Below are 57,671 nucleotides of genomic sequence, written 5' to 3'. Positions count from 1 at the left end.
CATTGTTTTTATGAACAACAAGCAGATTGGGAAACAATCGCAAGAAAAATAGTAAGTAAAACCATATATTAGAGAATAGAAGCGTTAGCCACTTAAGCTAACGGATAAATCAAATTTTTGTCCATTTCCACTCTACTATAAAAAAATTATTTTCTACAAAAAATAGGAACGAAAGCCAAAATACGAAAGAAACATCATGGCTAAAACTTATGTATGTAATGGTATCTTTACTTCTATTATTCCAATTTTAAAATAAACTAAGCCACCACCCAACCCCTGATAGAAAAACAAGAATAGACTCTTGAATAGAACTTGAATGCAAAACTGCCTCCAAAATCAACGCAAGAGTCTATCTGTATAGATAAAGATCTTTATATGCAAGTTCTTTTGCACCAATAAAGATCCTTAGAATCAAGCAAATCAGAATGCTTTCAAATCAAATGTGATAGTGTCATTGTTCTTTAAAATCAACGCTTGTGCCCCTTTATCGGTCATTTCGTCATTGACGGTATAGACCCAAAATAGATTGGCTTTTTGATCTTGACTGATGCCGTCGATCGAGGTGATAAAGCCATCTTTTTCTTTGATCGCAAAGTTTTCTTTCATTACTTCCAGCAGCGACTCATTTTCTCGGAACGTTACTTCTTTTGAGGTCACAGCTTCTTGATTTTGGATGACGATCGTAGCTGTTCCTTGTTCTTGCTTCAAGGAACTTTGCTGCGTGCTTTCTGGCGTTACACTTGCCTGTTGGCATCCTGTAGCGACGAGTAGTGTGCTCACTAGCAGGAATACGACAAATACTTTTTTCATCTATTTCTTCCTCTCCAATAGTCAAAATACTAATCGTTTTTCTATCCAGTATACGGATAAGAATTATTTTATCACTCTCGTTTTTTCTTAGAGCCCGCATTTTAATTGGATTTTACAGTTTGTGCAGGTACTACAGCCACCGATTTCCTCAATGGTTCCTTCATGGCAGATGGGACAGATTTCACCAGAGGCGACGGGTTCATTTACTTGAACGACAGGCAGCGGTTCAACTTGTGCGGTCAGCTCATTTTCAACCGCTTCTAAGGTAAGTACTTGTGAATCTCGGCTGCCGTCTACATAGACAGTCCCTCCTTTGGCTCCTCCTTCATAAAGATCTCGATAAACCTTGGCTACTTGGCTTACTGTATATCCTTTTGGTGCATTGACCGTTTTTGAAATGGAGCTATCCACCCAGCGTTGTATGGTGCATTGCACACCGACATGCTCTTCGGGCGTCAACTCCATAGCGGAAATGAACCATGCCGGCAACTCCGCTTTGGTTCGTTCAGGATGATCCATCAGGTATTCGTCAACGATTTCCGCATTGATTTCAATAAACTTACCTAGTCGACCGCTTCTAAAATAAGAAAAGGAGTAATAAGGTTCTAAACCAGTTGAAACTCCCGTCATCGTGCCTGTCGATCCTGTTGGCGCAACAGTCAAAAGATGAGAGTTGCGAATACCGAATCGCAGCACGCCTTCGCGGATGTGCGCTGGCATTTTTTTCATGTATCCTGTATCGATAAATTTCTTTCGCAACGCTTGCGTCTCTTGGTCATTTTTTCCAATCAGGAAGGGAAAGCTGCCTTTTTCTTTCGCCAATTCAATGGATGCCTCATAGGCAGTGACTGCCATTGCCTCGAAAATTTGATCAACGAATTGATTTCCTTCTGCCGATCCGTATTTTTTCCCGCAGTAGATCAATAAATCTGCCAAGCCCATGATCCCTAATCCAACACGTCTTTCCCCTTTCGCCTGCTGCTCATTTTTGTCAAAAAAGTAAGGCGTTACGTCAATAACATTGTCTTGGAAACGAACCGCTGTTTTCACGGTTTCTTTTAGTTTGGCAAAATCAACGGTGCCCTTTTGGCGATCCGCCATGTTTGCGAGATTGATGGCTGCCAAGTTACAGACCGCATAAGGGGTTAGGGGCTGTTCACCGCACGGATTAGTTGCTACGACTTTTTGTCCATATGCTGTAGCATTCGTCATCTTGTTGGCATTATCGATAAAGAAAATACCAGGCTCAGCAGAATACGTTGCACAAAAAGTAATCAACTCCCATAACTCACGAGCTTTGATCCTTTGATAGGTTTTGACTTTATGGCCAGCAGCTGCCCATTCTCGCACATCCCCGACTTCAGCCCACTTTGCATCATATTGCGCCATCTCTGCTTCTGAATAATTGTCGATATCTGGAAAGCGTAGCTCATACCACCCATCTGTCTTCACTGCTTCCATGAATTCTTCTGTCAAGCAGACTGAGATATTCGCGCCAGTTAAGAAATCACTTTCTTTCACCGTATAGCTGCCACCTATGCGCAATTTTTCTTTTGCCTTTTGGATCATGTCATTATGTTCCTTATCTGACGATTCAGGCAGTTGTGCTAGATAAGTGAACATTCTTTCTTCCATTTTTTTCAGAGGGTCAAATTGCAGTTTTTCATTGATCAGTTGTTTGATCGTCGCATTTGTGATTGTTTTTTTTAGGTGAAGCAATACAGCAGGATTTTGAATTTTAGAAAGAATAAACGCAAAAATATCTGGATGCCAATCTGCCATCATAATCATCTGCGCTCCACGGCGGCTACCTCCTTGTTCGACAAGGTTCGTCAAGTTTGCCAAATCATTCAACCAAGAAACTGCCCCAGAAGACCGACCACTGACACCGTGGACCACACTTGATTTTGGTCGCAAGGTCGACCCATTGGTTCCGACCCCGCCACCTCGACTCATGATTTCCATAACTTCTTGTCGATGAACAGCAATCCCTTTTCGGGAATCATGGATGAAAGGCATCACAAAGCAATTGAAGTAGGTAACTTGAGAATTTGTTCCTGCTCCATAAAGTACTCTGCCTGCAGGAATTAGGTTTTGCGCCACGATTTGTTGGTAAAACACCTCGAAGAAGCGCTCCTGGTCATGGGACTCGTTGGCAGAAATCCCTTTGGCTACACGATGCGCCACTTGCTCAAAAAAGAGTTCTAACGGTTTTTCAATGTCACTTTTTCTTCTTTTAACAAGTCCATTGGCTTGTTCATCAATATCTTCTAACGCTGAGCGATAGGCCTCTTCCACTTCGATAGAGACTAGTTCCCCATCGATTGCTTTCACAACACCGATTCCTCGCGCAGGATATTTAGGATCAGCTTTCGTTGTCAAAATCACCAAATCATCCTTACGCAATGTTTGATGGGTTTGATCCTTGTATGAATAACGATCCAGCATAATCAAACGAGCGATTCCCTCAAATGTTTGGGTCATTTCTGGTGTGATCGCCGAAACTTCTTGGAAAAACTTGATATCCTCGTTCAATTTCTCAATCGTTTGTTTTTTGTATTCCATTTCTTTCCCTCACCTTCTAAAACACAACATATTGTGCTCGTTTTTTATTATCGTACTATATAATGTGTATTTCAATCTTGAATTTTATTATTTTCCATGTATAATGAGAATGATTATCAATTAGAAAGACGGCGATTTTCATGCTTCCTCCCCAAACCAAGATATTTTCCATCCAAAGAATTTCTCATTTAGCACTGATTACTGCGGCTTGTATCGTTGGACGGTTAGTTTTTGTCTTTATCCCTAACGTTCAGCCTATGAGTGCCCTTTTATTTTTAGTGGCTTTTTCTTACCGTTTATCCGATGCGTTGATGATTGCCTTATTAAGTTTGCTCGGAACAAATATCTATCTAGGCATGGGTCCCTGGACGATCAGTCAATTGGCTGCACTTACTATCACCATCATTCTTTTTCATCAGTTTGGAAAAATACCGATCATCAAGAAAAACCGCTTCTTGCAAGCTTTCTTTGCCTTTCTTTGCGGACTTCTTTATGGCTTGATCATTTCGTTGATGGAAGTTTGGCTTTATCAGTTTCCTTCGTTTCTTGCCTATTACCTTCAAGGACTACTGTTCGATTTCTTCCATGCCAGTGGAAACTTCGTCTTTTATCTGCTTTTATGGCCAGTATTTGAGCGAATAACACCCACTTCCTATAAATTGGCGAAAAAAAACGAGTGATTTCGATGGAACGAAGCATTTGGCTAACTTTGTTTACGTGTTTCTTTGAAAGAATGTTCGCGTAAAATTTTTCTTAAAAAAACAAAAAAATTACGTCTACTCTCCTGTTTCCTTTGCTTAAAAATCTATCCTAAAAGCACCAGTGAAAAGCCTTTCGAAAGGGTTTCTTCCATCTTTATACGTCCATTCATTTGAATGAAGCACTCCCTATTTCATCCATGCCCTTGACCGAATGTAGTTGGATTTCTTTCAGATTATTAATGAATGATGATGTTTGCTTTTGCTATCATCAGAAATTTATTATTTTTTTTAAATAACAATTTAATTTTTCTTGACCAAAAGAATTCAGAGGTTTATCCTAACTATGGAAAATCAACGACTGGATAAAAAGAAGCAAATGAAATTTTTTTATTCAATTTGACCTTTGACATTTGTGAAAAAATGCATAAGAAACTTGATCGTGATCAAGCGCTTATGGAAAGAAATTTTTTTCTCACTAAATTTCAAAAAACGCTCTATTTTAACCAGTCAGAAAAATCATTTTAAGAAGGAGAAAGCGATGAATGAGAAACAATTACGCTGGTATAATATTGCGCTGATGGCGTTCGTCTCTGTTTGGGGACTGGGAAATGTTGTAAACAACTACGCTCAACAAGGGTTGACTGTTGTTGTTTCGTGGCTATTAATTATGGCTCTTTATTTTGTACCCTATGCATTAAGTGTTGGTCAGTTAGGATCGACCTTCAAAGAGTCAAGTGGTGGGGTTTCCTCATGGATCAAAGAAACCTCAACAAAGCGGTTGGCTTTTTTTGCTGCTTGGACTTATTGGGTCGTTCACGTGCCTTATTTGGCACAAAAACCCCAAGGAATCTTAGTATCATTGAGTTGGTTATTTAAAGGAAACGGTACATTTGTATCAACGATGGGCTCCATGGAAGTCTCATTGATTTGTTTAGCTATTTTTCTATTCTTTTTATGGATTGCCTCTAAAGGATTGACGACCTTAAAAATGATTGGGAACATCGCCGGAACAGCCATGTTCGTGATGTCGATTCTTTTTATTCTTTTAGCAGTGACTGCTCCAGCAATGACTGGTGCTGAGATTGCTACACCAAATATGTCATCTGTTTCAACCTATATCCCTAAATTTGACTTTACCTATTTAACCACGATCTCGATGCTGGTATTTGCGGTAGGTGGCTGTGAAAAAATCTCGCCTTACGTAAATAACACAAAAAATCCTGCCAAAGAATTTCCAAAAGGCATGATCTTTTTAGCCGGTATGGTGGCGTTATGTGCCTTGCTCGGCTCGATTGCTATGGGGATGCTTTTTGATGCCAACCATATTCCAGAAGATTTGATGGTCAACGGCGCTTATGAAGCCTTTCAACGACTAGGAAACTTCTACGGAATCGGCAATTTCTTTGTCATTCTTTATTCCATCGCCAATGCGTTAGCGCAAATCTCTGCTTTGGCTTTTTCAATTGATGCCCCATTGAAAATATTATTGTCTGATGCTGATTCAGAATTTGTTCCAAATGGTTTAGCAAAACTAAACAAAAAAGGAACACCAGTGAATGGGTATATTATGACTGGTATCCTAGTCAGCATTTTGATCATTATTCCAGCACTAGGAATCGGCAATATGACCGAACTGTATCGTTGGTTGTTGAACTTGAATTCAGTTGTCATGCCATTGCGTTACTTATGGGTCTTCTTAGCTTTTATGCTAGTCAACAAACACGCCAATCGCTTTACTTCCGATTATAAATTCGTGAAAAACACCAAGGTTGGCTTTGGGATCGGCTTATGGTGCTTCTTGTTCACGGCCTTTGCCTGCATTTTAGGGATGGTTCCTAAGCTTGATTATGCGGCAGATCCGCAAGCTTGGTTCTTCCAATTGGCCTTAAATATCATTACGCCAATCGCCTTTCTTTTGATTGGCTTGATCTTGCCGATCATTGCGAAACGTGTAAATAAAAAATAATCATTCCCTCAAAAAAGAGGTGTCCGACAACTATTTCGGTTGTCGGGCACCTCTTTCCTTATATATGAACTTTTCCGCCGTGCGAGGCATTTGGTCCATCCTCTTGCCGAAGCGTTCATTCTTCTTCATTGTCCTCTTTGTTGTCCTCTTTGATTCCATACTTGATCCATTGCACCTTATAGCGAAAATCTTTGATCAGCTCTTTTGCGGTCCATTCATTCGAAATAAAATCTGTCAGACTATCCATCACGACCGCCATAATAAAATAAAGGAAACTGACAGCTTCTTGCGTATCATGGATCGTAAAGCGATTTTCTTCCAACAGCTCCAACCACTGACGAATCATGGGCGAATCGTCAGAGATCGCATCGCGCTTCGTCCAGGCATTGCTTTGGGTACATAAGTGGATCATTTTCCAATGATCATCTTCAGGTGACCATTGACTGCACCAAGCCAAGTATTCTTCGATCCCTTTGAAAAAATCATTTTTGTTGCGATTGATAAACGTAAAAATCGCAGAATGGATTTGGTTTGAATAGTCGGCGATCGCATAGTCATAGGCATCTTCTAAGTTTTGAAAGTACTTGTAAAACGCCCCTCTAGAAATGTGCGACTTTTCGACGATGGCAGAGACCTTGACTTGACTGATGTGCTTGCTGAAGAATTCTTCTAAAAGCACGGCATCGATTTTTTCTTTTTTCTCTTGTTTTAAATGAAAAAATGTTGTACTTGGCAAGGGATTCTCCTCCATCATTCGCAATCTACTCCCTCTATTATAAACAAATCCCTCTACTTTTCCACTCAGACTTGTGCAGTTTCTCTTGACGGGGCGTTTTGTTCGATCAGATTGCCATCTTCCATTCGGAAAATGCGATCACTCCATTGGATCATTCGCTCGTCGTGAGTGACCATGACTGTCGCTTTCTTTTTCTCATGCGCTTCTTTCACCAATAACTTCACCACTTCATACGCATGATCGGTGTCTAAGCTGGCAGTTGGTTCATCCGCCAAAATCAAGCTGGGGTCATTAAACAACGCCCTGCCGATCGCTACTCGTTGACGTTCCCCACCAGATAAATCGCGGGGAAACTTGTCTTGAAGATCGAGAATATCTAATGAAGCAAGCAATTCATCAATCCGTTCCTTTTCCTTGGCTTTTCCTGAAACTTTGTCGACCAAATAAAATTGTTCCTTTACCGTTAGAAAAGGGATCAAATTCGAGCTTTGCAAGATAAACCCAATCTCTTTAAAACGCAACTTCCCTCGTTGCTTTTCATTTAATTGGGAAAAGTTCACCTGGTTGATGATGATCTCTCCCGATGTTGGCCTTTGTAAGCCGCCAGCGATGGTCAAAAAGGTACTTTTTCCTGAACCAGAAGGACCGATGATACTGACAAATTCCCCTTCTTGAACATGAAAATTCAGTCCTTTTAATGCCGTTACTTCGGTATGCTGCTTGCCAAATTTTTTTATAATATCCTTCATTACTAAAATGTCTTTCATCTTTGTTACCCTCCTATTGCCGTGATTGGATCGACTTTTGTGACCGTCCGAATGGAGAATAAGCCGCCTAGAACTGCCACGAGAATCAAGATGCCGCTATAAAGCAGCCATTGCTTGAATTCAAAGAAAAATGGCATGGCATCTGGTAAAAACAAACTGGTGCCGTATGCCGCCGCAAAGGCTAGGGCTACCCCGATCACACCGACCATAAATGCTTGCGCAATAATTGATTTGGCAATAAAGCTGGTCCGAATGCCTTGGGCTTTCATCACACCAAAAATCGCCGTTTTTTGCAGGGTGATCACATACATGAAAATCCCCACGATTGCCGTTGCAACGACAAATAAGAAGTAGATCATGGCATTTAAGGTCAAGTTTTGGGCAGAAAATCCAGGAAGCTTTTCAATAAAGTCTTCCGTTGCCAACACTTTAAGCTGATTTCCTTCTTGGTTATCGACTTTCGGATCACTTGATTTGGTCACAATGATATTGATGGGCTGCTCCTTGTCAGATGCAAATGGTTGATTAGCAAACTTCATTTTCGTCCAAGTATCGAGGGAAGTATAAATCACTGGTGACACCGTATAAGACGTTTCTGGGGTGATCCCAACGACTTTGAAGGTTTCATCTGAGCGTCCGATTTTCACTTGGTCTCCGACCTTGATACCTTCTTCTGCTAAATTTTCTGAAATCGTGATCTCATTTTCTTTTGAAAACAGCTTGCCCTCTAAGACTTCTGGTAACAAGAACGCATCGTCTTGTGTACCAAAAACAGTCACATTGACTTGTTCATCGTTGACCGTGATGACACTGCTATATAAACCAATCGGGGCTTTTTGGGTTCCTGCTACACGGTCTAGATCCCCTCTCGTCAATTGCGAAGCCGCAAATGTGTCATTCGCATCTTCTGATAAAACGATCGCGGATGAATCCCAGTCGACGATGGCCTTTTTAAAATCCCAGTTAAGTCCGGTAGCTAAGCCAGACAATATAAAAACAACATAGGCAATCAAAAACATGATTCCTACGATCAGCCCATATCTTAATTTTGAATAATGCATTTCTTTTATAGCCAGAAACATTGCTCTTTCCTCCTGTTTTCCAAATGTTGACAAAGTGTCACTTTTTGAAGAATACCACACAAGGTGACACTTTGTCACTTTTTACAACTCGAAATGTTTGCAAGGTTGATCGATCATTCTTTTTCTGTCATTCACTGAGGATGTTTTTTCTAAAGGAGTGAGAAAAAAGAGAGTTGAATAGTGGGCGTTTCGCGTAAAATACGCCATTTCCTTTTAACATTCTTGGCTAGATGTAAAAAAAGCATGGCCGACCGTAAATAGTCGAACCATGCTTTGGCAAAAACGAACACGAGGATTTCATTACTAGTATTCTTGAGATCAGCTGACTTTGCTTTGTCCAATTGTGGAAATTACTGCTCGTAACTGATGACACGAAGTATCAAACTGCCGTTTTTCCTCAGGGGTAAGCGTCAATTCAATAATTTCGCGGACGCCGTTTTGGTCCACGACTGCAGGAACACCTGTGAATAAATCGTTGATGCCATATTCCCCATCAAGGTAGGAAGACACCGGCAGAATCGCTTGCTCATCATTTAAGATCGCTCGAACGATTCTTGCGACACTCATCCCTATCCCGTAAAATGTTGCTTGTTTTCGATCGATGATTTCATAGGCGGCATTTTTTACTCGTTCAGAAAGAACCGCTAGATCGGCAACGGTCAAACGATCCTTTTGCTTGATCAATTCTACGATCGGTTGACCACCGATCGTTGTATGGGACCAGACAGCGACTTCCGAATCACCGTGTTCCCCAATGATATACCCATGAATATTCCGTGGATCGATGGCTAATTTTGCCGCCACTTCTTTTCGAAGTCTTGTGGTATCGAGGGTCGTTCCCGTACCAACAACACGATTGGCTGGCAGCCCTGACACACGCCATGCTTGATAAGTTAAGACATCGACTGGGTTTGAAGCGATGACAAGCACGCCATCAAAGCCTGAAGCCATCACTTGTTTTGTGACGCTTGCCATAATTTCGGCGTTCACATCGATCAATTCAAGCCGTGTTTGTCCTGGCTTTTGGTTGATCCCTGCAGTAATAACGACGATATCAGCATCTTTACATTCCGAGTACTCTCCCGCCCAAACTTTGATGTTTTCTTGCCCCCATGACATACCGTCTAACAAATCGAGGGCTTCTCCTTCTGCTTTGTCTCGATTGACATCGATCAAGACCAATTCATTGATTAGTCCTTGATTGATCATGGAATACGCAATGCTCGTTCCAACGAAACCTGTTCCGACAACGACAACTTTTCTGCTTGTACTTTTCATGTGCGATCCCTTCCCTTTCTTTTCAAATACTTGTGCTATTGTTTTGCGTAGAGTACGCATTTTCTCAAAAAATGGATGATTTTTTGTTTTCCTTAATAACTATGACCGGCAATCAGCGCTTTGGTTTGCTGATACAAATGAACAGCATATTTTCCTAACACATAGCAGACGACAATCACGGCAAAGCTGGTTTCAATAATCGTTAAGGCTTGTAGAAACCCAAATATCAGTGGGTGATTCGCAAAAAACAGTGCTGATTTGAACATTGCAGTCGCCGAGATCACAAGAGGAAACGTAAATGCCGCATAGCTTGGGTAAAACCCGACTGCCAGCATGTTTTTCATATAAGCGACAACACAGAAATAAATCGTTTGTGACAATAACAGCATAAAGGCGACAAACCAAGCAGAGCCTTGTTCAAATACGGAAAGGTAACCTGCTAAGCAAAGAGAACCTGGTGCTGTTAAAATCGTGATCAAAGGAACTGCCGCACGTTCCGTCAGCTTTTGATGGACGACTCGCTTTAAAATAATCGGCAAAAGCGCAAAATACAATACCAATGCGATCCAGACGATCACTTCCCCTAGCTCTTTAAAAAAGACAGCAGAAGTATTGGGAATTACGCCAATCCCGACGAAGGTAATAAACCAGCTTGGATAAATGTATTCCAGCGAAAGGTCGACAGGCAAAATATGCACGACAACAAAATAGATCATTAGAGCAAAATGTAAGCCGATAGCCCCCCACCAGAGCAGATCATTCACCACTGCATTGGGAATGACCCGTTCAAAAACAGTGGAGATCACCATCAGCGCCATCGTAAAGGTCGGCGCCACCGAAGCAACGATTGGGTTTTGCAACTCTGACATCGTGTGCTTAAATGTAAAGCATACTTTCAGAAGGAAGAGCCCCTTGATGAAAATACCAAGGGTGCAAAACGCATTTCCAACCGTCTCCATTCCTTCTGAATACAATAAATTCCCCAAAGACACAGTGCCTAAAATCAAGCCGCAAATCGGGATTGGCAATGAATGTAAAAAATGCTGGATCGATGTTTTCATCAACTCATCCTTTCTTAACGTATGAAAATTTCAATTAAATTTGCTTTCTTTTTTCTCTACACTTATACTATAATCACCTGATAACTATTTGTAAAATTGTACTTTTAAATACTAATTATAAATATTATTAATAATAAAGGAGTCCGCAAAATGATTGAATTGCTCAAAACCTTCATTGTTGTTTATGAAACGAGAAACTTTAGTCTTGCCGCAAAACAGCTCTATAAAACTCAGCCAACGATCTCCTTGCAAATCCAACGATTAGAGGCGGAACTTGGCTTCAAACTTTTTGAACGTAAAGGAAAACAATTGATTTTACCCACTAGCCAAGCGGAGTTTTTGTATCCTCGTGTGGTCGACTCCCTCCGCTCATTGTCCACTATTTTTTCGCAAGCCAAAGACACCAAAAATTTTAAAACAGCGTGTGTGCTCGCTTGTTCGAATACCACCGCCGTTTACTTACTGCCTAGCATCATGGCACAGCTGATTGCAGAATTTCCAACATTTGCCTTTGAAATCAAAATCATGAATTCGCAAGAAGTGATCGATGCCGTCGAATCAAACAAAGCCCATATCGGCCTGATCGAAAAATCAATCGTTTCGCCATTGATCCAAAAAGAATTCGTTTATCGCGATGAATTGGTGTTAGCAGGCAACCTCGCTTCTGATTTTTGGGTCTTGCGAGAAAACGACTCGGGGATGTATTACATTAACGAAACCTATCTTTACGCACAGCACCTAAATCCGCAAATCATCAAAGCCAATAATAGCGAAGTGATTTTGTCCCTACTAAAACAAAACATCGGCAAATCGATCATTTCGAAACTTTCATTACCAGAAGAGTTGCCTTGGCAGGAACTTGATCCAGAGTACCGCTATCGTGATCTTTTTATCATTCAGAATCGTCAACGTGTGACGCCGGAAACCGGAGAGGTTTATGAGGAGATTAAACGGCTGTTGTTAGCATTGATTCCATAAATATTAGTCTTTTGAACCAATTAAAGTGAATACAAAAAAAGACGCTGGAGTGTCGTTTGTCACTCCTCCAGCGTCTTTGTATTTTTATAATTCCTTGATAAACCGTTTCTGTTCATGACTGCTGTGGTAGCCATGATTTTCATAAAACCTGTGAGCAGCATGGCGTTTAACATTCGAATTTAATCGAATGCCTTGCATTCCTCGCTGTCGGGCTTCTTCTTCAATTGCCGACAGTAGTTTCCCGCCAACGCCTTGCTTTTGCACTTGATCATCCACTACCAAACCTAGGACATTAAAAAATTGCCCAGCAGAATAAACTGTTGAATACGGCTGTGCTTCAATCATCCCAACTGCTTTACCCTTTATTTCGGCAACAAGCAAGAGATGATCCTCCTCAGCTAAAATTCTCTTTAGGCCTTCGATCAATACTTCTTCTTCGATTGGATAGCCTAGTACTTTCGACAAATGAGTTAGTTCTTTATGATCAGACAATGCTGCGGCTCTAATTTTCATGATATTCTCCTGTCTTGCAGCTTTTGACTCAACTATATTTTTAGAATGCTTATTTGTCAAGAAAGCCCGTTCTGCGCCGCTGATGTGAAATACCAAAAACTACATAAACTGAGATGGAAATAAGAATTAAAAGAAAACCGACAAGCTGCCTTCTGACTTTCCTCCTTTCGTGCAACTCGTACAGAGGAGAGATTTTTGCATACCTTGGAAAGGATGGCTTAGGTATACATTCGCTATTGGCATTCAACCTGCAAAGATTCTCGTCTGTTTCGCATTAGTATTAAAAAAGGCTCGTAAATACTTTGATAAGACTTACGAACCTTTTTCACTTTTCTATGGCACAAGCGGACTCGCCGCTTCGCGTGACTTTTTCTCAGTAGCAATTACTCTACATACAATGTCACAAATTTTGCGTGGCCTATCTTTTCAAGAGTGACTACATTCTTTTCCACAACCAGTGCTTCTTTTGTAGCTTCTTTTAAATCGACTGTTTCTACTAACTTCACTGGATGGTTGAATGTGATCGTTGCGTGTCCACCTTCATCTAAAAGCCCATTGTATAGACGCAAAATATAACCTAGACGATCTTCGGCTTTTTTCAATACACTCAGGGTCAAATTGCCATTGATCTCAAAAAGACTAAAGTTTGCCGGTAAGGTTGGTTCAACCGGTCCTAAAGTAAATATCAAGCGGGAATTCAGGAATTCTGCGGATTGATAAAGAGTGATCGGTGTTACTGCTTGTTTGGCACTCTGTGCAACATTTGCTTGATCAAATCCTTTAGCAAAGTAAGCAACAGAGAAATCAAAATGCATCGTTTTGTGGCACTGCGCAGCTGGTGTCGCAATCACTGATTCTCCTGAAGCACGCCCTGGTCGATACAGTAGATTCTCTTTCCCCATGAAGCCATAGGTTCGGAAAATCGTTAAGCGAATCGTATCAAACGCTTTCCCCACGATCTCATATTCACGTACACCCTTGGGCATGACTGCTACGCCATGGGATGCATCGAATAAACCGACAAACGATTGACAAGTTTCTATGGCGATCGGCTGCTCATTCCATTGCTCTTTATTAGCTTCCCAAAGAGCCATTTCTTTTTCAAACACAACAGGGCGCTGCAACGTGCCAAACTGTTGGTCAGCCAGCGAAAATTTCGAGGCAATTCCGGTATCAAATAGCACACATACCCGATGACTATCCACTTGTTGGTTTTCAACCGTTAAGTTGAAATCAATTTGTTGCGATTGTTTTTTCAACACGATCGTCAATTGGATCGGTAGTGAAGCCGAGACCTTCTTTTCTGCACGTTCAGCTAAATCCTTCGGAACCCTCAGCGTGAATACCACATCAATCTTTTGGTAGATTGCTGATTGCTGAATCGAGATCGTTGGTTGCGCATCAATTGATGAAATCACAAAATCTTTCACAGGTGGTGAATAATTGAATGAATCACCATCGTCGCCATTTTCTTCAATGATCCCTTGATTTTGATAAAGCACCTGATTGGTTTTATCTAGAATATCTAACGAGCCATTGCTATTGACAGTGATCTGATAGTACTCATTTTCGATCGTATTGGTTGTAATCTCCTGCAATGGTGCGCTTGTATCACCTTTTAAATCAATTGTCAGCTGGGTATACCCCATACTCGGCACATCAGTCGTTTCTATGGCAATCTTTGCTTTATAGACTTTCTCCGGCAAATAGATCTCCTTGACTGGATCTAATATGTTCCCCTGATTCAACACATACTCCGTTTGGTCGGTAAGCTCTAAAATCGTATAAGGTAACGCCTGACCTGACTGGTCAAGGATCGCAAAATCTTTTTGCGGCAAATAAACCTCTGCTTCGATCACCCCATTACGTTTTGTGTCATAGGTATTGAAAAGCGTAAAAGTAATTTCTTTTGCTTGTGGGTTGTTGATTGCAGTAGAAATCTGTCGTAACATCAATTCGACAAGATTCATAGAAATATCTCGCGCTTGCTTATAGCGCATATAGATATCTTCGTTGGTCGTATCAGAAACACAAGAACCGATCGAATCATGCGCCGCATTTTCAAACATTAACTTCCAAATCTCTATGACTGTTTCTACGGGGTACTCAAATCCTAATTGCATAGCCATGGTTAAGATAGGCTCCATGACATTGACTAAGTAATGTTGGATCTGTGTGTTCATCGCCTTCAAATCAGGACGTGAAGAAAAAATCGTTTTGTGAATTCGCATCAATTTGCCGTTGATCAGTTCACCAGCGATTTCTTCCAACTCAGGATGGCGTACTTTGACCGCAGCAATGTATTTTTCGATCGTTGAAAATTGTAACTCATACTCATCCTGATACAGTTGATTCATTCGATCAACCAATTCTGGAAGATTTTCTCTAACTGGTGCTTGGTCGAAACCATTTGGAAAATACACTTGATCCGTTGCACTGCGCCCCCAAGTCGTTTTAAACGGTTCTTGATGTAAGAACTCTGCTAATTCTGCTTCTCGTTCAGGAATGGCACCGCCAATGTAGTACCCACTTGGGATCTGGTAAACATTGACCACAGAACCATCTTCTCCACGCCATTTGTACTCTGTGTGTTTAACATCGTCATCACTGACACCGCGCCAAAACATTGTGTCTGTGATACCAAACTCACGATAGATTTGTGGCATACTAGCTGCTTGTCCGAAAGAATCTGGCACATAGCCGACATTCATGTAGGTTCCGAATGCTTCACAAATTTTCATGCCATATAACATATTACGAACAATGCTTTCTCCCGAGATCACTAATTGATCGGTTTGTGTGTACCATGGGCCAATGATCAATTTTCCTTGTTGAACAAGTTGTTGAATCCTTTCTTTGTCCTGTGGGCGCCATTTCAAGTAATCATCTAACAGAGAAGCCTGTCCATCTAAAATGAAACTTTCATAAGGATCATCCTTTTCTAGTTGTTCAATGACGTTTTTTAGATCGTGCATCAAATAGATTTTCGAGCGACTCGTCGTAAAATACCATTCGCGATCCCAATGACTGTGGGGTACGACATGTACTGTTTTTTTCATTCAATCATTCCTCTCCCGTGATTAAAAAAGGCACGTAACGATGGGTGTCGTTCGTGCCTATTAATTTTTCTCAATTTTTTTACCATCTGGTACGCATCATTTGATCCTTACATAAATGCTTCGAATTTTGAAAATCGTTTCTCTTCAAATACTCTTGTTTTCTTCCCCAAGTCTTGTCCTTGTCAGATACCTTAAAGCGTTCTTGAAAAATCACCTGCTCGTGCCTTTTCTTTTGCTACTATTTAGCTAATCAGCCTTGTTACTTAGTTTTCAAAGCTCACTTCAATATCATCGAGGGCAATATCTTCTGTTTGTTCTTCTTGCTTATTGAAATTCACGAATAAAGGCGCGACAAAACCGATGAAGGCTGCTCCTGCAAATAGTCCAATCAAATACGCCCAACCGTTTCCAACAGTGAAGAAGCCGTAGATTCCCCCAACTGGTGGCATTTTGTCATACATTCCTAATGCGATCCCCAAACCAGAAGCAATTGCACCTCCCAACATGTTGATCGGCACAAGCCGTAATGGATTGACTAATGTAAAAGGAATTGCTCCTTCTGTGATTCCGATGAACCCCATAATAAAGTTATTACGCCCAGCATCCAGTAGCTCTTTGTTGAATCGATTTTTGTGGAACAAAGTTGCTAAGGCATATCCAAATGGTACCGCACAAATCGCAACGTTCACGATGATGGCTGGTAAATAGACTCCTTCCGCTAGTAACACATTTCCTGCCATCCAAGCAGCTTTGTTTACAGGTCCCCCTAAGTCAGAGCCAATCATTGCCCCCATGATGAATGCCAGTAAAATTTTGTTAACGTCATTTTCAATCATGGTTCGGATCCATTCAACCAAACTAGTATTGATCCACGCCAAGGGCTCAGAGAGTAAGGCGCCCATGACGATTGCTACGGACAATGTAGCAATCAAAGGTAAAATTACCAACGGCATCACCCCAGCAAACGACTCCGGTAATTTGATATGTTCTTTCGCCCACTTCACTAAGTATCCTGCTAAGAACCCAGCAATAACTGCCCCTAAAAACCCAGCATTGGTGCTAGAAGCGACTGCACCACCGATAAAGCCGGCACCTAGCGCAGCCTTATCTCCAACAGAATACGCGATAAAACCAGCCAAGACAGTATTGATCAAGCCGATTCCTGCCCACCCTACTTGTTCAATCAAATAAAGCGCATGTTTAAAGCCTTCCGTGTCAGCATAAGGATCTAAGCTTGTGATCCCCATACCAAGAGCAATCATTTTCGGAATGGCAACAACCAGTGAAGCACCAATAATCAATGGCAGTACAAAACTAATTCCACTCATCAAGTGGCCTTTTAAATCTGCTAGAACTCTTTTCATCATCCTTGCCTCTTTCCTTTAGTTTGCGTTTCTTTGTTCAACAGCAGCTACACATTTCTTCAGCACCGCTTCCGGTGCCTTGATACACGTATTGATATTTACTCGAATTTGCGGTTTTCCTTCAAACCGTTCCATCCCAACAACTTTTTGGTCAGTCGCTAAAAGCAAGAAATCCGCTTCTTTTGCTTCGGCTGCAGTGATCTCATTGACTTGCCCTAATGAGCCTTGCTGTTCGATCTTGACCTCATAGCCAAGTTTCACACCAGCTTTTTCTAAAGCTTTTGCCGCCATCGGTGTATGTGCCAATCCAGCTGGACAGGCGGAAATTCCTACTATTTTCATACAATTTTCTCTCCCATCATTTCCTTTTTGATCAATTCTGCTAAATAAGCTTTGTCTTCTGATTGTTGAATCTGCTGGATGAATGTCTCTTCAAGCAATGCGGTTGCTAGGCGACTCAACATTTGCAGATGCACCGTTCCTTCATCTTTTTTAGGAACCATCAAAGCAAACACATTTTTGACTGCTGAATCATCGAAGGTTTCCCATTCGATGGCTTGCTCTAAACGAATAAACAAAACGGTCGGTTCCAAAACGGGTTCAGCTTTTGCATGTGGAATAGCAAAGCCTTCTTGTAAGCCGGTTGAATATTGTGCTTCCCGTTCAATGAATGCCGCACATGTATCTGCTGCATTGGTAACGATCCCTGATTCATAGGCATGATGCGCAATTACGTGAAACAGTTCTTCTTTTGATGTAACAGCCACATTCAAGAGAATATTTTTTTTCTGAAAATCCATCTCATCTGCTCCTTTCCTTTATTATGAAACCATTAGCGTAATTCGTGTGGTTTATTTTCTGTACACGTTTAATTTACGGTTTCTAATTCACGATGTAAACACAACAAATTTCCAATTCAAGTGGCAATCATTAGTAAAGCGTTTTCCAAAATGATTGCCAACTCTTCTGGAAATTTTCGGTACTGGTGAAGCATTTCATTCTTATTCTTTCTATTGTATGATGAGAAAGAGCACGGAGGTGAAACAAGTGTCAAAACTTGCTTATCAACGATTAGATGATCTAATGGAAGTATTAACTAGACAAACGGCGCCGCTACCAATGAAGGAGTTAACAAAAAGCTTCTCGATTTCTGAGCGAACGGTTCGGACCGACATTGCAAATTTGAATGATTTGTTAACAAATGTGGGTGCCTCCATCAAGTTGATTCGAGGGCAAGGCTATTTGTTGTCTATTGGTTCAAAAGAACGATTTCATGACTGGTGGACTGAAAGTATGTCGACTACCGAGTCCTTTCTAACTACGAGTGAAGAACGACAAGCCTATCTACTTTTCCTTTTATTTAAGAATGAAAACCCTTTATCCTTAGATGATTTTCTTGATCGATTATTTATTAGTAAAAACACCTTTTACTCATACTTAAAAACGGCTCGAGACAATTTAGCGACCTATCAATTAAAAATAGTAAATCGTCCAAATATTGGCTTTGAAGTCTTGGGTAACGAATTCGCCAAGCGACAAGCAATCAGTGATCTTTTGATTGAAAAAGATCTCCAAGAGTATTTGGTGGGTTTTACGGAAATGGAACTTGAGTTGTTTGATACGATTGATCTGACCCGCTTGCAAGAATTGTCATTAAATCATCTGGCGCCCTTAGACTTGTTAGACTCTGACTACTATCATAAAAACATTCTTTCTCATTTTGCTTTAGCAATCAGTCGCTTTATAGCTGGCCATCAGATCAACGAATTTCCCTTGCACGTGCCCACGCTCAAAGAAGACGCCCAGAAAGTTGTTGGTCACTTCTTAGAAGAAATCGATCATGCATTTGATATACAATTGACTGCTGGAGAAAAACAATACTTCATTTACTATCTTGCGATGAATGCACCACGTTTAGTTGAAACAGGCGATGCAAGCGATTCTTCCACGAAAACTGCGAAAGCCATTGTGGAAGAATTATTAACTGCGATCAAACAGACGTCAAACTATGCGTTAGAGACAGACAAGATGCTAATAGACGATTTGACATCTCATATTGAGGGCTTTATCAACATGAATCTAATGGATGCACGCCGTAGCAATCCATTGCTGGCAACGATCAGAAAATCTTTTCCACAGGCTTATGATTTATGTTTGACTCATTTAGAAACGGTAAGCCTGAAACACGGTTTTTATTTTTCTCCTGATGAGATCGGCTATATCGCTTTGCACATCGCAGGTGCTATGGAAAGGAGTTCCATCAGAAATCATCATAAACATCGCGTCATCCTTGTTTGCGGAACCGGTCGAGCCATGAGTCGTATTATTGAAGCAAAAATTATCAAGCACTATCAAGAAACGATCGAAGTCGTTGATCGCTTTTCTTACGTCGAGCTACAACAATGTGATCTTTCTGCCATTGATTTTGTGATCACAACCGTTCCATTAGAACAGTTCTCGGTTCCTTCTATTTACATCAACATGGCCAAGCTAGATAAAGAAATTGGCAAAATCGAACCGTTCATTGAAACGCTCAGTGAATCAAAAGATGGTATCTATTCATTGTTTCAAAAAGCATTTTTTCTTCATGAAAATCATGCAGATAAAGAAACCTTACTAAAGAAAATGGCGCAGCAACTGTACCAAAAAGGATTTTGTGCCCCAAGATTTTTATGACAGTGTGAAAAAACGAGAAGCAATCAATCAGACCAATATTAACGAGTGGCTTGCTATCCCCCATCCCATGACCTTGATGGCAAAACGCTCAGCCGTTTCAGTGGCGATCATTCCTGACGGCGTTGATTGGGGAAATGGTGATTTGGTTAAATTCGTCTTTCTCTTTGCGATTCAAAAAGACGAATATGAAGATACCGAAGAAATCTATAGTCTTTTATTAGAGTTGATGGATCGTGAAGATATTCAACAAGCAATCCTGCAAAATAGTGACTATCACCACTTTTTGAGCTGTATAAAGCAATTATAAACGGAGCTGGGGAATCCAGCTCCTTTTGTTGATATGACTAATCTTATTTGATAGCTCTTTTTCTCATTCATAGTATGCAAGATTAAGATTGTTTCTTGACCTTTAAAATTTTAAATATCATTAACAAGATGAAACCAATAATACAAAACAATCCAACGAGAACATATCGTTGATCTGCAGTTTCTCCTGTCTTAGGCAGAGCAGCACTGTCTGATTTTTTTATCCTTTTATTTTCTTTTTCTAACACTTTTGGCTTCGATATATTAGTGGAGCGATCATTTATTGAAAATTTGATCGGTGTTTTATCAATTTGATAACCACTCGGTGCTTTGGTTTCAATCAACTGATACTCTCCTACTTCTAAATTACTTATCTCAACCTTTCCATCTTTGCTCGTAACTATGTTTTTTTGTACAATATTTCCTTTCGAATCTTGCAGCTCAAACTCTGCATTTGCCAGTAGTTTTCCTGTTTCGCTGTCTACTTTTTTCAGAGTTACTTTCCCAAGTTTTGGTGATACATAAGTATTCTTGAAAATAATCGATTCTTGGTACGCTGGACTTGCCACTAATTGTCCAGATTGGTCTTCCACATTTACGGTTACATGGTATTCTGTTTGGTCATAAGTGATCGTGCTATCTGTCCCTGCGACTTCTCGGATCGTATACTTGTATGTGCCTGCTTGGTCATAGTCGATTGCATCGAAGTAAATTTTTCCGTTGGCATCATTGCTCTTGGTTTGAATCACTTCCCCTTGTTCGTCCAACAGCTGGAATTGAAATTCATCTGCACTTAGTGCTTTGCCAGTCAATTCTTTACTTGCTTCTAGAACCGCACTCCCTTTTGCGGGATTGTAGCTATTTTTAAAAACAGCACTGCCTTCATAGCTTGGACTTGCCACTAATTGCCCCGATTGGTCTTCCACATTTACGGTTACATGGTATTCTGTTTGGTCATAGGTGATCGTGCTATCTGTCCCTGCGACTTCTCGGATCGTATACTTGTATGTGCCAGCTTGGTCATAGTCGATCGCATCGAAGTAAATTTTTCCGTTGGCATCATTGCTCTTGGTTTGGAGCACTTCCCCTTGTTCGTCCAACAGCTGGAATTGAAATTCATCCGCACTTAGTGCTTTGCCAGTCAATTCTTTACTTGCTTCTAGAACCGCACTTCCTTTTGCGGGATTGTAGCTATTTTTAAAAACAGCACTGCCTTCATAGCTTGGACTTGCCACTAATTGCCCCGATTGGTCTTCCACATTTACGGTTACATGGTATTCTGTTTGGTCATAGGTGATCGTGCTATCTGTCCCTACGACTTCTCGGATCGTATACTTGTATGTGCCAGCTTGGTCATAGTCGATTGCATCGAAGTAAATTTTTCCGTTGGCATCATTGGTCTTGGTTTGGAGCACTTCCCCTTGTTCGTCCAACAGCTGGAATCGATATTCATCTGCACTTAGTGCTTTGCCAGTTAGTTCTTTACTTGCTTCTAGAACCGCACTTCCTTTTGCGGGATTGTAGCTATTTTTAAAAACAGCACTGCCTTCATATAATGGATCGTTTGTTTGACTTCTTTGGTTTCCGTAGATTCAATCATGTTTGGCGAATAAGTGATAGTCACTTCGCGATCTTTGTCCTCTGCTGTCAAACCTGTGACTTCCTCAATGCTTGTTTTGTCTGCGTGATAGTTCTTGATTTCAGGACTTTTCACTTCATCAAACGTTGTATCATCATCTTTGGCTTGCCATTCTCCATAGGTATTTTCCCCTGTTGCTTCATTCGTTGTCACTGTGCGTGTGAACGTGACCGTGTCTACATTGTCTGACGCGGCTTCTTTGACGTCTTCATACATATAATGGATCGTTTGTTTGACTTCTTTGGTTTCCGTAGATTCAATCATGTTTGGCGAATAAGTGACAGTCACTTCGCGATCTTTGTCCTCTGCTGTCAAACCTGTGACTTCCTCAATGCTTGTTTTGTCTGCGTGATAGTTTTTGATTTCAGGACTTTTCACTTCATCAAACGTTGTATCATCATCTTTGGCTTGCCATTCACTAAAAGTTTTGTCACCTGTTGCTTCATTCGTTGTCACTGTCCGTGTAAAAGTCACAGTGTCCGTCTTGTCTGACGCGGCTTGTTTACCGTCCTCATAAACATAATGGATCGTTTGCTTGACCTCTTTGGTCTCCGTAGATTCGATCATGTTTGGCGAATAAGTGACAGTTACTTCAAGATCTTCTGATTCTGCAGTCAACTCATGACAGATGTAATAAGTTATCTCTCATAGTAGAATCAAAATTTTCAAACCTACTTCTAATGAAATGGAAAAAATCGTCATTAAAAGATTCTACTCCTTTTATATTCTTTCTCAGAAGTTCCGAATCTTTTAATATCTCTTCACAGTCTACAATGGATAAGCTAGAGATACTTTCATAAATAAAATAGCCCTCAGGATTATCAATGAAGCATTGGGGATAATTTTGATTATATTCAAGTATATCTGAAAGTAAGTCTTCAGTTTTTTTTTGGTAACTACGTGTAGGATTTTTTTCATCATTCTTATATTTTTGATACTCCACAGATCCTAAAAATTTTTTTGATTTAAGGGTATCTTTGTACTTATCTGGATAAAATAAGTACAAATAAATAATTGCCAATTGTTGTTCAATTTGTGTATGTCCTAGCTTCTTGTATTTTATTAATTCTTGTTTTAGGTAAAAACTAAATTGATCTAAGTCACGTAAATTTCTATTATCTTCTATAAATATTGTTGCTAAGCTTTCTTTAATTTCTAAATCAAAGATAGTACCCAATCTTTCAAAATAGTCTCCCCAAATTTTTTGAGGATGTAAAACATAAGGAAGTTCAACCCTTTGATCAATAATCTTTCTTAGATAGTCATTTTCATTATTAATTATATTCTCAAAATCACCTACAAAAACAATAGGAAGTTTATTATTTAATACATTGAAAAGCTTATATGCACTTTTTTGAGTGGGGAGCGTCAATAATTTTGTGTAAATGATTCTTCCCTACTGCAGATTGTTTCTAATTCTCAATCAGTTGGCTTAGCATTTGTTCAAGTTCGCCTTCGGCCTGTTGAAAGCCTTTATGACTGCGACCTAGGAATTTTTGGTTGTAAGTATCAAAAGACGAGACTAAGAAACGTTCCATCGACTCTTCGTTTTGGAACTGTTCCTTGCGGTGGCTGTATTTCTTGATTTGCTTATTAAAGGATTCAATCAAGTTCGTAGAATAAATACTCTTGCGTATGGCCAAGGGGAAATCATAGAAAGTGAGCAAGTGATCGTTCGAAAGAATCGATTCAACCACTTTTGGATAGCTGGTTTTCCATTTTTCCGCAAAAGCACCACGTGCTTCCAACGCCACCTCTTTAGATGAGGCTTGATACACCATTTTAAAATCATCACAGACTTCCTTACGATCATCGACACGCACTTTGTGACTGATATTACGGGAAACGTGTACACAACAATGTTGAAAACGAGCTTTGGGATAGAACCGACTAATCGCTCCTACCATCCCCTTTAAGCCATCCGTGATGAACAGGAGGACATTTTTCAAACCGCGCTCTTGAAGGTCCAATAAAATTTCCTCCCAAATCGTGATGGATTCAGTCGGTGCAATCGCATAGCTCAATACTTCCTTTGATCCGTCCGGGCGAATGCCAACTGCGATATGAATAGCTTCCTTGGCGACGGTTTTCCGCTTTAACGGAATATACGTTGCGTCCATATAAATAGCAGCATAACGGTCATGAAGCTCCCGCCCTTTAAACGCCGTTACCTCTTCTGTAAATGATTTTGTTATATTGGACATGGTTTGGGGCGTGTAGTGATGCCCATACATTTTCTCAATCAAGTCTGCGATTTACGACATGGTAATACCTTTTCGGAAGAGGTGAATGACGGTCTCCTCTAACGTGTCATTCGTCCGTCTATAAGCAGGAACAGTCTGTTGCTTGAACTCACCATTGCGGTCGCGCGGAATCTGGAGATGAAGTTCCCCATACTCGGTCTTGACCGTACGGTAATAGGAGCCGTTACGAGAATTACCCGTGTTAAAACCAATGCGATCATACTTTTCGTAATCTAGGAAAGCCGTTAACTCCGTTTTGAGAAGCGTATTGACTGCTTTCTCCAAATGGACACGGAATAATTCATTCAAATCGCCTTTGTTCGCTAGAGTCTTTAGAATTTCTGTAGTAAAATCGTTCATAGGGAAGTCCTCTCTTCTGTGAATGTGTTGTGGTAACTCTATTCTACAGAAGGGACTTCCTTTTTTCTATTTACACAAAATATTTTACACTCTCCTGAGTTAAACTGAATATCATTCTGTCTATATAAATTTTAAGATGGATTACCATACTTTTGTTTGACTCATTGACAAAAATCTAAAAAACTTATCCTCAGCGAGATTGAGTGTCTTTTACCAGACACAAATCCCTACTACAGATAAGTTTTTTATTTTTTTATGCTTTTAGGCTTTTAGGTATATGGATATTTCAGTTTTTCCTTACTGATAAGTTTCTGTCCGCAAGAATTCTTCTTGCTTTAATAGCTCCTCGATGGAACAATTTTTTTCCAATGCTTCTTTGACAAAAGCAGTGGCTTTTTCATAACCAATTTGCGGTGAAAGGGCTGTAATAGTCCCTGTACTGTTATTTACAGCTTTCAAACAAGCTGTTTCATTGACGGTAATACCTGCCACACATTTATCGGCAAAAATTTGACACGCTTTGGTCAACAGTTGACATGATTCAAATAAATTATGGAACATCACCGGCTCAAAAGCATTCAATTCCAATTCTCCGGAAGCTGCCGCAAAGGTGATGGCACCGTCATTTCCAATCACTTGAAATGCAATTTGACTGATAACTTCTGGAATGACTGGATTGACTTTGCCCGGCATGATCGATGAGCCTGCTTGTCTTGCTGGCAAGTTGAGTTCATGAAAACCAGTTCGCGGACCGCTGGCTAAGAGACGCAGATCATTGGCGCTTTTGTTCAATGTGATGGCAATCGTTTTTAATCCACCTGAAATCGAGGCGAAACTGTCGGTATGCTGTGTACTATCAATCAGGTCATTCGCTGGCCGTAAGGGTCTTGGAAAACGTCGGTTCAATTCTTGATAGAGGTATTCTTGATAGCGATAGGACGCATTAAGACCTGTCCCAATGGCTGTCCCACCCATATTTAAGGTCAATAGTTCTGCCGATAAGTGGTGCAGCCGTTCACGGCAACGCGTCAAACTGTGGGCATATGCAGCGAAACTTTCCCCTACTGTCATTGGCACCGCCTCTTGCAGTTGGGTTCGCCCCATTTTTGCCACGTGCTGAACTTCTTTCGCTTTCATATGCCATCTGTCAATCAACTGTACCAGCGCTTCATCCAATTGTTCAATATATACAAGCAAAGCCAGTTTCCCAGCACTAGGATAGACATCATTGGTGGATTGGCTTTGATTGACATCGTCTAAAGGATGAAGATATTGATATTCCCCTTTCTTATGCCCCATCAATTCTAACCCGCGATTGGCGATCACTTCATTCACATTCATGTTGGTGGATGTTCCTGCTCCCCCCTGAAATGTATCAACAATAAATTCTTCATCCCACTTGCCCATGATGATTTCTTCCGCAGCAGTCACAATGATTTGTGCTTTTTCTTTGGATAGCGTGCCAGATTGTTGATTGGCTAGCGCAGCTGCGGCTTTGATACGTGCTACTTGTTTGATCATCGTCAGATCAACTTTTTGATCAGTGAAAGCAAAATTTTCTTTTGCGCGATAACTATGAATACCATAATAAGCCCCCTCGTATATAGGTAGACTGCCAATTGTATCTGATTCGATCCTCATCATGATTTAAACGCCCCTTTTTGTATTATATGTGATAAAATATCACATAAGAGAAAAAGACACGAGCCTTTTCAGCCATCTCTTTGTTAATCCTTGAAATTGATTCCTTTCACTTTGAAAAACAAAGAGAAACAGTACAAAAACAGAAAAGAGGAAAGTATTTGGATGAACTAGATAAAAAGTTGTTGAATCTGTTGCAGCAAAATGGTCGGTTATCGATCAAAAAGTTAAGTGAAGCGTTATTCATCACTGCACCTGCTGTTTCCCAACGAATAAAACATTTAGAAGAAACCGAGCAATTGTTGTATTATCAAGCGACGATTGACTATGAACAAGCCGGCTTGCCGATCAAAGCATTTATCCACCTGTCGATCGAACCACAGCAAAAAGCAAGTTTCTATCCTTTCATACAGGCGATCCCCAATGTGTTGGAATGTGATTGTGTCACCGGCCCTTATTCAATGTTAATCAAAGTCGTTTTCCCTTCTACCAAATCATTGGACAGCTTTATCAATGACTTGCAAAAATTCGGTCGAACCAACACCCAAATCGTTTTCTCGACGCCAGTTCCCTCTCGAGGATATCAATTCTGAAAACCCAAAAAGCGCGCTTATCTCACATAGACAGGCACGCTTTTTTTATATACAGGGGTCACTGGTCATCGACTGGCACTTGCAACCCTCGTGGTCCGACATTCGTTGAAAATACAATGTAGGTTTTGGTATCCCCATAAAATTGCAAATCTGTGATAAACCGATCCAAGACGACCGTATCACTAAAATAAACCTTCAAGAGCATAGAATAATCTCCAGTGATACAGTCACACTCGATCACATTTGGGATGTCTGCGATATAGGCATAGAAGGCTTCTTTATCTTTGGCATTCACTGCGCAATGGACATACGCTTTGATCAGATAACCAAGTTTTTGGTAGTCGATCAGTGCCTGATAAGAACGGATATACCCAAGGGTTTCAAGGTTTTGTACCCGCACAGAAACAGATGGCGATGAAATAAAGCATTGCTCTGCGATCTGTTTGACAGTGACTCGGGCATTTTGCTGCATGATGTTCAGTATCTTGCGGTCTAAGTTATCCATAATCATCCCCCGTTCTCATTATTTTCTCAGTTTATCGAGAAAACAACGAAAGCGCAAGTTGCAGATTACATCCTATGTTAAATTTCCTAACATCAACGCTGAGATAATTGGAAATAGCGATAAACAATCATCGCCCCACAAGCAAACAGACCACACCCAAAAAACATCATGTCAAAGCCAAAAAGACTGGCGATGATTCCCCACAAAAAAGCCCCACCTCCATAAGCTACATCTAAGGCTGCTGAAAATACCGCTGTCCCTTGCCCTCGCTGCGCCTCAGACACCGATTCTAATACAATCGTATTCATCACAGGCAATAAGCCGGCATAACCGACACCATAACAACTCGCGGCCAGAAGCAAGCTACTGAGCTGTGTCGTAAATGGCAACAGACAAAAAGAAACCAAAATCAATAATAAACTGCCATAAATCAATGTAGCCGTTTGGATTTTGGCGAGCAAACGTGGAAATACGACCCGTGTTGTGACCGTCATGATCGACATGACCGTAAAATAATAGCCTGCGCCGATAATCTCACGTTCAAGGGCATATTGTGCAATAAACGCCACCACGCCAGAATTGGCAAAGCATATCAAAAAAAGGATACCGCTAGGAAACACAACCGCTTTGATGCGAAGCAGTTCTCGTAACGATGATTTCGCTTCGCCAGAGTGCGTATTCCTCCGTGAAAAGGGCTGTTCTTTCAAAAAGAAACTCAACAAAAAAGCTGTTCCGCTCAACAAGGCAGCCATCCGAAAAAGTACAGGAAATCCATAATTTTCTACAACAGCAAGTCCTATCAACGGGCCGATGGCACTCGGCACAGCCTGGGCGATACTGAAATACCCCAATCCGACTGCTAATTTGCCTTCAGGAATCGTATCAACTGCCATCGTCGCTGCTGCTGTCGCTTGCAAACTATTGCCCACCCCTTGCAAGATGCGCAGACAAAAAAGCATCAATAGCCCCTGCAGCAGATTCAATAAACTAAAATCAATCAACAGAATGGCTAATCCCATACAAAGCAAGACTTTGCGTCCATATCGATCCAATGCCACACCGATTGGCAAACGGCAAAACAAAGCAGATAGCCCCAAGACACCTACAATGGCGCCGGATACTGCTTTAGAACCACCTAAAGAAGCAACATATAACGGCATAGTCCCCATTTGGGTCGTGATGGCTGTCATTGCTAGTACCGTGACCACCATCACTAAGTAAAAATCTTTCGACCAAAGCCGACTAGAGCTGTTCACCTTTTCCATATTGTGCCTCGCTTCTATACAGCTAATTGAAAACGTACTTGTGTCAAAAATTGCTGTGTACATTCTTCTTGCGGATCCTCAAAAATTTCTTCTGGTGTTCCCGCTTCTACCACCACACCATCCGCCATGAATATCACTTTATCCGCGACTTCTTGTGCAAATTGCATTTCATGCGTCACGATGATCATCGTTTGCCCACTATCAGCCAGTTGCTTCATGACATTTAGGACATCACCGACAAGTTCTGGATCGAGCGCTGAAGTGGGTTCATCAAACAGTAATAATTCTGGCGTCAAAGCCATCGCTCTGGCGATACCTACACGTTGTTGCTGTCCGCCAGACAGTTGACTAGGATACATCATAGCTTTATCTGCCAAACCCACTTTTTCTAAGGCAGATAACGCTGCTTTTTCTGCCAGTTTTTTTGGGAAACGCCGTGGTGTGCGTAGTCCTTCCGCCACATTTTGCAACACATTCATGTGGCTGAACAGCTCATAGGATTGAAAGACCATCGCTGTTTTGCGGGCGATCTCCAATCGTTGGGTTTTGCCAATATGTGCGAGATCATACTGGAAGTCACCGATAGAATAACTCCCCGCATCAGGCTGCTCCAACAAATTCAAGCAACGCAAAAAGGTCGTTTTTCCAGAGCCGCTAGGACCAATGATGCATACAACTTCCCCACGTTCAATTTGTAAGCCAACATTTTTTAAGATGTCTTGTTTATCGAAAGACTTCTTCAATCCTTTGATTTCTGCTTGCAGCATACTCCCACCCTTTCTTTTCTATCGCTCAAAGCGCGATCGTATTGGCAGATTGTCCTTCTAGCAAAATATCTCTTGCATTGTTCAAAGCTGTTTCTGCAATTTCTTGTACAGCCAATTGGGTATAATACGCAATATGCGGGGTCAAAAGCACATTTGGCAGTTGATTCAGCTGTTGATAATAAGGATTTTGATCCCACCCAACTGAAAAATACCGTTCTTCATTGGCGATAGCGTCTAATACAGCACCAGACAAACGCCCTTGCGCGAGTGCGGCAATCAACGCATCCGTATCAACGATTCCCCCACGTGCCGTATTGACCAGACAACTGCCAGGCTTCATCTGTGCAAAAACAGAGGCCGAAAATAGCCCTTCTGATGCTTTTGTCAGCGGGATATGGATCGACAAGACGTCCGATGCAGCAATCAAGGTCTCAAAGGACACATATTCGACAATCCCCTTCAACCGAGGATTTTCACTCCTACTAGTGGCAATCACATGTCCCCCCATATGATAAATCGCTTCTGCGACTAGAGCACCGATTCGACCAGTGCCTAACAAACCGACTGTTACGTCTTGTAGCTCCCGACCAATCACAGACCGTCGATCAAGTTTTCCTTTGATCATTGCTGGAATATTGCGTAAAACCATCAAGATCGACATCACAGTGTAATGGCCCACCGATGTTGGGCTATAAGAAGGGACATTGGTGACCGTCAACTGATGCTTTTGCGCCCAGTCAAAACGAAGACCGTCGACCCCCGTTGATTTGATCGATAACTGCTTCATCCCTAAAATATGCAAGCGTTGGTACAGGGACTCATCTTGCTGCATAGCCAGACTAGGATACAAACAGATGCCGTCGTGCCCTGCTGCCAAATGGATATTCTCCCAAGACAAGCCCTCCATTACGATCGTCACTGGTGTTTTGTGGATAAATTGCCACCGTTCGATATAAGCAATTTCCTCTTCACTTACCCCGTAATAAATCAATTTCATTGGCAACACCTCCTAAATGACCCCTTCATATGCTGGCGGCATAGCGTATTCCAACGCATCACCTAATAAAGCGATCCCTTGATCGATCTGTGCCAATGTCGGCTTCGTAAAATTCAGCCGAAATGAATGCTCATAGCCTTTTCCCGCAACACTCATGATATTGCCTGGAATGACCGCAACTTTCGCCTCATCAAGGTATTCATAGAACCGCTCTGCGTCCATCTCAGTCGATAGGAAACAGGTGATAAAATAGCCGCCTGTTGGTTTGATAAAGGTAAGCTTATCCGTTGGCAGTGCCTGTAATGCTTGCAGCATGCGGGCATATTTCTCTTGATACAACAAGGTCAATTGGGCCACATGACCTTCGAAATCATGATGATCCATATATTCGGCCAATACCACTTGCCAATAAAAATTGGTGTGGGAATCGGCGGATTGCTTGGCCAAAATCAATTTTTCCATTGCAGGACCAGCAGCCATCATAAAACCAATCCGGCTGCTGGGTGCCAAAATTTTTGAAAAAGATCCCGCATAAATGATTCGTCCTTCGGTATCTAATGTTTTCATCTTAGGGATCGGTGTACCTTCATACAACAACTCACCGTAAGGATCGTCTTCAAAAATCAGCACATCATATTGACATGCCAATGCATAAATGGCTTTACGTTTTTCCAATGGCATTGATGTGCCTAAAGGGTTTTGGAAAGTGGGGATCAGATACAACATTTTCACTCTTGCGTCTGTTTTGAGGATTGTTTCTAAAGCGTCAAGATCCATTGATTCTGCTGCAAGATCCATCGGTACCGGCACTGGTATCGCCCCATATCCTTTGATAGCATTCACCGCACCGGAAAATGTTTGCTCCTCGCATAACACCACATCGCCTTCATTACAAAAGACTTTTACCGCCAAATCCATGGCTTGGGTCGAGCCCGAAACCACCAGCACCTCCTCTTCGTTATCGATATTTGACAATTGACGCAAACGTTCTTTGATCAAGGTCCGTAAGCGCGGATACCCCTCTGATGCCCCATACTGCAAGAAAGACTCTGGGTCCGCTTCGTTATATAATTTTTGCGAGATCTCTTTCAATGTAGCCATTGGAAATGCTTCTGTCGGTGGAAATCCGTAAGCAAAGGAAATAGCTGCTGCAGACTCCATATTTTTTTTTGCATTCTCTCTTAATGGAGATGCTTCTAATGTCATGATACGTTGTGCGAATTGATAGGCCATTCTATTTCCTCCCTGCATAGTTGTTAGCCGACCAGCTGTGTGGTAAAGCGGGCTAAAAAGGCTTTGGTTCGTTCTTCTTTGGTTTCCTCGAATACTTGTTGCGGTGTGCCTTGTTCAACAATATGTCCATTCTCCATGAAAACGACTTTGTCTGCTACTTCATACGCGAATTTCATTTCATGGGTCACCAATACCATGGTCGCACCGGCTTCCGCAATTTCTCTGAGCAGCGCCAATGTCTGTCCCACTAGTTCCGGGTCCAATGCCGAGGTAGGTTCATCAAACAAGATGACCTTAGGATTCAACGCCAACGCACGGGCGATCCCGATACGCTGTTGTTGTCCACCTGACAGTTGGCTAGGATAAAAATCTTGTCGTTCAGACAAACCGACTTGATCCAACAAAGCCTCTGCTGTTCGCAGGGCAGCTTCTTTGCTTTGTTTTTTGGTCACGATCAATGGCATCATGATATTTTCTTTGGCTGTTTTATTTTGAAACAAGGCATAATTTTGGAAAACCATCGCTGTTTGCCGTTGATGGGTCAATATTTCTTTTTTACTTGCTTTGTGCAATGTGGTGGTGGTTTCTCCCAATTGAATCACACCTTGATCTGCTCGTTCCAAAAAATTGAGACAACGCAAGAAGGTCGTTTTTCCCGAACCGGAAGGCCCCAATAAGACGACTACTTCGCCTTTAGCGACATCAAGATCAATCCCTTTTAACACTTCTTGTTTGCCGAATCGCTTATGGATATCCGTTACTTTCATCATAATGCGGCCCTCCTTAGTTTGCGCAACAGCCGATTTTCCAGTAATTGTGCCCCTTTTTCGATGACCAAACTAATCAGCCAATAAATGATCGCAACAGCCACATACGCTTCTAAAAACCGATAATTTTGCTGGGCCGTGATTTTAGCTGCCGCAAAAACATCGACAACACTGACCATGGAAGCTAAGGCCGACGCTTTAACCAACGAGATCAGCAAATTACTGAACATGGGCAATGAAATCGGCCAGGCTTGCGGGAGCAGCACACGACGGATGACTTGTAAGTTCGTCATGCCGATCGATTTGGCTGCATCGAACTGCCCTTTTTTGACTGCCGCAAATGCGCCCCTGAAAATCTCGCTGCTATTGATAGCAGACATTAAACTCAAGGCGGCGATCGCTATCCAAACCATGTTGAAATCTTTAAATCGCAAAGTCCAATGCATCGACTCCGCCCAAATATCAAACTGTTTAGCAGAAATAAGATATAACGCTAAAATCACTAAAACCACTGGGACCCCTTTTAAGACCGTGACAATCACTTGCAGCACTGGTGCGAGGATCTTGATCCTATACAGACGAATCAAGGCGATAATCAACCCAACCACCGCGCCAATGACTAGTGCGGTCAACGCCATAAAAAGCGTCGTACCAATATAATGACTTGCTGTTTTCAGCGCTTCGATCATAATAGACAATTGAAAACTCATCGCCATTCCTCCCTATTCTGGGACGTAATCCCCATCTAGATATTTTTCTGATAATTCTTTGATCGTTCCATCTGCTTTCAATTCCTCTAATGCTGTATTGACCGCATCAATAAAGTCTTGGTCCGCTTCTTTGTTGAACAATAAGTAGGCATCTGAGTTGTGGACTGGTTCGCTGCCGATCTCTAGATTTTCACTAAATGAATTGTTCCAATTATCGACTTGATATTCTGGTGCTAACGTTGCATCGACCGCACCTGAAGTGACTGCTTGTACGATTTGCTCGTTGTTGTATTCCCCATAAACCAATTCAAAAGCATCGGGATTTTCTGCCAGATAAGCCTCAGCCATTGCTGCTTGGTTAGTAGCAGTCGTCACATAGACTTTTTTTCCTGCTAAATCTTCGAAGCTATCGTAGACCGTACCAGCATCTGGATCAGAGACAATATACGTATCCCAGACCACATACCCAACATCCCCATAGACGAATTTTTCTTTCCGTTCATCATTGACTTCATATTCATAGGCAGCCATCTGGACTTTATTGCTTTCTAAATTTGATAACGTCGTTGGGAAATCCGCTCCTTCAAAGGTAAAGGTATAATCAAGTAATTTTTCGTCGATTGCTTTAACGACGGCGACATCATAGCCATCATATTCACCATTTTCGTCTAAATAAGCATATGGCAATGCTTCATTCCCAGTACCCACCTTGATTTCTGTTGCATCACTTGCTCCACTGCTTGTAGTGTCGGCAGAACTGCTTCCGCAAGCCCCTAAAACCAAAAGTGTCACCAATGTAATTGCACCTAAAATCGTTTTTTTCATTTGAATTCCTCCCTTTCCCTCTACCCAAAATTTTCCTATGTTGTTTTGATTTTTTGCTGTTTTTTGGTCCATGATATCAGTGGTACTTTTGCTGTTTGTTGTTTTGTTTTCGAAAAACTCATCCGACGTTCCAGACCGGTGAAAACACGTTCTAAGAGGAAGCTTAAGGTAATAAACAAGATCGCCGCACCGACATAGCCTTCAAGTGTATGGAAGGTCACTGCGCCTATCGCTCGCGCTTTGCCGACAACATCCACTACCCCAATGGTAAAAGCCAGCGATGTGTCTTGCAGCAGTGCAATCGTAGTTGTACCAAATGCAGGTAATGCGACACGGACAACTTGCGGTAAAATCACTTGTCGATACATTTGTGTTTTCGTCAATCCGCAAGCAATACTCGCTTCCTTCTGTGTGACCGGTACACTTAGAATCGCAGCCCGGAAAGTTTCAGACTGAAAGGCAGCAGTATTTAATCCGTAGGTGATATAGATGAAAATAATTTTATTCCATGAGGAAACATCGATTTGAATCATTTGTAATAAGGCGGGTACACCATAATACACAACATACAGTTGAACCAATATCGGTGTGCCTCGAATAAATGAAACGAAGACTGCCGCCAGTTGACTCAGAAATGGCACTTTTTCGACACGAATAAATGCAAGTAAAATCCCTAAAAGCAATCCTGTAATCGACGCCACTGCTACTATCATCAACGTAACCGGCAAAGCACTTAAAACCTTTGGAAAATATTCCCAAACTAATTTTCACTGAAAAAATTCCGACATATTGCCCCTCCTTTTTTCTGAATATTCTGATTATTAGACAATATTACTAATGGAAAAAAATTTTTCAATAGATTCATTACTAAAACTTCATTAATTTTATAAATTCTCCCTTTTAACTAAAAAAAGAAAGATGCAAACGGCATCTTTCTTTTTAATATAAGAATATAAAATACTACCCGTGGTGCTAGTTAATTTTTTCCTAGAGGAAAATGTCTAAACATGTTGGTAAATCAACAAAAAAACGCATATAGTAGTCTCAAAACTCCCAAGAAATGAGGACTATTTAACAAACTACGATGGTTACGTCGTGACAACTGAACATTTTGACTTAGCCAATCCTGTTACTAAAGTCGATGATATCCCCGATTATGAAATGTACAGTTAAACAATCGATAGCTTAAATAAGCGTTTTGGCAATCGTGTTTTAAAAGGCATCGAAATCGGTTACATCGCTTCTGAAAAGAATCGGATCATCGACTATTTAGCCGATAAAGATTACGATTTAAAATTACTCAGTGTGCATCATAATGGTCAATTTGATTATTTAGATGACGAAGTCAAAGATATGGATCCTGCTATTGTGATTCCTCAGTATTTTGCACAACTTTCAGAAGCACTAGTTGTTATAGAAGCAGATGTCTTTGCTCATTTTGACTATGGTTTTCGGGTATTTGGTCTATCCGTTGCTGAATTTAAACAATATGAAGCGCAGTTTTTACCGATTCTAGATCAAGTAATCAAAAATAAATTGGCATTCGAATTAAATGCTAAGAGCGCTTACTTGTATGACAATTTAGCGTTATATGAATATGTCATCGATTTATATCTTTCACGTGGTGGTACCTTGTTTAGTGTTGGATCAGATGGGCATTACCTTGAACATTTCCGTTTCCATTTCGATGATCTTTTTGCTCTGTTAAAAGCAAAAGGTGTGACGGAATTAGCGATTTATCAAAAAGGAAAGCGAATTATGGTTCCATTACCAGTCTAAAAAAACGTCCTCAGCATCAAAAGTGAGGACGTTTTTTTAGATTTCTTTTTCTAAAATCGGACAAATACGATCTTGTTTTCCTAAAGGAAAATGTTTGATCCCGATTTTTTTAAACCCATGACGTTCATAAAAACGAATACCTGCATGATTTTTTTCATAAACAGTCAAACGTAAATAACGTTTTTGTTTCGTTTTAGCATAACGATTCGCTTCATCGAGTAACCGTTGCCCTAACCCTTTGTTTTGATAATCTTTGAGCAGATAGAGCCGTTGAATCTCTATAGTATCTTTTTCATCATTGACTTTCATATAACCAATGAGTATTTGATGATCCTTAATACCAATAAATTTACTGGTTGACTGTGCCAATTCTACTGCCAATATTTCAGTTGTCAATTGTGTCTGTAAATATCCTTGCATATCAAGTGGATCTGCGCCATCGATAAACGATTCATAAAAACTGACAACACTTACAACTTGTAAAGCATCTAGATCATCATAATCTAAATACGCTAGTGTGATTTGATTGTTCATCTAACTCCTCCTTTTGACATAGTATATTATAAATCACCCGTGGTGCTAGTTAATTTTAATATCCTAAAGAATATCTCAAAGTTCCTTCAAAACGTCGTTGTGCTCGACTTAATAGAACACTGTAAGCCAGTAATATGCTTTCAAATCTACTCTCTAGCCCTTTAACAGAACGTGAGTTGAAATTTTGACAACCTAATTTTTCTAAGGAAGAAAAAACAGTCTCAACTGTTTTTCTTTGTTTTCCAAGTAAGCTGTGGTCTAGTTTTTCTGATTTATCCATGTTTTTACGTGGCGGAACGGATATAGTAATGCCCTTAAGGGCAAGCTTTTCATGGATTTTATGGCTAATATATCCTTTGTGCCCTAGGATATTGGGAAGATTCGCTTCTTCCGATAAAGTCTCTAACACTTTCACGTCATGGACACCTGGATTCGTGATTGAGTAAGTAATCGGAAAGCCAGTCTTAGTAACGATCATATGAATTTTAAGACCATAAAAATAAGATTTTTTTGTTGAGTTATAGCCAACTTTGGCTATTTGATTCAATAGTTTTGCTTGTCTATTTCTAACTGGTTTACATAATAAACTAGGAAAACTATCTATAATTCCGACTAGTTCACCTTTGGTGAGCTTCTTGATGAAAAAGTATCGAATAATCTTGATAGTGTAAGCTAAGTTTGAACTTAAGCAAGTGAATCGACTCCTACTAGGAAAGTCACCATTAGGAAATAAGACGGAACAAACCGCTCTATACGTGGCTCTTTGGCTAGTATAGCCATTAATTATGCCCCATATAACACAAGCAATAATCACTGTATCGCGTTGCTTCAGTTGATCAGTATTTCTTCGGTTTTTAATCTTATCTGGTACACAATTGTGGTATATGTTAGAAACAGTTCTCATAATTTCCTTGAATGTTATAAAAGTATCTGTATAATGTTCAGTATATTTTGATGAACGCATATGTAGTCCTCATTTCTTGGGAGTTTTGAGACTACTATATGCGTTTTTTTGTTGATTTACCAACATGTTTAGACATTTTCCTCTAGGAAAAAATTAACTAGCACCACGGGTTTAATAAGTTTTGTAATAATTACTCGACACGGTAGTTCATTAGCTACGCAGCCACTGATCGTTGCATAGTTTCTGACATTGTTCTTATGATTCAGTAACTCTTATTCCGTTTGACTCCTAATAGTTCATGGGCGAAGCGCGTCCGTCTAAAATAGTTGTTTCTATCGTTTGAACCTCATTGACAATTTTTGGAGAATCTTACCATTCCTTTTCAGCAGTTAAATGTAAAATTCTTTAATAGCTACGCTTATTTTTCATCCAGAATGATAACCTCCCAAATTTTTCCTTCTATCTATATAGCATCATTTTGTGTTTCACGTAATTGAACTAGTTGAGCAAAATCAATTAAAGATTCAATCGACAATCCAGCATTTCGCAAGTTTTTTGCTAGATAAATCCAATTTAAATCATTGGTAGTATAATCTCGGTAGCCGCTCTCGTGGCGGTGAACGGGTGGTATCACGCCAACACGCTCATAATAGCTTAGTGTATCCACACTTAAATCAAACATTTCAGCTGCTTTTTTATATTCATCGAATCTCCTCCTCATTCTTCTTATTTATAATAAACCATGGAGTTAACTCTAGAGAAACCAGAAGCCTCTTGTCTCTATGCTAATACTATACTAAATACCTCCTCACATTCCGTAGACTATTAAAATATTAAGCAATAGATAAAATCAGTTAAATGCAACTTCTCATATTCTAATGTTTATTAAGTAAGAATAATGTTAAAATAAAAAAACGAAGAGTATTCGGCGCAGTCCAGAAAAACTTCCCCAAGTTTTCTGTGCCGGTACTCTTCTTAGATTAATGCATGTTGCTTAATCAGCCTACGCTATATATTTCTTTTTTGCAAGTAATTACGATGTAGAAGCAATGCTTAGGAATCCCTTACGTTTTTTCTATTTTTACTTTTGACTTCTTTTAAGTGCTATACTGGATAAGTACCATGAAAGTAGGTGTTCAAATATGAATACTAATTTTTATCCAGTGGAAGTTTTTAGTTCGGACTACCGTTTATATTCATCAAAAGCAAAAACAAATTTGTATGATTTTCAATCGAGACCACCTTTGATCACGTCATTTGCTGTGCTAAATTTGAAAGAGTTGCACAATATTCAACTCAAATTATTTATTTACGATATTGATATCGAAAAATTTTCTACTTTAGAGGAAGCTAAATCTAGATGTAACTCTCTTATGTATAAATAATTTAACTAGCTGATCATAGCTAGTTTTTTTGTATATCTGTATCTAATGAACTAAATGTTCATCCTTAATCTGCTTAATAAAAAGAAATATTTATCGCAAAACTTATGGTGGCGGATTTAGAAGTTTATAGATTAGCGAATGACACAGAAATATCTGCCATCTGCTATGGGTGAATCAGATAAAATATATTTCTGGATGGTTCCTTTGAAGAGTTTTTCTCCTTCACAGCAACTTTTTAAAGAAGTATACATTTTTTCAGAACCATCCAGATAATAAACATTGATTCCCTGAATCTGATTATAATTAATCGGAGAACGTCGTGTACAAGAAAGTTGATCTCCTAGATATTTCACTTGATTAACAATCATTGGGTCATTAAGCCAATTTTTGTTAAGTGTCAATTTTACGATTAACTGATGAATAGCTTCTTTTTGCATTTTATTCCTCCACTCAAACCAATCGTCTATCCAGTTTACATATACATAGTACGTGATTAAAAAACTCAATCTATTCTTCATTGATTTCAGTTACTCATTAAATTTTTATAATTTATAACTGTTCTTTCCGTAGTATTCGTCACTTCTGAATTTGAAAGGGTTACAACTGCCGAATTGCTGAGTAGCTTTATAATTGTTCCAGCTGCTTGTTTTTTTCTATATCGAAATATGACCTGTTGATCTATATGAAAAGCTTGGCCTTCTATTGAAAGTTGTTGTGGTTTCCATTGTGAAAAACTCATTCTTACCCCTCCTTTGAAGTATGAAAAAACCGCCTCACACATGTTGAGACGGGTTAAAAGGCACTTTTATGCTTTATAGATATTAGCAGCTTGCAAACCGCGTTGACCTTCTTCAGTATCAAAAGTAACTGCTTGACCTTCATCTAAAGATTTAAATCCATCCGCTTGAATCGCTGAAAAATGAGCAAAGACATCTTGACCATCTTCTCCTGTAATGAACCCAAAACCTTTATCTGAATTAAACCATTTTACTGTACCTTTATTCATACTATTTCCTCCTTGTGCATCATTACGAATGCGTTTTGTTGCAATAATTGTTTGATAAGCAAAAGGAGAGTATAAATTTATGTATAGCACTCTTAATACGTTTCAAAGTTTATCACTACAAGTAGTATACCACACAAACTCTTTAGTTGCAACTTTACATAAAAATATTATTTTTTTATAAACTTATCACTCACTATACACTATTTTATTTTTAATGTGCTATACTATCTATATAGAATTTCGCTATGAACGTTATCGTTACCTTTCGTCACTATTTGAGAGAGGAGAATGTATTGTGACATTCACTAACAAAACAATTGATTATCGTGTTACTTTGGACACTAACTTAAACTTGTTTATTGTTTTTTCTAAAAATGATGAAACCAAAGTGGCAACCGGTACTACAATCGAAAATGCAGTACATGAATTAGAAAAACTAGCATAAGGAGTGAAACTCTCTAATGGCCAAGCTCTTTTCATATTAAAGGCAGCTACTTGTAAGAATGAGTAGCTGTCTTATTCATTTTTTGTGTGCTAATTTGCTAAAAATGATCTCCATTGTTTCAAGTGTATCGATATCCATCTGACACAACCAGAGAAATACCTTCTTTTCCTCCTCCGTCCAAGTAGTTTTTGGATAGGCGGAAAGAAGTTTCAGATATTTTACACGTTGGATACTAAATGACAATAGCCAGTGCTGTTCAAAACTCTCACTTTCTTCCATATCATCCCTCCAAAATGGTATTACCTACAGTTAGACATAGCAAATGCAAGTAACTTTTAACTAAAAAATATCACAAACTAGCAAGCCAATCATCACAGATTAAGAATTGCTTTTTTTATGTTAATAAAGCAGTACATCTATTTATTGTCTCCTATTCTTAGATCCAGCTTCAGCTCGATTTTAAAATAGAGCAAAATCCTATAATTTCTGATCCGTTAAAATCAATATTGTAGAATTCATAATCATTTTTTATCAAGCAATCATTTATTTAAAAACCATTCACATAAGTAATAATTAACTTTTCGAAACCTAAGACTTTAAGGAATATTATTTTATTCTATAGTGGTTTTCCGATAATGCTTCCACATAATATCTTAATAACTTGTAATCTTTTTCATCAATACTTTTTATTATTATTTTATTTCCAAATAACGATTTGTGTGAACTTTTTAAAAGTCTGTGATGTATCTGATTTACAATCAAATACTCTACTTCTTCGTCCTTCAATTTAGGATCAGTAATCTTTTCTAAATCCCGATGAATATAATTATATTCTAAGTGAGACGCGTCATTAATAACTCGTTTAAATTCTTCTTTCTCAACTTTCAGGAAAATCACGTCCTTCCCTTAATAAAAAACTCAGCGAAAAGAGAGATTAACTAACCACTTCTGCTATTTAAAAATACATATTACGTAATCAAATAAATTTCAATTCAACATCAGATATCTTTACAATAGTATGTTACCCCTTACCTACAAAAAAATCTATTGTTTTTATACATAAATACCCTAACATTCTTATGCAAAACTCTTATCATTAGATCATCTAATCTAAATCATAAAAATAGACCTAATAGAATTCCCCCTAAAATGAAGAATGCAGAGTTAATTTTGTATTTAAGAATACCTAATAGACTAATAAAAAAAATTAAAATGAAATACCATTCAACAAATATATTTTGTCCTAATTGGATGGTAACATTAGCCATCAATGCTAATGCTGCCGCATTTATACCAATTAACATTTTGGAAAATGTATTGGATTGTTTAAGCTTGGAAAATAGTGGTGCTAATATAAGAACCAGTAGAAACGATGGTAAAAAAATCCCTACTGTAGCTACCAAAGCACCTGGGATACCGAAAAGTAAATATCCAATAAAAGTTGCTGTAGTAAATACAGGCCCAGGAGTAAATTCGCCTACAGATATGGCATCTATCATTTGAACTTGGGTCAATACTTGTAACTTATCAACAAATTCTGATTGGATAAACGCAAGTAATACATAGCCACTACCATATAAAAGTAAACCTATTTTCAGGAAAGTTAAAAATAAAATTGAGAGACTAAATGGCTCTATGACATAATTTTTAAAATTCCAATCTTTTTTTATTAATAGTAAGAGTATTGCGGCAACTATTAACACAGTGAGTTCCGAAGCACCAAAAACAACCAAAAGCAGAGACAGGCAAAAAACAATAAATGTAGATATATCTTTTATAGCTGTTTTAAAAAGCTTTATTAGAGCTGCTACAATAATTGCTACAATGACAGGCTTTATATACTCCATAATTGTTTGAACTCTAGGAAGGTCTCCATATAATTTATAAAAGTGCCCTATAATCATTACAATGACCATTGCTGGTAAAATAAATGAAATACCTGCTAAAAATAATCCCCATTTTCCAGCACGCCGATGACCTAATATAATTGCCATCTCTGTAGAGTTTGGACCAGGAATCAAGTTAGTAAATCCTAATAAATTTAGAAACTCTTCCTTAGACATCCATTGCCTTTTATCCACGACTTCTTCTTCCATCATAGCGATATGAGCAGCTGGTCCACCAAAAGCAAAGAACCCAAGTTTTGAGAACACTTTAACAATCTCGATGTATTTATTTTCTTCCATAAGCCCTCCAATAGCATGAGAAATATTAAGTTATGTGCTGATTTGTTATATCAATGATTGGTTTCAGTTTAGTAGATCTTTACTTTCCAATAAATAGTTTAGAAAAGGACGCAAAGAGAAAAATAGAACTTTCTCTTTGCGTCCTTTGATGAAACCTTCTGAAAAACGATAAATATATTATCATTACAGTAGATTTACTCACCTATAAATATAAAAGCAACATATAAAAAGAAGACTTCCCCAATCTGCTTTCTCCTCTACTCTTTTAATGAGACACACTAGAAAATTTTAGAACAATTATTTATATATAGCAAGTAAAATGCCCTTGTTAAACAATACTATTTTAAATTAACCGTCCAAGAGATCTTGATCAAGCCAAAATCATGTTTAATTGCATAATAAATCAAGAATAAACAACAACTGTGTTTCTACCTCCTTTTTTTTGCAGCATACAGCGCTTGATCAGCCTGATTGATGAGTTCATATACATCTAAAGAAGAATCATACTTAGAAATGCCAGCAGAAAAATAAAGCGTAATCTTTCTTTCCCCTCCAATATTCAACTTATTTTTTAATAAGAATGCCTGAAATCTTAATATAGTCTTTTGAACAGACTTTAATGTACTGTCTTTGAAAATAACTAAAAATTCTTCGCCTCCATATCTATAAACCTCTACTTGATCTTGGTGTGCTTCACTAAGAAAAGTTGTTATTTTTTTTGAAAAGAATATTAAAGCACGATTTCCTGTAATGTGTCCATAGTGATCATTAATTCTTTTAAAATGATCTAAATCCATCATAACAAAAATAAGCTTTTCCTTTTCAACATCTGTCATACTATCTACGTCTTCATTTAAGCTTCTAATATTTTTAACTTTCGTCAATTCATCGTAGTTTCTCTCAATAAGTTTTCTATTTATATCTTTTAAGAATTATTTTTGAGTACTTAGATAGTATTGCCAAGAAATACAAATAATTATAGACCCTATAAACAAAGATAGATATTCCCAAAAAGTAAGTTTATATTCAAAAAAGAGCATAGAATTCAATCCAGCCATCATTAGAGTAATTAAAACAAAAAATATATAAAACGGTATCTGTATTATATATTTATAAAAGCTTTTTTTAATTACGAAACTAAAAGTGAATGCCAGTATACTTAGAACTAGAATACTAAGTAATGTCTTGATATCAATAATACTTATTACGATAGTCCGATAAACACCATCATTAGAGCCAATAAAAGAAAATAATTTTTCATTTTGAATGAGTTAAAGTATAAGATAAATAAAGGTAATGTATATTCATAATAAACATGCCCCACATTATTTATCGAAAAAGTTATGATAAAATACATTTGCGATACAAATAATATTAAACCAATAATTATTTTAAAAGAATATCGTAAATGGAGTTTCTTAAAATTTTTTACAAATAAATCTTAGGAAATAAGTAAGCTAATTACTATAATTGAATACAATATTACATAAAGCAAATGTAAAAGTCCCATAGACATTTCTCCATTTCTTTTTTACTGTATACCAAGACTATAAGTATGAGATTTTACCTTTTCATTCCAACTATATAAATTTATTTTGCATATCTTTTTGCTTCTCTTATTTTATCTAGAATAAAACTTGTTTGACTATAATCAGTTAGTTCACGTATTACTTTTTTCACCGTACAATCAACAGCGCAAATACCAAACATATCAGAATAGAAGTCAGTTATTGATTTGATTGGACTAAACAATTTTTCTGATAATTCAGTTTTTTTTGAGTAATTCATTTCTAAGTACCCTTTGTCTACTAGCCGATCAATAACTAAATAAGCTGTATTCAGCTTAATTTCTGGGTATTTTTTTACAAAGTTACGTTTTGTTATCCCTCCCTCGCATTCATATAATGAAATCAAAACTCGGTATTCAATTTTAGTTAAATCTACCATCTTCAATTTCACCTCTAGTAGTCCATAATATATAAAAAAATGAAGCTTGAAAAAAATACAAATTTTACATCAAACCTCAAAATAAGTTTCTTCCTAATTATTCCAATATTTAGAATTCTATCATAATTTTTGTATCGTTTCACAAACTTCTTGATAGTTTTTATTTCCTCCGGATAAATTATAAACTTGTTTAAATCCTTTGTTCAATAAAATATTTTGTGCTGCATTTCCAGTAACGCCTTTATTACAATAAGTTACTGTCACACATTCTTTATCCAATTCCTCATATCGATCTCTTAACTCAGCTAAAGGTATGTGAATTGCTCCCTCAACTTTCGAAGTTTCAAACTGTTTTCTTGATCTGGTATCAATAATTTGTAATTTTTCGCCGCTATCAATTCTTCTCAATAGCTCTATAGGGGTCATTAACGGGGTATCATTATTTATATCGTTGTTCAAAGCCATCCCAGTATAATGAATGGGATCTTTTGTTGTAGAAAAAGGTGGAGCATATGCTAAATCCAAGTGAAATAAATCTTCAGCAGCTGCGCCAAATGAAATAGCAGTAGCAAGCACATCGATCCGCTTATCTACCCCATCATAACCTATGATTTGAGCCCCAAGTATCTTCCCATTTTCTTTATTTGCGATTGCTTTGATCACCATTTCTTTACCATTCATATAGTCCGGCTTATTAGGTTTAATATTATATAAAGTAGTAATAGCTATATTATTTGCTAAAGCATCTTTTTCTGTGAGACCAGTTTGAGCAATTGTTAAATCAAAGAATCGTAAAATACCAGTTCCTAAGATTCCCTTGTGTCGTAGATTGCCACCTGTAATAACATCTCCTGCGATCCTTCCCATTTTATTGGCTGTTGAAGCTAAAGGTCGATAAATTGGTCGCCTAGTTATGCGATCAAAACTTTCTGCAACATCACCTACAGCATAAACATTTGGAAAATTGGTTTCTAACTTATCGTTTACTTCTATAGCTCCGGTAATTCCTAATTTAATTCCCATGGATTTTGCTAATACGGTGTTCGGCTTTACTCCGGTAGCTAATACAAAAATATCTGCCGAAAAGATAGTTCCTTTAGCCGTTTCAATAGACTTCAGACTACCATCACCGTTAACTTTTCTGACGGTTTCTTCAGGGAAAAAGGCAATGTTTTTCCTTTTCATTTCATTAATGATTCTTGAAGACATGTCCCGGTCTAAATGGGACATGGGATATTTACTTCGTTGAAGTAACGAGACCTCAAGACCTAGTCTCTGTAACTGCTCGGCCATTTCTAAACCAATATATCCAGCACCAATGACAACTGCTTTTTTTGGCTCGTTTTCATCTACAAACTTCTTGATACTTTTCCCACTCGAAATATTTTTCACCTGAAAAACATTCTCAAAATGTCTATTAACAAATATTTCTGGGGTATTATAAACCGATCCTGTGGCCAACACTAAAACATCAAAATTATTGGTAAATGATTTTTTTGTAATTAGATTGATTCCGTGCACCAATTTTTTATCATAGTCAACCTGAGTTATTTCATGAGAGGTATGAATATCTACGTCGTACCTTTTTTTAAACCATTCAGCATTACGAGGCGTCAGTTCATCAAAGTTTTCCACTTCTCCCCCCACTGCATATGGAATCCCACAAACTGCGTAAGACACATCCATATCTTTATCATACAAAACAATCTCTGCATCTTCCGTATTTCTTCTTGCTTTTGCAGCGACACTTGTTCCAGCAGCGACAGATCCAATAATGATGATTTTCATTTCTCCACACCTATCCTTTATACGTTCTTGATTTCACTCAAAGATTCCGGATTTATGAACCAGTCTTTTGTTTTATTAGAAACCTTAACTAAAAGTAACATAACTGGCACTTCCACAAGTACGCCTACGACTGTTGCTAAAGTTGCTCCCGACTGTAATCCAAAAAGTGATATTGATACCGCTACTGCCAACTCAAAAAAGTTACTTGCTCCTATCATTCCAGCAGGAGAAGCAATATTATGTGGCAACTTCCAAAATCTTGCCCAACTATAAGCAATTGTAAATATTAAAATCGTTTGAATCGTTAAAGGAATTGCAATCAATAAAATATGCAATGGATTAGCAATGATTCTTTCACCTTGGAAGGAGAAGATAATGATCAGAGTTAGTAATAAACCAATAATCGTCACTGAATCAAATTTCTTCAAGAAGACATTTTCAAAATAGGTTAAACCTCTTTTTTTTATGATCAACACTCGAGTAATGAAGCCTAAAAACAATGGAACAACTACAAAAAGAACAGTAGACAGTAATAAAGTAGCTAAGGGGACACTTACATTATCAACACCTAACAAGAAAGCAACAATAGGTGCAAATAATACTAGGATAATTAAATCGTTGATTGCGACTTGAACCAAAGTATAGGCAGAGTCACCTTTTGTTAGGTAGCTCCACACAAAAACCATCGCTGTACATGGTGCTGCTCCTAGAATAACTGCACCAGCGACGTATTCTTTTGCTAGTTCTATTGGAATCAATTGTTGGAAAATCACATAAAAAAAGAGTGCTGAAATGCCATACATCGTAAACGGTTTAATAAGCCAATTAGTAACGCACGTGATAACTAATCCCTTAGGTTTTTTAGCAGCACGAACAATACTGGTAAAATCAATTTTTAACATCATAGGATAAATCATCAACCATATCAAAATAGCCGTTGGAATTGAGACCTGAAAATACTCAAATTGACTTAATGTATCAGGAATAGCTGGAGCAAACTGTCCAATCAATACTCCGATTATCATACACAAGATTACCCATAGAGTTAAATACTTTTCAAAAAAGCCTAACCCTTCAGCTTTACCTTTTGATTTCATTTTTACTTTCCTCCTACTTAGATCCTTCTTTTACTTTGCATACACAGTTGTCTTCATTATTTACAAGTAATTGTTGAATAGATTCCATAAATTCTACAACAAATTCTTCCCTCAATGAATAATGGTGCCATTGCCCTTTTTTACTTACACAAACGACACCCGCTTTTTCAAGTACTTTCATATGATGAGAAAGTGTAGGCTGCGTAAAATCAAAATATTCAAGTAAATCACATGCACACAAACTACCGCAAGAAAGCACATCTACTATTTTCATACGATTTGGATCCGCTAGAGATTTTAATACTAATGAAAGAGATTCATAATTCATTCTTCGACCCTCCTTATATAGATGGTTGTCTATATATGTAATATAGACAACCATCTATATAAGGTCAAGTTGTTTACTCATAATTTCTAAGTAAATAGGAATTAATAGCATAGTTAGTACTCTCACTATAGGTTAATTTAGCATAGAAGAACTGTTAAAGAATATTCTATCTTGAACTCTTTTATAGTTATAGCAATCAAAGAGAGCTCATAAACCCTTAAGTTTTTGACCACATCCAAGATTTGTCCTAATACTCATAAACCTAAATTTTAATTGAACAATGATTTAGCTACGAGTTTATGAACACAAAAATAGAGTGATACATATAAATTACAGTATCTAAAAAGAGTGTCCAGAAATTAGTCATTTTCTGAACACTCTTACTCAAAATAACTCATTATGAATTTTTTATGATTCGAGAAAGCTTTTTGCACAATCTACATGGACACTATTAATGATTTAAAAATCTGTTTAAAGGAGTGTCCAACAGAGTATACTCTGGTGTCCCACAACAAATAAAGGAAGCGCCCTTGTTCAAAAGGCTACTTCCTTTATTTTTATTTTGCTTTAAATTTTGAGTCATCATTTATAAGCGAACGTAAGAGATAATAGACACCTAAAAATAGAAAGAAAAATAAAGGTAATACACGTAGTAAAACAAATGGAGTTTCAAAAATAAATGCTTTCCAAAACCACATACCCTTCATTTCCCATAAACCTTGGGTGAAATACCATGATTTAATGTTTAAAATATTATTTAAACTCCATGAATTACTGCTAGAAAAAATATAAAAATACAATAAAAATATAGATCCATATGTGTAACCATATTTCACATATCTTTTCTTTACACTTTCTTGAGAATCAGTATCAGAAAATATCTCTCTTGTTACATCTGGATGTTCTTGCTGAAAGTACTGAGCGCCACCGGAACGACTGCCCTTTATTAATTTCCAACCACTATCAGAAAACAGTGTTACGTAATCTTCGTAATTTGATTTCCTCATACTTTTTTCTCTAAAATCAATGCGTACATACGGAATGAACATTTCTTTACTAGCCATTTTTTCAAAAGTATACATAGGCACCAGAGAATTAACAGAAACTAACCTATATCCCTCTTCCTGTATAGAATTGATCCATTCTTCTTCTTTTTTCAAGGATAAGAAAATTCTAAATTTCTTCATGTTGTCCCCTCCTAATATCCAAATACAGAAGATAGTTTAATCAGGCTTATTAGACGTTCTATTTCTAGTTTTAAAACTTCTTCTCCTATATCAGTAATTTTGTAAACTCTTCTTCTTTTTTCCCTACTTGGAATTTCTTCTATCCAATTAAGCTTAAGTAAATTTTCAATCGCTCCATACATAGTTCCTGCTGCTACCTTAACTGCCCCTTCACTTAACTTATCAATTTCTTGAATAATAGCATATCCATGAGCGGGTGTAGTTAAAACTAAAAGAATATAAAAAGTTGTTTCAGTTAAAGGTAAATATGGATTTCTAGTCATATAAAGATACTCCTTATTTTACTATAGTTAAGCTATATACAGTTGAACTATATATAGCTTAACTGTATATAAAAAGAATGTCAAGCATAAGAAAAGGTTTATTATGTTACTCTCTGTTGTCCCTTATTTTTATATCTAACAGATCCTAACTAACTGAGCTATTGAACGAGCCATAAAACGGGAGAACAAAAAAAGATCAAAAACTTTTAAGTTTCTGACCCTATATACTTAGTGCAAAAATTCATAAATTGATACTTGTGTGGAACATTGATTTATTGACTACTTAATAGTCGTTTAAGAATAATTTATTTCCACTACCAAACAAATTAATATATCTCTATTCCTTTGAAAGAAATTATCTCATTTCTCTTTGATTAAGTTACCCATTATAAATGATAATATGTAACTGCATTGCAAAATTATTTTGTAATTTATTTTTACCAATATCTAGTTTCTTAAACTTTTTTGTCCAAGTATTGATCAAATCATCAAAATCACTCGCAGTAAGAGCTGACAATTTTGCATCAGATTAATTTGCATCATTCTCATAGTAATCGCGTAGCTTTTCTAATTCATTTTCAGAGGGATATAACGATGTAACGATTATATCTTTTCTTGGAAGATTCAAGTCACAAATATTCGTGACAACTAATTGCGTATCAATAATATTCTTTAATTGGTTCTGTTGCAAAGTTTCCCCTCAGATCCATTATAGGGTAAACTGAGTTTAATAGGAACTAGGAGGAGTAACGAAGATGAACCATTTTAAAGGCAAACAATTTCAGAAAGATGTGATTATTGTCGCTGTAGGCTACTATCTTCGGTACAACCTGAGTTATCGTGACGTCCAAGAAATTCTGTACAACCGTGGTATTAACGTGTCTCACACCACTGTCTATCGTTGGGTACAGGAATATGGGAAACTACTTTACAACATTTGGAAGAGGAAAAACAAACAGTCCATTTATTCGTGGAAAATGGACGAGACCTATATTAAAATCAAAGGAAAATGGCATTATCTTTATCGCGCCATTGATGCAGATGGTCTCACTCTGGATATATGGTTACGGAAAAAGCGAGATACACAAGCAGCTTACGCCTTTCTCAAGAGATTAGTTAAACAGTTCGATGAACCAAGGGTTCTGGTGACCGATAAAGCTCCCTCTATTGCCAGTGCCTTCAAAAAATTACAGGCACACGGGTTTTACCAGCGAACAGAACATCGCACGGTGAAATATCTAAATAACCTCATTGAACAAGATCATCGTCCCATCAAGAGACGAAACAAATTTTATCGAAGCTTACGAACAGCCTCAACCACGATTAAAGGCATGGAAGCCATTCGAGGATTATATAAGAAGAACCGAAAAGAAGGCACTCTCTTCGGGTTTTCAGTCTGCACGGAAATGAAGATATTATTAGGAATACCTGCATAAACTATAGCTAGTGTTAGACTAGTATTGTTCATTTTGGAACTTTGCAACAGAACCTATCATGTTGCTTAAGAGATCGAGATTTTTAGTTAACATAAACATTTACATGTTTTTAATTATATTGATTTATAGCTTTTTAAAAGAGACAACTTTGTATAAAATCTATGTTATGTAAACTGAAATTATTCATACATCATTTTTCAAATATAATTAGCATTTTATACTTTTTTGAATTAAAATAGACTTAAGATTTAGTAGTAGTGCCAAAAATAAAAAAAGAAATACTATTATTAGGAGGAAGCATTATGGCAAACATAAAATATGTTGGTAATGACACAAAGAAATCTGAAAACGGAAAAATTCATAGAAAAGAAGGCAATTATACTGATTGTGGAGCAAGAATTGATGACAATCCACAAGATTGGCAGTCTACGACTTCTTCTATCACTTGTGAAAAAAAAGGCTGTAAATAGAACCACCTCAAAGTATTAATTTAAAAATTAATCGGATAAGCAATATAGCACAGCTTTGGCAACACTATAAAATCTAAATATGAAACCGCTATCTTGGTTTGTATGTATTTTATCTATCACTTACTACTTAGTGATAGATAATAGATTGTTCCATATCAATTCTGAATAAGAACCATACATTGTTTCATTGTTAATACACAGATAAACAAAAATTTTTTAATATTTTATGCCGAAGATGCAGTATTGATACATAAAATCTGCGATATCATAAAAATGAGTCCTATCAACAGAATTATAATATTTAGACAAAGGAAATCAAGCATATATCATAATTGATTTCCTCATATAATTTGATTAAAAAGAGACATCAATATTTGAAAGCGGATGATACAGTTGATTCATTAATTCCGTGTCGCTTTTACGTCCACGATTAGAGAGCAGAATCACACTAGTTTTATTATCTTTAGAAAACAACCCAAACGATTCGAATCCTCCTTTACCACCATGAGCACGGAAATAAGTCCCTTTGTCATAAAAACCTGCTGCATAGAATCCGCCAGCGGCTGGTTGCCACATTTGCTCCAGCGAAGCTTTATCTAACAGTTTCCCATTCAATAATAAATCATAATAGCGATACAAATCGCCAACTGACATATAGAGATTTCCAGTTCCTACCTCAGCTGCCAAGTTAGCTGAGGAAATATCGTTAGGGTTCCCATAAGGATCTGTTTCACCATCCGTTTTGTAATTGACCGTAGGATGATCCTGCTGCAAAAAAACTTTATATAAGAAAGAGTGTTTCAACCCATTCTTATTGATAAAATAATCCGTTAACAGCATATCATAACTTTTTCCTGTTACTTTTGTCAAAATGCCTGCTAGTAAATTGTAGTTGATGGGACTGTATTTGAATGTTCCTTGGGTTCCGGATAAGACAGCATGTGCAGCATCCCAGTCGAGGATCTGTTGCACGTCTTCCAGTCCTTGGGGATTTTCTGAAAGCTTGAGTCCGGAAGCCATCTGCAGCATTTGCTGAATCGTAATATTAGCAGCACCAGGAATATAGGGATAAAAGCGGGCTAACGTATCTGTCAAGGATAATTTCCCGTCCCTAACTGCTCGCATAATCAAGACAGCTGTTAGACCTTTTTGTATCGAGCCAATATTGAATAATGTTGTCGGAGTATTTTTAATATCAGCTGCCTTGTCCGCATATCCGTACCCTTTATGCAGCAGGACTTTCCCATTTTTTACAACCAATGCACTTCCGATAAAGCCACTGGAAATAATTTTCTGATCGTAGATAGCTCCTTCAGGTGTGATGACTTCTTGATTACTAATGAGATTGTCATAGTTTCCCGCATCCAACAAGTCCTGTTTCTTGTTGGATGCGGGCTGCTCATTTTTGGAAGAGTAGCTGCTGGCAGTACTGGAATGTACAACTTGCTCACTGAAATGATCAGAAGCATCCGTTGGTTCCGTTGGTAAAAACAAGTAGTAGAGGCCAATGAGACCACAAATAATCACAAGGATATCAATCCCAAGCACTAGTTTATGAACGTTTCTTTTTGCATGTTTTTTCGTATGTCTACTCATTGAATAAAGCCTCCAGCATTTCTATTCTCCAACAGTCCTCCTTTTTCATTCCCCCTGAATATCTTTTGGTGCTTCTTGCTGCCAATTTTTGGATAGGAAATAATGGTTGATTTCATAAGATGGTTTCTCTTTGCCCTTAGAATCCAAGAATGGCTGAATGTATTCATCTGCTGCTAGCCAGCCACGCCAGCCTAAGTGAATCGTATCTTCCATAAAATAGGGTTGATTGCCTTTCGTTGATAAATCAGCGATATTCATAAAGCCTTGACTTCTTAACTGGTAGCGGATCTTTTTGTCAAAACCAGTCAACACCTCTTGCGGTAAGCCAGTATAATCCATCCACTTCTGATTGATAGGCGGAATCACAAATAAGACATCCACATTGTTGCGAGCAAATTCTGTCAGTACTAGTTGAAAGTCACTATATTCTGGTCCAAAACGATAATCCCATTTCTTTTGAGAGCCTTTCATTTTATCTATGCGGCTTTGCAGATTATGTTGGTAAAAAGAATTCTTGATCCCTAAAGAATTATTAGTCGTTTCTGCTTTTCCTTCATTATCGGCTACTTGTTCTATTTGAGCGAGATTATAGGTAGAAGGTAATTTCTTTGCAGCAGCAGTGATTTTGTCAGTCAAGTTATGCCCCAACCCAAGACCACTAAAAAGCTCATCTTCCCGTTTCAAAATAGATCGTTGCAGATCAATCTGTTTTTTCTGCCAATCAGTTGGTATCTTACCGGATTTCACTTCATTCAAGACTTGTTCCGTCAAGCGATTTTCTCTCACTTTCGAATAGTCTAAGAGACGTTCGGCATAGTATTGATCGGTGTCAGAGATTTTCTTTAACGAAGAGAGCCAATCGTACACATGCTGTTCGGAATAATGATGGTTGAAATAGTCTCCTTTCAACCCTTTAGGAACGAACCATTGAGGGGAAACGATGAAGACTGCTTTTTTCCCTGCTAATTCTTTCGCCATTGATTGAATGATGGCGTACTGGGTCAGCGACTGGGTGCCAGGTGCACCAATCAAAAATGGCGTATAAGAACGGTGATATTTCTGCACCAATACGGAAGGATGTGTGACACTCACACGGTTTAGTTCGGATGAGCCAAAAAATGGGACATATTTTCCTGTTGCTATTGCCTCATTTTTGATATGATCCCCACGAAACACCGCATCATTCATTGCCGTCGCCGCTTGAGCGATGACTTTCGGATCGTGGCTATTGATCTTCCAAGGGCCAAGGAAGAGTCCCCCGACAAGAATCACCGCACAAAGAAGCGGTCCAAAAGCCGTGAATAGTCGTTTTTTCATCATCGGCTTTGCAGCGTGTCGACTTTCTCAATGATTTTTGCTGGTGTATTCCACTCTGCCCGGTCAAATTCTGATACAGGAAACTCAATTCCTAACCGCCCTTCTAGTTCAACCAGCAATTGAACAGATCCTAATGAATCTAATAATCCTCCATCAAAAAGATCGATTGTTTCGTTTTCTTTTACTTCGTCACTTCCTGTAACTGATACTAAAATGTCTAATACTGCTTCTTTGGTTGTCATATTCTTTTCTCCTTTTATTTAACGAATAATTTGTCTAAGATTCCTGAGAAAATCAGGAAACTAAAGCAAACTGCTTGGAAGGTCAATACAGTGGACACCGCTTTGGTTAGTTTGTTCGAAGGTAGATTTCCTTGTTTTTTCTTCCAACGGATCCACGCATCATTTCCGCAAATCAGTGTCGCATGATATACCCCGTATAAAATGTAATACCAGGTAAGACCGTGCCAAATGCCCATTAATAGAAACAGGGCGAAATAACCGACATTAGATGCTACTATACGACTTTTGAAAACTTTCTTTTTGATCAGGGTGAACATCAATCGCATGTATACGTAGTCTCGGAACCAAAAAGACAGACTCATGTGCCAACGATTCCAGAATTCTTTGATATTGGGCGCCAGAAAAGGTTTATTGAAGTTAGCTGGTGTATCATAACCCATGAAGTTGCTGATACCAATTGCAAATAAACTATAACCAGCAAAATCAAAGAACAGATACATACTATAGACATACATATACCCTAGCATTCCCCAAGAGAACAGTCCATTTTGCAGGGCTTCTTTGGTCACGATCGGTAGTAATACTTGACCGAGATAATAACCAAGAATGAACTTATACAGGAGCCCTAGCATTATTTTGGCGACTCCTTTGTTTAAATAGTCGAGATACACTTCTTTTGTCGGTGGATTCAGCAGATCTTTCTCAAAGCGACGATAACGATCGATCGGTCCCGAAGAAATCGTTGGAAAGTATAGTAAAAACTGGATATAACGCCAAGGATGGTATTCTTTGATCAGGCCATCCCGTATCTCCATGATCATTTGCACCGATTTGAAGGTCAGATAAGAGATGCCCAAGAAATAAATCAGTGAGGCATGCCCAACAAAGAAAGGGGTGACTTTACTCAATGCCAATGGTAAGATCGCTGCTACCACTGCACCATAAAAGACGCCTGAAGTATTTGCTCGTTGACGATGCTGATAATAGCCATAGACGAGTAATGTCTGATACACGACGTACCCGATCAGCGCCAGACCCTGCTGCCAATATTCACCACCAAAACTTACGTACAATACCGCTAGTGTGAGTAACGTTTGATACCATTGCCAACGCTTTTGTTTGAACAGCAGCACAAGCATCATCGGAAGCAATCCTACCATTAGCCAAATGAAATAGGTGGGATTTGCATAAGGAATCATATGCTGCAGGTTCATGAAGGATTCACCTCATTTGTCAGCCGTTTGCGGTCGATTTTGCCATTTGCCGTATGGGGCAGATGCTCAACATAGATAAATCGCTGCGGGATCATATACTCCATCACCGTTTCACTCAGTGAAGATTTGATGGCTTTTGTCAGTTGAAACTCTTTCTCGAAGGGGTGCGTTTCGGGAACGACATAAGCAATCAACTGTTCCACTTTCTTTTCTTGATATTTAGGGACTACGACGGCTTGTTTGACCCACGAACTATTGCTTAAATGATGGTCAATCTCTTCTAGTTCCATTCGATACCCATGGAACTTCACTTGAAAATCAAGACGCCCTTCATAATGCAACAAACCATCTTCCGTCATTCTGCCGCTATCGCCGGTTCGATACGCTGGTTGCCCTTCATGGACAAAAAATGCCTCTTTTGTTTTTTCGGGATTGTTCAGATATCCTTTTGAAACGCTAGGACCACTAATGATAATCTCACCTACTTGCCCTTTAGGAACTAGTTGATCTTCTTCCATAAAGAAAACCGTCGAATCTTCTTTCACATACCCAATTGGCACCCGATCATATTGCTCCAGTAATTCTTCAGTGATTTGCACGCCGGATACGGCAACAGTCGCTTCAGTAGGTCCATAAGTATTGTAGATTTTTGCATTCGGAAAACGTTCCAGTAGCTCTTGAGCGGTTTTTTTCGGTAGTTCTTCCCCACAGAATAAGAAACGCTCCAACTGAGGAACGTGCATCCCGTCAAAGGTCTCTTCCATCAAACATAGTTTCATAAATGAAGGTGTCGAGATCCAAACATTGATAGCCAATTGCGGCAAAATCGCAAATAATGTTTTGAAGTCATTAATGACAACCTTTTTTAAAGGTACCAAGCAGCCGCCAGAAGTTAATGCTGGGTACACCCCCATGACAGAGAGATCAAAGGAATACGGTGCCTGCGCCAAATAATACATCCCGTCGCGTAAGGAAAAATCTTTCAATGTCCATTGCACGAAACTCAATAAATTCCCGTGACTAATCTGGACTCCCTTAGGGATGCCGGTCGTTCCTGATGTAAAGATGATGTAATAAATATCATCTTTTCCGAGCGTTTTTGCGTTACCTAAATTGCGCCCGCTTTGATAAATTTTTTCCAATTGATTTATTTCTAGCATTGGAATCATTGTTTCCGGACCTTGCCAGTCAGCTACACTAATGATCAAATCTGGTGTAGCCACAGAAAGGATCAATTCAACACGCTCTTTTGGTGTGGTACTTTCAATGGGGATATATGCCCGACCAGTTTTGGAAGCTGCCAAAAAAGCTGTCAGCATGTCAAATTCTAACTCGCCATAAACAACAATCGGTCCGCGAGTTTCCAACGTTTCCTCGAAATAGGCAGCTAATTGATTGGATCGAGCTGCTAATTGTCCATAAGTATATACTTGGTGATCTTCCCGGTAGGCAATCCTCTCTGAATCTTTTTTTGCCCACTCTTCAATGGCTTGCACAATATTCACCACGTTCATGAACATTCCTCCTAAAATTCATTATAGATAAAGGTGCCACCTTGCACGTTTTTATAGTGATAAAGATAAATTATCATAACGATAACAAAAAAATATAAAATAGTTTTCCACACAAAAGTAAGTACATGACTCTCAGGTCTATTATTCATAAATTTTTTCACAAAATTTCACCTCATGATAATATTCTGGAACCATTTTAATATAATTCAATAATACGAGACATTGATTTGTAGACTATAATCCTTACAATTTGGTAAGATTATTCTATGTTATTTAAACTTAATAAGGTTATGGTTATCCTATTAATATATAATGTATCTGGTCTATGAAAAATTGAATATTTTGTTTCTATTACTTACATCAAACGAATCGCTTCATGTGATTAATTAATCAATATAAATTATATGAAAAATCTCAATTATATTAAGATCTTATGGATTTTCCATAATAAAATCGAATTGAAAAAACACAGTTTGCGATTTTTTTTACAAAGGTTAAAATTTTTTAATTACTTAATTCAATATTTCTCTCAATTTCCTTAAGTTTCTCTTTCAAAACTACTTTATCAGACAAACGCTTAATTTTATTAACCAATTTATTTATTTCTTCATATTTTTTTTCGATATGTTCTGCTTTACTTTATCTCCGCTATAGCAATCATTTATAACTTCCTCTGTATGATTAATTAATTTTATTTGATATTTTACTTCTCTTAATAAACCTTTTATCACTCGTTTCCAATTATCTTCTTCAAATATGTCTATATTTATAGAATCTATTGTTTTAATATCAACATTGTATTCTATCACAATATCTTTCCGAACAGTTGAACCATTAATAGCCGGAGGGGGGATTGAAAGATTTCATTTACTGAATTTTGTACAATTAGTTTTTGTTGAATAATATTACATTGTTTACTTATTGCTTCAAATTGATCTGTTTTCAACTTTTCTCTGGGATACTTTTTCTTAAAGCTATGTATTTGTTCATTTAACTTTAGCAATAACTGGTTAATCGAAGATACCCTTTGATAATTTAAACTTTTTGATAAAAATCCTAAGTCATCTGAAAAGCTATCAATGACTTTTCCAATAGATCCTGAACTTTCTAAACTTAACAATTTTTGCTCAATTTCATTCCTTTCATTTTTGTATTTATTTTCTATGTAAGCTCCTAATCCACCAAGCAGAACTACCATAAAAAAAACAATACACCCACTAAGCACTAGTATCGTAACATTATACTCTGTTACTCTCTAAATAAAACATTTCTGACCTAATTAATTGAGCTGCTTGAGAATCTATAAAATGGGCAATTAAAAAAGGATCAAAAACTTTTAAGTTTCTGACCACATCCAAGATTTGTCCTAATACTCATAAATCTAAATTTCAATTGAACAATGATTTAGTTACGAGTCTATGAACACAAAAATAGAGTGATACATATAAATTATAGTATCTAAAAAGAGTGTCCAGAAACTAGCATTTTCTGGACACTCTTTTTAATCAAAATATTTCATTTTCTTTTCTTTAACAAAATCATTACTACTGCCGTCAGAAGAACAAT

Annotated in this window: 55 protein-coding genes and 3 pseudogenes (1 of these 58 cut by a window edge); 9 read left to right on the top strand and 49 right to left on the bottom strand. The window is 38.3% G+C overall.

What is annotated here, in order from left to right; all coding sequences use genetic code 11:
• Positions 1–420: 420 nt before the first annotated feature.
• Both CO692_RS11785 and CO692_RS11780 read right to left on the bottom strand, forming a co-directional pair.
• A complete protein-coding gene (locus tag CO692_RS11785; protein ID WP_060792688.1) occupies positions 421–810 on the bottom strand; it encodes a DUF4430 domain-containing protein in 390 nt (129 codons plus the stop codon).
• Between the two features lie 87 nt (positions 811–897).
• Entirely contained in the window at positions 898–3,375 is a 2,478-nt protein-coding gene (locus CO692_RS11780) for a vitamin B12-dependent ribonucleotide reductase (RefSeq protein ID WP_096742303.1), read from the bottom strand.
• A gap of 140 nt (positions 3,376–3,515) precedes the next feature.
• Between CO692_RS11780 and CO692_RS11775 the strand changes: the two genes are divergently transcribed.
• Both CO692_RS11775 and CO692_RS11770 read left to right on the top strand, forming a co-directional pair.
• The gene (locus tag CO692_RS11775; protein WP_096742302.1) at positions 3,516–4,055 is read left to right on the top strand and encodes a hypothetical protein; all 540 of its coding nucleotides are present in this window, start codon (positions 3,516–3,518) and stop codon (positions 4,053–4,055) included.
• Between the two features lie 559 nt (positions 4,056–4,614).
• Entirely contained in the window at positions 4,615–6,042 is a 1,428-nt protein-coding gene (locus CO692_RS11770) for an APC family permease (RefSeq protein ID WP_005225272.1), read from the top strand.
• 115 nt (positions 6,043–6,157) lie between these two features.
• Here CO692_RS11770 and CO692_RS11765 read toward each other — a convergent pair whose 3' ends face one another.
• The 5 genes from CO692_RS11765 to CO692_RS11745 form a co-directional block, all read right to left on the bottom strand.
• Positions 6,158–6,796: a TetR family transcriptional regulator gene (locus CO692_RS11765; protein ID WP_060792684.1), complete on the bottom strand. Its 639-nt coding sequence runs from the start codon at positions 6,794–6,796 to the stop codon at positions 6,158–6,160.
• A 47-nt stretch (positions 6,797–6,843) separates the two neighbouring features.
• Positions 6,844–7,545, bottom strand: coding sequence for an ABC transporter ATP-binding protein (locus CO692_RS11760; RefSeq protein ID WP_060792683.1), 702 nt, complete (start codon positions 7,543–7,545; stop codon positions 6,844–6,846).
• Between the two features lie 5 nt (positions 7,546–7,550).
• Positions 7,551–8,627, bottom strand: a complete 1,077-nt coding sequence (locus CO692_RS11755) for an ABC transporter permease (RefSeq protein ID WP_096742301.1) — start codon at positions 8,625–8,627, stop codon at positions 7,551–7,553.
• A gap of 318 nt (positions 8,628–8,945) precedes the next feature.
• On the bottom strand, positions 8,946–9,905 hold the full coding sequence (locus tag CO692_RS11750; RefSeq protein WP_010747562.1) for an L-lactate dehydrogenase: 960 nt from the start codon (positions 9,903–9,905) through the stop codon (positions 8,946–8,948).
• 92 nt (positions 9,906–9,997) lie between these two features.
• Positions 9,998–10,966 carry a TDT family transporter gene (locus tag CO692_RS11745; RefSeq protein ID WP_096742300.1) on the bottom strand — a complete coding sequence of 323 codons (969 nt, stop codon included), beginning with the start codon at positions 10,964–10,966 and terminating at the stop codon, positions 9,998–10,000.
• 150 nt (positions 10,967–11,116) lie between these two features.
• Here CO692_RS11745 and CO692_RS11740 point away from each other — a divergent pair, with 150 nt between their 5' ends.
• The gene (locus CO692_RS11740; protein ID WP_096742299.1) at positions 11,117–11,944 is read left to right on the top strand and encodes a LysR family transcriptional regulator; all 828 of its coding nucleotides are present in this window, start codon (positions 11,117–11,119) and stop codon (positions 11,942–11,944) included.
• An 84-nt stretch (positions 11,945–12,028) separates the two neighbouring features.
• On the opposite strand, the gene CO692_RS11735 is transcribed toward CO692_RS11740, so the two are convergent.
• From CO692_RS11735 to CO692_RS11715, 5 genes are all read right to left on the bottom strand, one after another.
• Positions 12,029–12,457, bottom strand: coding sequence for a GNAT family N-acetyltransferase (locus CO692_RS11735; RefSeq protein ID WP_005225265.1), 429 nt, complete (start codon positions 12,455–12,457; stop codon positions 12,029–12,031).
• A 383-nt stretch (positions 12,458–12,840) separates the two neighbouring features.
• Positions 12,841–15,516 carry a mannosylglycerate hydrolase gene (mngB, locus tag CO692_RS11730; RefSeq protein WP_005225264.1) on the bottom strand — a complete coding sequence of 892 codons (2,676 nt, stop codon included), beginning with the start codon at positions 15,514–15,516 and terminating at the stop codon, positions 12,841–12,843.
• Between the two features lie 263 nt (positions 15,517–15,779).
• Positions 15,780–16,880, bottom strand: a complete 1,101-nt coding sequence (locus tag CO692_RS11725; RefSeq protein ID WP_060792679.1) for a PTS fructose transporter subunit IIC — start codon at positions 16,878–16,880, stop codon at positions 15,780–15,782.
• Positions 16,881–16,898: 18 nt separating this feature from the next.
• Positions 16,899–17,222 (bottom strand): PTS fructose transporter subunit IIB, encoded by a 324-nt coding sequence (locus tag CO692_RS11720; protein WP_005225262.1) that lies wholly within the window; start codon positions 17,220–17,222, stop codon positions 16,899–16,901.
• On the bottom strand, positions 17,219–17,680 hold the full coding sequence (locus tag CO692_RS11715; protein WP_005225261.1) for a PTS sugar transporter subunit IIA: 462 nt from the start codon (positions 17,678–17,680) through the stop codon (positions 17,219–17,221). Before CO692_RS11715 ends, CO692_RS11720 begins: the two co-directional genes overlap by 4 nt.
• Positions 17,681–17,927: 247 nt before the next feature.
• Between CO692_RS11715 and CO692_RS11710 the strand changes: the two are divergent.
• Positions 17,928–19,863, top strand: a pseudogene (locus CO692_RS11710) (BglG family transcription antiterminator).
• Positions 19,864–19,945: 82 nt separating this feature from the next.
• Here the strand turns inward: CO692_RS11710 and CO692_RS17715 are convergent.
• From CO692_RS17715 to CO692_RS11680, 5 genes and pseudogenes are all read right to left on the bottom strand, one after another.
• Positions 19,946–21,295 (bottom strand): Spy0128 family protein, encoded by a 1,350-nt coding sequence (locus CO692_RS17715; RefSeq protein ID WP_081117233.1) that lies wholly within the window; start codon positions 21,293–21,295, stop codon positions 19,946–19,948.
• A 59-nt stretch (positions 21,296–21,354) separates the two neighbouring features.
• Positions 21,355–22,119: a mucin-binding protein gene (locus tag CO692_RS11695; protein WP_226818129.1), complete on the bottom strand. Its 765-nt coding sequence runs from the start codon at positions 22,117–22,119 to the stop codon at positions 21,355–21,357.
• Between the two features lies 1 nt (position 22,120).
• Positions 22,121–22,873, bottom strand: a complete 753-nt coding sequence (locus CO692_RS11690; protein ID WP_060792676.1) for a hypothetical protein — start codon at positions 22,871–22,873, stop codon at positions 22,121–22,123.
• A gap of 40 nt (positions 22,874–22,913) precedes the next feature.
• Positions 22,914–24,104: pseudogene (locus CO692_RS11685) on the bottom strand (IS256-like element ISLgar5 family transposase).
• 297 nt (positions 24,105–24,401) lie between these two features.
• Positions 24,402–25,748 (bottom strand): aspartate ammonia-lyase, encoded by a 1,347-nt coding sequence (locus CO692_RS11680; protein WP_081117241.1) that lies wholly within the window; start codon positions 25,746–25,748, stop codon positions 24,402–24,404.
• 158 nt (positions 25,749–25,906) lie between these two features.
• On the opposite strand from CO692_RS11680, the gene CO692_RS11675 reads away from it, so the two are divergent.
• Positions 25,907–26,338, top strand: a complete 432-nt coding sequence (locus CO692_RS11675; RefSeq protein ID WP_003125427.1) for an Lrp/AsnC family transcriptional regulator — start codon at positions 25,907–25,909, stop codon at positions 26,336–26,338.
• Between the two features lie 58 nt (positions 26,339–26,396).
• Here CO692_RS11675 and CO692_RS11670 read toward each other — a convergent pair whose 3' ends face one another.
• The 9 genes from CO692_RS11670 to CO692_RS11630 form a co-directional block, all read right to left on the bottom strand.
• Positions 26,397–26,843, bottom strand: a complete 447-nt coding sequence (locus tag CO692_RS11670) for an Lrp/AsnC family transcriptional regulator (RefSeq protein ID WP_096742298.1) — start codon at positions 26,841–26,843, stop codon at positions 26,397–26,399.
• Between the two features lie 92 nt (positions 26,844–26,935).
• Complete coding sequence (locus tag CO692_RS11665; protein ID WP_081117242.1) at positions 26,936–28,108, bottom strand: MFS transporter; 1,173 nt, start codon at positions 28,106–28,108, stop codon at positions 26,936–26,938.
• Positions 28,109–28,122: 14 nt separating this feature from the next.
• Entirely contained in the window at positions 28,123–28,875 is a 753-nt protein-coding gene (locus CO692_RS11660) for an amino acid ABC transporter ATP-binding protein (protein WP_096742297.1), read from the bottom strand.
• A 25-nt stretch (positions 28,876–28,900) separates the two neighbouring features.
• Positions 28,901–29,872, bottom strand: a complete 972-nt coding sequence (locus CO692_RS11655) for an NAD(P)-dependent oxidoreductase (RefSeq protein WP_081117243.1) — start codon at positions 29,870–29,872, stop codon at positions 28,901–28,903.
• A 12-nt stretch (positions 29,873–29,884) separates the two neighbouring features.
• Positions 29,885–31,105, bottom strand: coding sequence for a PLP-dependent aminotransferase family protein (locus CO692_RS11650; protein WP_060792671.1), 1,221 nt, complete (start codon positions 31,103–31,105; stop codon positions 29,885–29,887).
• Positions 31,106–31,128: 23 nt separating this feature from the next.
• Positions 31,129–31,875, bottom strand: a complete 747-nt coding sequence (locus CO692_RS11645) for an amino acid ABC transporter ATP-binding protein (protein ID WP_096742296.1) — start codon at positions 31,873–31,875, stop codon at positions 31,129–31,131.
• Entirely contained in the window at positions 31,872–32,582 is a 711-nt protein-coding gene (locus tag CO692_RS11640) for an amino acid ABC transporter permease (protein WP_021150492.1), read from the bottom strand. Before CO692_RS11640 ends, CO692_RS11645 begins: the two co-directional genes overlap by 4 nt.
• A 12-nt stretch (positions 32,583–32,594) precedes the next feature.
• Positions 32,595–33,407, bottom strand: a complete 813-nt coding sequence (locus tag CO692_RS11635; RefSeq protein WP_060792670.1) for a transporter substrate-binding domain-containing protein — start codon at positions 33,405–33,407, stop codon at positions 32,595–32,597.
• Between the two features lie 35 nt (positions 33,408–33,442).
• Positions 33,443–34,135: an amino acid ABC transporter permease gene (locus tag CO692_RS11630; protein WP_226818127.1), complete on the bottom strand. Its 693-nt coding sequence runs from the start codon at positions 34,133–34,135 to the stop codon at positions 33,443–33,445.
• A gap of 448 nt (positions 34,136–34,583) precedes the next feature.
• Between CO692_RS11630 and CO692_RS11625 the strand changes: the two genes are divergently transcribed.
• Entirely contained in the window at positions 34,584–35,186 is a 603-nt protein-coding gene (locus tag CO692_RS11625) for a PHP domain-containing protein (RefSeq protein WP_226818334.1), read from the top strand.
• Between the two features lie 36 nt (positions 35,187–35,222).
• Here CO692_RS11625 and CO692_RS11620 read toward each other — a convergent pair whose 3' ends face one another.
• The 6 genes and pseudogenes from CO692_RS11620 to CO692_RS11590 form a co-directional block, all read right to left on the bottom strand.
• Entirely contained in the window at positions 35,223–35,720 is a 498-nt protein-coding gene (locus tag CO692_RS11620; protein ID WP_060792668.1) for a GNAT family N-acetyltransferase, read from the bottom strand.
• 55 nt (positions 35,721–35,775) lie between these two features.
• A complete protein-coding gene (locus CO692_RS11615; protein ID WP_096742295.1) occupies positions 35,776–36,684 on the bottom strand; it encodes an IS982-like element ISEfm1 family transposase in 909 nt (302 codons plus the stop codon).
• Between the two features lie 415 nt (positions 36,685–37,099).
• A pseudogene (locus tag CO692_RS11610) lies at positions 37,100–37,345 on the bottom strand (MerR family transcriptional regulator); the annotation flags it as partial.
• 795 nt (positions 37,346–38,140) lie between these two features.
• Entirely contained in the window at positions 38,141–38,446 is a 306-nt protein-coding gene (locus tag CO692_RS11600; protein ID WP_060792665.1) for a hypothetical protein, read from the bottom strand.
• An 86-nt stretch (positions 38,447–38,532) separates the two neighbouring features.
• Positions 38,533–38,748: a hypothetical protein gene (locus CO692_RS11595; protein ID WP_010748155.1), complete on the bottom strand. Its 216-nt coding sequence runs from the start codon at positions 38,746–38,748 to the stop codon at positions 38,533–38,535.
• A gap of 66 nt (positions 38,749–38,814) precedes the next feature.
• On the bottom strand, positions 38,815–39,015 hold the full coding sequence (locus tag CO692_RS11590) for a cold-shock protein (RefSeq protein WP_005237682.1): 201 nt from the start codon (positions 39,013–39,015) through the stop codon (positions 38,815–38,817).
• A 295-nt stretch (positions 39,016–39,310) separates the two neighbouring features.
• Between CO692_RS11590 and CO692_RS17710 the strand changes: the two genes are divergently transcribed.
• Entirely contained in the window at positions 39,311–39,460 is a 150-nt protein-coding gene (locus tag CO692_RS17710; RefSeq protein WP_005237684.1) for a hypothetical protein, read from the top strand.
• Positions 39,461–39,535: 75 nt separating this feature from the next.
• Here CO692_RS17710 and CO692_RS11585 read toward each other — a convergent pair whose 3' ends face one another.
• From CO692_RS11585 to CO692_RS11540, 9 genes are all read right to left on the bottom strand, one after another.
• Positions 39,536–39,739, bottom strand: coding sequence for a hypothetical protein (locus CO692_RS11585; protein WP_060792664.1), 204 nt, complete (start codon positions 39,737–39,739; stop codon positions 39,536–39,538).
• Between the two features lie 836 nt (positions 39,740–40,575).
• Positions 40,576–41,646, bottom strand: a complete 1,071-nt coding sequence (locus CO692_RS11575) for a chromate transporter (RefSeq protein ID WP_060792662.1) — start codon at positions 41,644–41,646, stop codon at positions 40,576–40,578.
• A gap of 428 nt (positions 41,647–42,074) precedes the next feature.
• Positions 42,075–42,482, bottom strand: a complete 408-nt coding sequence (locus CO692_RS11570; RefSeq protein ID WP_236596075.1) for a GGDEF domain-containing protein — start codon at positions 42,480–42,482, stop codon at positions 42,075–42,077.
• A 754-nt stretch (positions 42,483–43,236) separates the two neighbouring features.
• A complete protein-coding gene (locus CO692_RS11565) occupies positions 43,237–43,593 on the bottom strand; it encodes a hypothetical protein (protein WP_226818123.1) in 357 nt (118 codons plus the stop codon).
• Positions 43,594–43,713: 120 nt separating this feature from the next.
• The gene (locus CO692_RS11560) at positions 43,714–45,381 is read right to left on the bottom strand and encodes an FAD-dependent oxidoreductase (protein ID WP_096742292.1); all 1,668 of its coding nucleotides are present in this window, start codon (positions 45,379–45,381) and stop codon (positions 43,714–43,716) included.
• Between the two features lie 17 nt (positions 45,382–45,398).
• Complete coding sequence (gene arsB / locus CO692_RS11555) at positions 45,399–46,478, bottom strand: ACR3 family arsenite efflux transporter (protein WP_005237696.1); 1,080 nt, start codon at positions 46,476–46,478, stop codon at positions 45,399–45,401.
• A 13-nt stretch (positions 46,479–46,491) separates the two neighbouring features.
• Entirely contained in the window at positions 46,492–46,806 is a 315-nt protein-coding gene (locus CO692_RS11550) for an ArsR/SmtB family transcription factor (protein WP_010748148.1), read from the bottom strand.
• A 557-nt stretch (positions 46,807–47,363) separates the two neighbouring features.
• Positions 47,364–47,993 carry a DUF2812 domain-containing protein gene (locus CO692_RS11545; RefSeq protein WP_010749140.1) on the bottom strand — a complete coding sequence of 210 codons (630 nt, stop codon included), beginning with the start codon at positions 47,991–47,993 and terminating at the stop codon, positions 47,364–47,366.
• 11 nt (positions 47,994–48,004) lie between these two features.
• Positions 48,005–48,316 (bottom strand): PadR family transcriptional regulator, encoded by a 312-nt coding sequence (locus tag CO692_RS11540; RefSeq protein WP_096742291.1) that lies wholly within the window; start codon positions 48,314–48,316, stop codon positions 48,005–48,007.
• A gap of 755 nt (positions 48,317–49,071) precedes the next feature.
• Between CO692_RS11540 and CO692_RS11535 the strand changes: the two genes are divergently transcribed.
• Positions 49,072–49,752: an IS6 family transposase gene (locus CO692_RS11535; protein ID WP_002389568.1), complete on the top strand. Its 681-nt coding sequence runs from the start codon at positions 49,072–49,074 to the stop codon at positions 49,750–49,752.
• A gap of 302 nt (positions 49,753–50,054) precedes the next feature.
• A complete protein-coding gene (locus CO692_RS17705) occupies positions 50,055–50,222 on the top strand; it encodes a hypothetical protein (RefSeq protein WP_185939981.1) in 168 nt (55 codons plus the stop codon).
• Positions 50,223–50,576: 354 nt separating this feature from the next.
• Here the strand turns inward: CO692_RS17705 and CO692_RS11530 are convergent, their stop codons facing one another.
• The 8 genes from CO692_RS11530 to CO692_RS11490 all read right to left on the bottom strand — a co-directional run.
• On the bottom strand, positions 50,577–51,818 hold the full coding sequence (locus CO692_RS11530; RefSeq protein ID WP_005237700.1) for a serine hydrolase domain-containing protein: 1,242 nt from the start codon (positions 51,816–51,818) through the stop codon (positions 50,577–50,579).
• Positions 51,819–51,863: 45 nt separating this feature from the next.
• Positions 51,864–53,138: a D-alanyl-lipoteichoic acid biosynthesis protein DltD gene (gene dltD / locus CO692_RS11525; RefSeq protein WP_096742290.1), complete on the bottom strand. Its 1,275-nt coding sequence runs from the start codon at positions 53,136–53,138 to the stop codon at positions 51,864–51,866.
• A complete protein-coding gene (gene dltC / locus CO692_RS11520; RefSeq protein WP_010748144.1) occupies positions 53,135–53,377 on the bottom strand; it encodes a D-alanine--poly(phosphoribitol) ligase subunit DltC in 243 nt (80 codons plus the stop codon). The genes dltD and dltC overlap by 4 nt, the downstream gene beginning before the upstream one ends.
• A 14-nt stretch (positions 53,378–53,391) precedes the next feature.
• Positions 53,392–54,591 (bottom strand): D-alanyl-lipoteichoic acid biosynthesis protein DltB, encoded by a 1,200-nt coding sequence (dltB, locus tag CO692_RS11515; protein ID WP_005237703.1) that lies wholly within the window; start codon positions 54,589–54,591, stop codon positions 53,392–53,394.
• Complete coding sequence (gene dltA / locus CO692_RS11510; protein WP_096742289.1) at positions 54,588–56,105, bottom strand: D-alanine--poly(phosphoribitol) ligase subunit DltA; 1,518 nt, start codon at positions 56,103–56,105, stop codon at positions 54,588–54,590. The genes dltB and dltA overlap by 4 nt, the downstream gene beginning before the upstream one ends.
• Before the next feature lie 11 nt (positions 56,106–56,116).
• Positions 56,117–56,254 (bottom strand): teichoic acid D-Ala incorporation-associated protein DltX, encoded by a 138-nt coding sequence (locus tag CO692_RS11505; RefSeq protein ID WP_080646975.1) that lies wholly within the window; start codon positions 56,252–56,254, stop codon positions 56,117–56,119.
• Between the two features lie 656 nt (positions 56,255–56,910).
• On the bottom strand, positions 56,911–57,303 hold the full coding sequence (locus CO692_RS11495) for a hypothetical protein (protein ID WP_034695559.1): 393 nt from the start codon (positions 57,301–57,303) through the stop codon (positions 56,911–56,913).
• A gap of 303 nt (positions 57,304–57,606) precedes the next feature.
• Positions 57,607–57,671, bottom strand: partial view of a hypothetical protein gene (locus CO692_RS11490; protein WP_226818121.1) — the end only. It continues 268 nt past the right edge of the window; the window shows 65 of its 333 coding nt (coding positions 269–333); its start codon lies off the right edge, out of view; the stop codon is at positions 57,607–57,609.

It is taken from the genome of Enterococcus sp. FDAARGOS_375 (assembly GCF_002393265.1).
GTDB classification, from domain to species: Bacteria; Bacillota; Bacilli; order Lactobacillales; family Enterococcaceae; genus Enterococcus_D; species Enterococcus_D innesii.
Note: the sequence above shows the minus strand (reverse complement) of the source record. Positions and strands in the feature narration are given on the sequence as shown.

Coding starts and splice junctions, on each gene's coding strand:
- dltA (WP_096742289.1), bottom strand. CDS start 56,105: ATGAACGTGGTGAATATTGTGCAAGCCATTGAAGAGTGGGCAAAAAAA.
- CO692_RS11615 (WP_096742295.1), bottom strand. CDS start 36,684: ATGCGTTCATCAAAATATACTGAACATTATACAGATACTTTTATAACA.
- CO692_RS11765 (WP_060792684.1), bottom strand. CDS start 6,796: ATGATGGAGGAGAATCCCTTGCCAAGTACAACATTTTTTCATTTAAAA.
- dltD (WP_096742290.1), bottom strand. CDS start 53,138: ATGATGAAAAAACGACTATTCACGGCTTTTGGACCGCTTCTTTGTGCG.
- CO692_RS11770 (WP_005225272.1), top strand. CDS start 4,615: ATGAATGAGAAACAATTACGCTGGTATAATATTGCGCTGATGGCGTTC.
- CO692_RS17705 (WP_185939981.1), top strand. CDS start 50,055: ATGGCAAACATAAAATATGTTGGTAATGACACAAAGAAATCTGAAAAC.
- CO692_RS11575 (WP_060792662.1), bottom strand. CDS start 41,646: ATGGAAGAAAATAAATACATCGAGATTGTTAAAGTGTTCTCAAAACTT.
- CO692_RS11590 (WP_005237682.1), bottom strand. CDS start 39,015: ATGAATAAAGGTACAGTAAAATGGTTTAATTCAGATAAAGGTTTTGGG.
- dltB (WP_005237703.1), bottom strand. CDS start 54,591: ATGAACCTGCAGCATATGATTCCTTATGCAAATCCCACCTATTTCATT.
- CO692_RS11530 (WP_005237700.1), bottom strand. CDS start 51,818: ATGAGTAGACATACGAAAAAACATGCAAAAAGAAACGTTCATAAACTA.
- CO692_RS11565 (WP_226818123.1), bottom strand. CDS start 43,593: ATGGTAGATTTAACTAAAATTGAATACCGAGTTTTGATTTCATTATAT.
- CO692_RS11620 (WP_060792668.1), bottom strand. CDS start 35,720: ATGAACAATCAAATCACACTAGCGTATTTAGATTATGATGATCTAGAT.
- CO692_RS11505 (WP_080646975.1), bottom strand. CDS start 56,254: ATGAATAATAGACCTGAGAGTCATGTACTTACTTTTGTGTGGAAAACT.
- CO692_RS11660 (WP_096742297.1), bottom strand. CDS start 28,875: ATGCTGCAAGCAGAAATCAAAGGATTGAAGAAGTCTTTCGATAAACAA.
- CO692_RS11715 (WP_005225261.1), bottom strand. CDS start 17,680: ATGGATTTTCAGAAAAAAAATATTCTCTTGAATGTGGCTGTTACATCA.
- CO692_RS11670 (WP_096742298.1), bottom strand. CDS start 26,843: ATGGATAACTTAGACCGCAAGATACTGAACATCATGCAGCAAAATGCC.
- CO692_RS11780 (WP_096742303.1), bottom strand. CDS start 3,375: ATGGAATACAAAAAACAAACGATTGAGAAATTGAACGAGGATATCAAG.
- CO692_RS11640 (WP_021150492.1), bottom strand. CDS start 32,582: ATGAGTTTTCAATTGTCTATTATGATCGAAGCGCTGAAAACAGCAAGT.
- CO692_RS11735 (WP_005225265.1), bottom strand. CDS start 12,457: ATGAAAATTAGAGCCGCAGCATTGTCTGATCATAAAGAACTAACTCAT.
- CO692_RS11720 (WP_005225262.1), bottom strand. CDS start 17,222: ATGAAAATAGTAGGAATTTCCGCCTGTCCAGCTGGATTGGCACATACA.
- CO692_RS11495 (WP_034695559.1), bottom strand. CDS start 57,303: ATGGTAGTTCTGCTTGGTGGATTAGGAGCTTACATAGAAAATAAATAC.
- CO692_RS11750 (WP_010747562.1), bottom strand. CDS start 9,905: ATGAAAAGTACAAGCAGAAAAGTTGTCGTTGTCGGAACAGGTTTCGTT.
- CO692_RS11650 (WP_060792671.1), bottom strand. CDS start 31,105: ATGGCCTATCAATTCGCACAACGTATCATGACATTAGAAGCATCTCCA.
- CO692_RS11785 (WP_060792688.1), bottom strand. CDS start 810: ATGAAAAAAGTATTTGTCGTATTCCTGCTAGTGAGCACACTACTCGTC.
- CO692_RS11585 (WP_060792664.1), bottom strand. CDS start 39,739: ATGGAAGAAAGTGAGAGTTTTGAACAGCACTGGCTATTGTCATTTAGT.
- CO692_RS11535 (WP_002389568.1), top strand. CDS start 49,072: ATGAACCATTTTAAAGGCAAACAATTTCAGAAAGATGTGATTATTGTC.
- CO692_RS11755 (WP_096742301.1), bottom strand. CDS start 8,627: ATGTTTCTGGCTATAAAAGAAATGCATTATTCAAAATTAAGATATGGG.
- CO692_RS11545 (WP_010749140.1), bottom strand. CDS start 47,993: ATGAAGAAATTTAGAATTTTCTTATCCTTGAAAAAAGAAGAAGAATGG.
- CO692_RS11540 (WP_096742291.1), bottom strand. CDS start 48,316: ATGACTAGAAATCCATATTTACCTTTAACTGAAACAACTTTTTATATT.
- CO692_RS11570 (WP_236596075.1), bottom strand. CDS start 42,482: ATGACAGATGTTGAAAAGGAAAAGCTTATTTTTGTTATGATGGATTTA.
- dltC (WP_010748144.1), bottom strand. CDS start 53,377: ATGACAACCAAAGAAGCAGTATTAGACATTTTAGTATCAGTTACAGGA.
- CO692_RS11550 (WP_010748148.1), bottom strand. CDS start 46,806: ATGAATTATGAATCTCTTTCATTAGTATTAAAATCTCTAGCGGATCCA.
- CO692_RS11635 (WP_060792670.1), bottom strand. CDS start 33,407: ATGAAAAAAACGATTTTAGGTGCAATTACATTGGTGACACTTTTGGTT.
- CO692_RS11745 (WP_096742300.1), bottom strand. CDS start 10,966: ATGAAAACATCGATCCAGCATTTTTTACATTCATTGCCAATCCCGATT.
- CO692_RS11740 (WP_096742299.1), top strand. CDS start 11,117: ATGATTGAATTGCTCAAAACCTTCATTGTTGTTTATGAAACGAGAAAC.
- arsB (WP_005237696.1), bottom strand. CDS start 46,478: ATGAAATCAAAAGGTAAAGCTGAAGGGTTAGGCTTTTTTGAAAAGTAT.
- CO692_RS11775 (WP_096742302.1), top strand. CDS start 3,516: ATGCTTCCTCCCCAAACCAAGATATTTTCCATCCAAAGAATTTCTCAT.
- mngB (WP_005225264.1), bottom strand. CDS start 15,516: ATGAAAAAAACAGTACATGTCGTACCCCACAGTCATTGGGATCGCGAA.
- CO692_RS11665 (WP_081117242.1), bottom strand. CDS start 28,108: ATGGAAAAGGTGAACAGCTCTAGTCGGCTTTGGTCGAAAGATTTTTAC.
- CO692_RS11655 (WP_081117243.1), bottom strand. CDS start 29,872: ATGAAATTGATTTATTACGGGGTAAGTGAAGAGGAAATTGCTTATATC.
- CO692_RS11600 (WP_060792665.1), bottom strand. CDS start 38,446: ATGCAAAAAGAAGCTATTCATCAGTTAATCGTAAAATTGACACTTAAC.
- CO692_RS11725 (WP_060792679.1), bottom strand. CDS start 16,880: ATGAAAAGAGTTCTAGCAGATTTAAAAGGCCACTTGATGAGTGGAATT.
- CO692_RS11595 (WP_010748155.1), bottom strand. CDS start 38,748: ATGAGTTTTTCACAATGGAAACCACAACAACTTTCAATAGAAGGCCAA.
- CO692_RS11560 (WP_096742292.1), bottom strand. CDS start 45,381: ATGAAAATCATCATTATTGGATCTGTCGCTGCTGGAACAAGTGTCGCT.
- CO692_RS11645 (WP_096742296.1), bottom strand. CDS start 31,875: ATGATGAAAGTAACGGATATCCATAAGCGATTCGGCAAACAAGAAGTG.
- CO692_RS11680 (WP_081117241.1), bottom strand. CDS start 25,748: ATGATGAGGATCGAATCAGATACAATTGGCAGTCTACCTATATACGAG.
- CO692_RS11760 (WP_060792683.1), bottom strand. CDS start 7,545: ATGAAAGACATTTTAGTAATGAAGGATATTATAAAAAAATTTGGCAAG.